Below are 43,939 nucleotides of genomic sequence, written 5' to 3'. Positions count from 1 at the left end.
GAGTGGAACACCCCGCGCACCCCCCCGCTCCCTACTCCAGCCGCGCCTCGAGCTCGGCGATGCGGTCGAGCAGCACCTTCTCCCGCGCCGCAGCGTCACGCTCGTAGAGCGCCCCCATCCGGCTCACGTAGTCCTGGTCGTAGCGCGGGATGATGCTGCGGGTGCAGTTCCAGTCGATCGCCTCGACGGAGATCACGACGCTGCGCTCGCACCGCGACTCGACGGTGCCGCCGGGTACCTGCCGGAGTTGCTCCATCAAGGCCGGGTCCGCGCTCCCCTCGACCACCGTCGCGCGGCCGTAGATCTTCACGCGCTGGCGCCGCGGATAGTCCACGACGATCAGCGCCACGCGGTCGTTCGCGTCGAGATTACCGGCCGTCACGTACTGGTTGTTCCCGGCGAAGTCGGCGAACGCGAGTGTGTGGTCGTCGAGCACCTGCAGGAACCCGGCCGGCCCGCTGCGGTACTGGACGTAGGGCCATCCGGTCTCGGTGACCGTCGACAGGTAGAACTGGTCCGCGGCGCGGATGATCACCTTCTCGCGGCCGTCGAGTGCGTCGGGTCCGTCGTCGCCGCGTTCCGTCTGCGCACCGTAGGCCGTGTAGCTGCCCTTCGCGCGCTGCCGCGCCAGCGCCGAGGGTCCGAACACCAGGTGGTGATAGTGGTTGCTCATCGCCCCTCACTCTTCACCACCTGTTGGCGGATCACCCAACGACCAGCGCGGACCGGTGCCCCGACTTTGTGCGGTCTCGACTGGCGGGGTGGCCCCGCATGGCGGAGTCTGATCGCACCACACTCCGGTCACTCGCCGCCCTGCACCGTCGCAGGGCACCGCCTCAGGCCTTTTCGGCCCTCGCCTGGAACCAGGTCCACTCATGACTGTTCGCTCCGCCGTCACGCGGCGTCACCCCGTCGACGAGGTTCTCCCCGCCCACAAGCTGGCGGCCTACGGGTTCCAGCACGTCGTCGCCTTCTACGCCGGGGCGGTGCTGGTCCCGATCATCATCGGTGGGGCCATCGGCCTCACCAACGAGCAGTTGATCCACCTGATCAACGCCGACCTCTTCACGTGTGGCATCGCCTCGATCATCCAGGCGGTCGGCTTCCGGAAGATCGGTGTGAAGCTGCCGCTCCTGCAGGGCGTCACCTTCGCCGGTGTCAGCCCGGTCATCGCGATCGCGATGGCGAACGGCGGCGGAACCGAGGGGCTGCTGTACGTCTACGGCGCCGTCATCGTGGCGGGCCTGTTCACGTTCCTCATCGCTCCGTGGTTCAGCAGGCTGCTGAGGTTCTTCCCGCCGGTGGTGACCGGCACGGTCATCGCCATCATCGGTATCGCGCTGCTGCCGGTGGCCGTGAACGATGCCGTCACCAATCCTGCGACGCACGAACAGGATCCGACCAACGGTCGGTGGATGGCCTACGCGATCGGCACGCTGGTGATCATCGTGCTGATCCAGCGGTTCTTCCGCGGCTTCACCGCCACCATCGCCGTGCTGCTGGGACTCGTCATCGGCAGCGCCACCGCGTACGTGTTGGGCGACATGACGTTCGACGGTGTGTCCGAGGCGTCGTGGGTCGGGTTCACGCAGCCGTTCCTGTTCGGCGCGCCCAAGTTCAGCGTCATCGCCATCATCTCGATGATCGTGGTGCTCATGATCACGGCGGTCGAGTCGACGGGCAGCGTCTTCGCGACGGGTGAGATCGTCGGCAAGCGGATCACGAAGGACGACATCGCCGCCACCCTGCGCGCCGACGGCGTGGCCACGGTCATCGGTGGTTCCTTCAACTCGTTCCCGTATACGGCGTTCTCGGAGAACGTGGGCCTGGTGCGCCTGACGCGCGTGCGCAGCCGCTGGGTGGTCGCCGCGGCCGGTGCCATCATGATCGTCCTGGGCCTGCTGCCGAAGACGGCGGCGGTGGTCGCGTCCATTCCGTCACCCGTCCTGGGCGGCGCCGCGTTGGCGCTCTTCGCCACCGTGGCGGTCGTGGGTATCCAGACGCTGTCGAAGGTCGACTTCACCGATCACCGCAACCTCATCATTGTCGCGACCAGTCTCGGTCTCGCCCTGCTGGTCACGATCCAGCCGACAGTCTCGGAGGGAGTCCCGAGCTGGCTCGAGCTGCTGTTCTCGAGCGGCATCGTGCTGGGTGCGTTCACCGCGATCGTGCTCAACATCCTGTTCTTCCACGTGGGCGGCTCGCGCGGGGCGACGGTGGCAGGTTCCCCCGGCGACTCGATCACCCTCGACGCCGTCAACGAGATGAGCCTCGACGAGTTCTCGAAGACCTTCGGCGACGTCGTGCAGGGATCCGACTGGGTGGTGCGTCGCGCGTACGAGCAGCGGCCCTACGCGGATGCTCATGCACTGCGGGAGGCGTTCCAGGATTCCCTGCTCGCAGGCACCACGGAGGAGCAGGTCGAGCTGATCAGCGCCTTCCCCGATCTGGGCAGCGAGGACGACGCCGGCACCGCGTTCGCCAAGGACCACGTCTCGCTCGCGCACCTCGGCGACGAGGAGCACCGCTCGGTGGTCGACCTGGCCACCGCCTACCGGGATCACTTCGGCTTCCCCCTCGTCATCTGCGCGGCCGAGACCGAGCACTACGACCGGGTGCTCGCCAACGGGTGGTCGCGGATGGAGAACTCACCGGGTGCGGAGCGGTCGTTCGCCATGATCGAGGTCGCGAAGATTGCGAACCACCGGTTCGACGACCTGGTCGCCGATGCGAATCCCATCGCCGCGGCGCGTTTCGGCAGACTGAACGACCTGTCCTGATCCCCACCACAGAAGGGAACGCTCGTGTTCCTGCACGAAGCACTCGGGCTCGACGGATTCAATCGGCTGTCCGATCGCGCCGCGATGCACGCCTTGTTCGAGTGCTGCTCGTCGTCCATCTGGGCGCGCCGGGTGGCCGTCGGTCGCCCCTTCGACAGCGCCGAGGCCCTCCTGGAACGCGCCGACAGCGAGTTGGAGGAACTGTCCGAGACGGAGATCGACCGCGCACTCGACGGTCATCCACGTATCGGCGCCTCGGTGACCGCCGGCTCGTCGTCGCAGCGCGAGCAAGCGGCCGTGAGCGAGGCGGACCAGGGCGTCAAGGACGCGCTCGCGGCGGGGAATCGGACCTACGAGGAGAAGTTCGGCCACGTCTACCTGGTGTGTGCGACGGGCCGCCCTGCGACGGAGCTTCTCGCTATCCTCACCGAGAGGCTCGACAACGATCCGGAGACGGAGAGGCGCGTGATGAGAACCGAACTGGCGAAGATCAATCGAATCAGGTTGACCCGCATGCTGACCGAGCGGACCGAACTGTGAGCGTCAGCACCCACGTCCTCGACGCGGTGCACGGGACACCGGCGACGGGGGTGGGTCTCGCGGTGGTCGACGAGCACGGCGACGTGGTCACCACCGGCATCACCGACGAGGAGGGACGCGCCAAGGAACTGCTCCCGGACGACGCGGTGGCCGGTGTCTACACACTCGTGTTCGACACCGCCGCGTACTTCGAGCAGTCCGGGACGCAGACCTTCTACCCCGAGGTGTCCATCACCTTCACCGTCCTCGATGTCGATGCGCACCACCATGTTCCGCTGCTGCTGTCCCCGTTCGCGTACTCCACCTATCGAGGAAGCTGACCCCATGACCGATCTGACCGGGAACATCGTCCTGGGAGCCAACCAGTACGGCAAGGCCGAGAACCGAGTGGTGCGCATCTACCGCGACACCGCCCGCCACGAGATCCGGGACATCTCCGTGTCGTCGGCATTGCGGGGCGACTTCTCCGCCGCCCATCTCGTCGGTGACCAAGGCGCGGTCCTGCCGACGGACACCCAGAAGCAGACCGCGTACGCCTACGCGAAGGAGAAGGGCCTGCTGCATCTCGAGTCGTACGGCCTGGATCTGGCACGGCATTTCGTCGACGACGTCGAGCCGGTGACGGAGGCGCGGGTCGAACTCGAGGAGTACGCGTGGGAGCGTGTCACCGTGGACGGCCGCCCCCACGATCACACGTGGGTGCGCAAGGGCCAGGAGACGCGGGTCGCCTCGGTCACCGTGGGCGGCTCCGGAGCGGAGCAGAAGACCTGGGTCACCGCGGGTTTCAAGGATCTGATCATCCTGAAGTCGACGGGCTCCGAGTTCGCCGGCTTCCTCGAGGACTCCTACACCGTGCTCGCCCCGACTCATGACCGCGTCATGGCCACCTCGCTCGAGGCCCGGTGGCGCTACACCACCACCGACGTCGACTGGGACGAGGTGTACGCCGGCGTCAAGGCAGTGATGATCGAGCAGTTCGCCACACTCCAGTCGCTCGCGTTGCAACAGACACTCTTCGCGATGGGACGCGCTGCGCTGGAGGCATTCCCGTTCATCGCGGAGATCCGGATGAGCGCACCGAACAAGCATCACTTCCTGTACGACCTCGACCGTTTCGGTGTCGAGAACAACGGCGAGGTCTTCCACGCCGACGACCGTCCCTACGGGCTCATCCAGGCGACCGTCGAACGCGAGGACGCCCCCGACGCGGGATCCGCCTGGCGGGGTTACAGCGTCGTCGGCTGAGGCCCGAGCACGGCCAACGCGACGAAGACGTCGGTGCGGTCCTCCGTCGTCCCCAGGTCTCGGTCCGTCAGCGCCTCCACCCGTCCGATGCGGTACCGCACCGTGTTGACGTGCACGTGGAGGGCGTCCGCCGTGCGACTCCACGAACCGTCGTGGTGCAGGTACGCCCGCAGCGTGTCCAGCAGTCCCGCGTCGGTGCGGCTGTCGTGCTCGAGCACCGCGCCGAGCACCCGCCGGGCATAGGCAGCGCGCAGTCCGTCCGGCACCACCGAGAGCAGGACGGCGGCCGACCCGGTGTCCGCGCTGGTCCGCACGGCGATCCGGTCAGCCGATGCCGCCGCCACCTCACGCGCATGCTGTGCCGTCCGCACACATCCGACGAGGGCCGCGGCTTCTGTAGCCGTACCCACGCCCACGGCGATCCGTCCGGTCACGGTGTCCTCGAGTCGACGCAGCGCAAGGGCGAGATCGGCGGCCATGCGGGTGGACGTCCGACCGAAAGGTAGCCCGACGACGCCGATCACGAGGTCCCCGCCGGTGACTCCCACACTCACCGCACCGTCGACCGATTCCCGCACCGCGTCGGTGAGCACCGCGGCCAGGACCTCGACAGGCATATCCGCGGTGGCGGCCAGCGCGACGACGTCTCCTGTCACGTCGACGCCGATCTGTCGAATGCGTTCCAGCGCCTGCTCTCCGGATCCGTCGACGAGGAGTTCGGCCGCGCGGTCGGCCATGGTGCGCAGCACCCGCGCGCCGTCGTCCACGCGCACGCGATCGAGGGCCGCGATGCTCGCCAGCTGACCGAGCGCATCGAGAACCTGCCCGTCCAGGCACTCGTGGTCACCGTCCACGACGAGGTACCACGCAGTCGCACGGTGACCGAAACTCGATCCGACGGGCAGCACGGACCGCACCGTGTTCTCGGTGACCACGCGGCACGGAACACCCTGCGCCGCAGCCCGTACGAGAGCATCCACCACCTCCGTGGCCAACGGCTCGGCGGACACCGCGGGCCGGCCCACCGCGGTGATGATCCGGCAGGTCACGCCCGTGTCCCGCGCCGTCTCGTGCGTGAGGTCCGCGAGCGCGCGTCCGTCGGTGACCGCGGTGAGCAATCGGTGCTGGCGGGCCAGACTGGCGGAGAGCCGCGCCACCCGATCGCCGGTCACCCGGCTGGTGACGGCATCGATGACGTCCGCGAACGCGACCGCCGACGGCACCGCGAGCAGCGGTAGCGAGTACTTCTCGCACGCATGCACCACGTCGTCGGGGACGGAACCGAACACTTCGTCGCCCGCCGCGAGCGCCACCGCGCCCGCCGCGACGACCGACCCCACGAAGGCATCGCTGTCCTCCGGCGCGCGGCGCCACACCATGCCGGTGACGACCAGCTCGCCGCCCACGATGTAGCGCGACGGGTCCGGCAGGTCGGTCGCGAAGGCCCACCGCACGGTCCGAGCGAGTTGGTCGTCGGTACCGACGAGCCGTCGCAGCGCGAGTTCCGGCACGTCGAGCACGTCCTGGATCAGCACACCCGTTCACCCGCCCGCATCGTCGTTGGAGGATCCGACAGTAGGCGGCGCTCGTTTCGGCCACGTTTCGTCGGCGCGCGCCCTGCGCGGGTGGCCGACACGGTGTTGACTCGGTGACACAGCGAGGACAGGAGTACGACGTGCCGGACCGCATTCTCATCACGGGCGCCCACGTGATCACCGTGGATCCCGCCCGCTCCGAGTGGGCGGCGGGCTGGGTCCTGATCGAGGACGGGCTCATCGCGGCGCTCGGCGACGGGACACCGCCGCCGCGTCCCGACGGTCCGGAGGTCACCGTCATCGACGGCCGCGGTTGCGTCCTGACTCCCGGCCTCGTGAACACGCACCACCATCTCTATCAGTGGATCACCCGCGGTCTGGCCGCGGACTCGACGCTCTTCGAGTGGTTGACGACGTTGTATCCCGTGTGGGCCGGCATCGACGCCGACTCGGTCCGCGTCGCGGCGACGGGTGGGCTCGCCCGATTGGCCGCGACCGGATGCACCACCACCACCGACCACCTCTACGTCTTCCCCCACGACGGCGGAGACGTGTTGGGCGCAGAGATCGACGCCGCGAGGACGGTCGGTCTGCGGTTCCACCCGACGCGCGGATCGATGGACCTGGGACACAGTCAGGGTGGTCTGCCGCCGGACAGCGTCGTGGAGTCGCTCGATGCGATCCTGGCCGCGAGCAGCGCCGCGGTCGACCGCTGGCACGATCCGTCCTTCGGATCGATGCTGCGCATCGCTCTCGCACCGTGCTCGCCGTTCTCCGTCACCGGCGACCTCCTCCGCGAATCGGCGATGCTGGCGCGCGAGCTGGGCGTCCGGTTGCACACACACCTCGCCGAGACCCTGGACGAGGAGGAGTTCTGCCGCAGCAACTTCGGCATGACGCCCGTGCAGTACATGGAATCGGTCGGCTGGGTCGGCGACGACGTCTGGTACGCGCACGCCGTGCATCTCGATGACGCCGCGATCGCGACCATGGCGGCCACCGGAACCGGGGCGGCCCACTGCCCCACGTCCAACGCGCGGCTGGGCGCCGGTATCGCCCGAGCGCGCGATCTGATCGACGCGCGGGTTCCCCTGGGGCTCGGCGTCGACGGTGCCGCCAGCAACGAGTCCTGCAGCATGCTCGAGGAGGCGCACCACGCGGCACTGTTCGCACGGGCGCGCGGCGGACCCCGCGCCATGACCGTGCGCGAGAGCCTCGACCTCGCGACACTCGGCGGTGCCCGAGTCCTCGGGCGCGAGAACGAGATCGGCTCGCTGGAGGTGGGGAAGCTCGCCGATCTGGCGCTGTGGCGCATCGACGGCGCCGCCCACGCCGGCATCACCGACCCCGTCGCCGCGTTGGTACTGGGCGACCGGCCGCCCCTCGAACGGCTCCTCGTGCACGGGCGGGTGGTGGTCGAGAACGGGGTGGTCATGACCGTCGACGAGGAGACGGTGGCCCGGGACGTGGCGGCGGCGCACACGGCGCTGCTCACGAAGGCCGGGCGGTGATTCCGTGGACCTGAACACCGTGCGCGAGGTCGTCCGGGCTCGTACGCGGGGCGATCTCTCGGTCATCGACGGCGGCACCGCCGTGGTGGCAGGTGGGACGTGGGTCTTCTCGGAACCGCAGGTGGGGGTGCACCGACTGGTCGATCTGACGGACCTCGGCTGGGAACCCGTCGTCGTCGGTGAGGGGCTCGAGATCGCCGCGACGTGCACCGTGGACACGCTGCGTCGGATGTCGTGGCCGCCGCGGTGGCCGGACCTCGAGTCGCTGGTGGCCCTCTGCTCCGACGCGTTGCTCGCGTCGTTCAAGGTGCAGCAGTTCGCCACGGTCGGTGGGAACATCGCCCTCGGACTTCCCGCGGGATCCATGACCTCACTGTGTTCGGCGCTCGACGGCGTCGCGGTGATCTGGACCCCCGACGGTCACGAGCGGCGCGTACCCGTCGCCACGCTGGTCACCGGACCCCGACGCACGTCGCTCGCACCGGGCGAGGTGATACGCAGCATCGAGATCGACGACGCCGTTCTGCGCTCCCGATTCGCCTGCCGCAGAATGTCCTTGGCACCTCGCGGGCGCTCCGGCGCCGTCGTGATCGGTCGCCGGGACGCCGACGGATCGTGCGTCCTCACCGTCACCGCGTCGACGCGCCGCCCGCACCAGCTGCCACTCGAGGCAGTGCCGCACGCCGAGGAGGCGGCCGCGCTGCTCGACGCCGCGATACCCGCCGACCAGTGGTACGACGACGTGCACGGAGCGCCGGACTGGCGACGCCACGTGAGCAACGTGCTGGCACAGCAGATCTGCGAGGAGCTGTCATGAGAGTGGGAGTCAACGGGGAGACCGTGGAGATGTCGCCGCGACCGGGCCAGTGCCTGCGCACGGCCCTGCGCGACATCGGACGGTTCGAGGTGAAAAAGGGGTGCGACGCGGGCGACTGCGGCGCGTGCTCGGTGCTGCTGGACGGTGCCGCCGTCCAGTCGTGCATCGTTCCGGCCTACCGCGCCGAAGGTCGGGAGGTCACCACGGTGGCCGGGCTGGGCACGCCGGACGACCTGCATCCGATGCAGCAGCAATTCGTCGACGCCGCCGGATTCCAGTGCGGCTTCTGCACGGCCGGCATGATCGTCACCGCCGCCGCCCTCACCGACGAGCAGACCGAGGATCTGGACACCTCGCTCAAGGGAAACCTGTGTCGCTGCACCGGGTATCGGGCGATCACCGACGCGGTCACGGGTGTGCGCACCATCGAGAAGTCCACCGAGGGACCGGCGTGCGGACGCTCCGTCGCCGCGCCGGCCAGCGCTCGCGTCGTCACGGGAACGGAGCCCTACACGCTCGACGTCGCGATGCCGGGTCTACTGCATCTGTCGGTGCTGGGGAGCCCCCACGCCCGTGCGCGCATCGTCTCGATCGACACGTCGGCCGCGCTGGCCGTCGAGGGCGTGGTCGCGGTGCTCACCCACGAGGACGCGCCGCCCGTCGCCTTCTCCACCGCACGCCACGAGTCACGGGACGACGATCCCGACGACACACTCGTTCTGGATCGCGAGCTCCGCTACGTCGGGCAGCGGGTGGCGGCCGTGATCGCCGAATCGGTGGCCGCCGCGGAGGAGGGCAGACGGCGCCTCCTCGTCGAGTACGAGGTGCTGCCCGCCGTGCTGCATCCCGCGGACGCGCTCGCACCGGGAGCCCCGATCGTCCACGCCGGCAAGGGTCCCGAGGCCAGGATCGCGGACGTCGAGCGCAATGTCGTGGCCGAGGTGAGCGGTACGACCGGCGACGTCCAGGCGGGCCTGGCGGCCGCGGACGCCGTGGTGACCGGAACGTGGCGCACCGCCCGCGTGCAGCACACTCACCTCGAGACGCACGGTGCGATCGCCTGGTTCGCCGAGGACGGGCGCCTGACCGTCCGCACGAGCTCGCAGGTCCCGTTCCTCGTACGGGACGAGCTGTGTCACATCTTCGACCTCGATCCGGACACCGTGCGGGTGTTCACGACGCGGGTCGGTGGCGGGTTCGGCGCCAAACAGGAGATGCTCACCGAGGATCTCGTGACGCTCGCCGCTCTGACGGTGCGTCGACCGGTACAGCTCGAGTTCTCCCGTGCCGACCAGTTCACCGTCGCGCCCTGTCGGCATCCCATGGAGGTGTCGGTCACCGCAGCCGCCACGGCCGACGGCACGCTCACCGCGCTGACCCTCGACGTGCTGAGCGATGCAGGCGCCTATGGCAACCACAGTCCCGGTGTGCTGCACCATTCCACCGACTCGATCGCCCTCTACCGCTGCGCGGCCAAGCGCGTCGAGGCGAGAGCGGTGTACACGAACACGATTCCGTCCGGCGCGTTCCGCGGATACGGTGTCGGGCAAACCGGTTTCGCCGTCGAGTCGGCGCTCGACGAGTTGGCGCGCCGATTGCACATCGATCCAATCGAGTTCCGGCGTCGCAACGTCGTCGTGCCAGGTGATCCGTTCGTCGCCGCGCACGTCCTCGACGGCGACCTCCTGTTCGGCAGTTACGGACTCGACCAGTGCCTCGATCTCGTGGACGAGGCACTCGCCGAGCCCGGATCGCCGGCGCCCGACGGATGGCAGGTGGGCGTCGGCGTGGCCATCGGCATGAATGCCACCGTGCCGCCGCGCGGCCACGTCTCCGACGCGTCGATCACCGCTCTGCCCGGAGCGCGCTACCTGGTGCGCGTCGGCACCGCCGAGTTCGGTAACGGCACCACGACGGTGCACGGTCAGATCGCGGCGTCGATCCTGAACACGACCGTCGACCGCATCGAGATCGCACAGTCCGACACCGACGTCACCTCCCACGACACGGGCGCCTTCGGGTCGGCGGGCACGGTGGTCGCCGGCAAGGCTGTCGCACTCGCCGCGGAGTCGTTGCGCGAGCGCATCATCGGTGCCGCATCGAGCCTGACCGGATCGCTGCCGACGCAGGGCGTGCTCGGTCCGGAGGGCGTCACGGTGGACGGCGCACTGTGCTCCCTCGACGAGATCGTCGCGGCCCACGACGGACCGTTGGCGGCGGACGGGTACCACGGCGGATCGCCTCGCTCGGTGGTGTTCAACGTCCACGGGTTTCGGGTCGCGGTCGACCCCGGGAGCGGCCGCGTCGCGATCCTGGACTCCGTGCAGGCCGTCGACGCCGGCACGGTGATGAATCCGGTGCAGTGCCGTGGGCAGGTGGAAGGTGGTGTGGCGCAAGCGCTGGGCGCGGCGCTGTACGAGGAGATGCGGCTCGACGAGACGGGGCACGTGACCACAGCGTCGCTACGGAACTACCACATCCCGCAACTCGCCGACGTTCCGACGACCCGAGTGTTGTTCGCGGACACCTACGACGCGCTCGGGCCGCTGGGTGCCAAGTCGATGAGCGAGTCTCCGTACAACCCCGTCGCACCGGCGTTGGCCAATGCCGTCACGGACGCCGTCGGCGTGCGGCCGCACGCACTGCCGATGTCGGCGGACCGCGTCTGGAGAATGCTGCAGCGCGATCAGGAGTCGTAGAAGGTCTGCAGAATGATGGTGCTGCGGGTCTGCACGTTGGCAGTGGTCCGGATCTGCTGCAGGAGTCGCTCGAGATCCCGCGGTGACGCGACGCGGACCAGCAGCACATAGCTGTCCTCCCCCGCCACGGAATGGCACGCCTGCACCTCGGGCAGCGGCCGCAGACGCGCGGGCGCGTCGTCGGGCGCCGTCGGATCCAAGGGGGTGATGGCCACGAACGCCGACAGTGGCTGGCCGATGGCCTCCCGATCGACGCGCGCGGTGTATCCGAGGATCACCCCGGACGACTCGAGCCTGCGCACTCGTGACTGCACGGCCGAGACCGAGAGGCCCGCCCGCTCCGCGAGGTGAGCGAGAGTCGCGCGGCCGTCGGTGATCAGTTCCTCCACCAGCACGCGATCGGTGGCGTCCAGATCGTCCGAGCGGACGGACTTGCCTCGTGCACCGGTCATGGGCGCTACGATGCCACGTCCCGATCGGGCAGCGTCAGGCGAACAGTGGTGGCATGGCGAAGACCATGACCGTCGACCACGCGACGTGCGTCAGGATCGGCGCGAGAATGCCGCCGGACGCCCGGCGTTCGAGTCCCAGCACGAAACCGAGGGTGATGGCGGCGAAGCCGAGCATCGGGTTGCCCGTGGCCAGAGTGGCGATGGTGTAGACGATCGTCGAGATGACGACCGGCCGCTTCACGCCGATGGCCGAGAACAGAGCGCCGCGGAAGAAGATCTCCTCGGCGACCCCGTTGAACAGCGTGATGAAGACGATGAGCGCGAGCGGTCCGACGCGGGCGTGATCGAGGACGTTGGCCGTGAAGTCCCGCAGCGGCGGGATCTCCCGCACGACCAGTGCGCCGAGGATGAACACGCCACCCGCGGCCAGACCGATCGCGATCGGCGTGATGATCGGCCGCCGCAGGGTCCCGCGGAAGTTGATGCGACCGAGGTGCAGTGGCCCGGACAGGAACCCACCGACGATCCACACCAGGGCCAGAGCGATGGTCAGCGTGTAGAACATGGGGTCGCCGGGCTCGGTCGACAGCGACACTCCCAGCAGCGTCGCGCCCACGACGAGCACGACCGCCACGATGATGCGCCGCCGTAGGAAGGCGCGATCGGTCTCGTGATGGTCGCGGTCGACCTTGTCCACCAGCGCGTTGCGCACGATGGATTCGGCCCTCATCTGCCAGGACACCATGAAGTACTCCTCCGGCTCGTCGAACCTGTCGGTCGTGTCGGAACTTGCGGTCTGTGAACGAGAGACCGACTAGAACTTCAGAAGAGACCGTACCCGGGACGAGACCGCGGCAACCACGTCCAGATTGGTCCGGACGACCGGAGCGACGGGCCACGAGTAGAGCACCGCGCCGATGCCGAGTGCCTCGGCGAGCTTCCACCCGTCCTCGCTCAGCAGTTCGGCGCCGCGGCGGCGAATGCTGCGGACGTCGCCGCCGGTCCACTCCGCGTCCGAGGACACCAGGCGCAGCGAGTCGGGCGTCGTGGCCAGGCCGCGGGTGGCGCTCGCGCCGAGCAGGCTTCGGCGCATGGCGTCGTCGACGTCGGTGAGACCGCCCTCGGGCTCGGGGACGAACTCCGAGATGCGGTTCTCCGAGGCGGTCATCGAGTTCACGAGAGACTGCACCAGGTCGTCGGCGAGCAGTCCCGGAACCGGGATCAGTCGGCCGATCACGAGAGCCGCGAGCTTGGTCGGGATGCCCGGGGTGGGCACACCCAGACGATGCAGCTCGGCGGCGCGGACGTAGGCGAAGACGAGGTCCTTGTACGGAAGGATCTCGGGGCCCGCGATGTCGTACGCGTCGGCGGGCACGTCGGGTGACGCGCACGCGAGGAGATAGTGCACGACGTCGTCGACGGCGATCGGCTGCACCGGCTTGCTCAACCAGCTCGGGAGCGGCAGCACAGGCAGCCGGTCCGCGAGGTACCGGATCATCTCGAAGGACGTCGATCCGGCGCCGATGACGATGGCGGCGCGCAGCCACACCACCTCGATGCCGTCGATGGTGAGCGCCTCGCCCACCTCGGCGCGGCTCGCGAGGTGCTCGGACAGCTTCTCGCCCTCGGGGACGAAGCCACCGAGGTAGACGATGCGGCGGACACCCGCGGCGCGTGCCGCCTCGGCGAAGTGCCGGGCGGACGCGAGGTCGGTGGCCCGGTAGCCGGATTCCCCGATGGCGTGCACCAGGTAGTACGCGACGTCGATGTCCTGCGCGGACAGCGCCGCGGCGCACGAGTCGGCGTCGGTCACGTCGAGTCGCACCGCCCGCACGTCGTCGTGCCAGTCGAAGGCGGTCAGCCTCTCCGGCGTGCGCGAGCCCACGACGACGCTCTCGTCGGCCGACACGAGCGCGTCGACGAGGCGAGAACCGATGTAGCCGCTGGCCCCGGTCACGAAAGCAGTCATGTTCTCGACATTACGGGTGCGGTGCGCTCGCATACCGCCGCGTGAGGGGCGTCACCGTGCAGACTGTGCTCATGGCCGACGTGGATCGACACCGAGCACCCGACAACGATCTGTCGGTGCGTACCGTCCGGCTGCCCGTACCGTCACTCGGCAACATGCTCGGACTCGCCCGCGGGACCGTTCTCTGGTCGCTCGACACCGTCGCGTTCGTCGCTCAGCTGCCCCGGCGGATCGACGACCTGTTCGTTCGTGTCGACGAGGTCATCGCCGCGATCGAGCGCATCACCGACCAGGCCCAGACGGTCATCGACAAGGTCTCGGCCACCACCGAGGACGCGCAGGGCGTCATCGTCGGAGCGGAGTCCGCCTCGTCCAAGGCGCTGGCGATGATCTCCGAGCTCGAACCCATCACCGCGCGCGCGATCCCGCTGGGCCGCACCTTCGTGGACAACTTCTCCGAGGCCGAGGTGGAGGCGGCGGTGAAGCTCGTGGACCAGCTGCCGGAGCTGGTGCAGCGGATGGAGGGCATCATGCCGATCCTCGCGACGCTCGACACGGTCTCCCCCGAGATCCACGAACTGCTCGAGGTGACCAAGGACGTGCGCAAGGCCGTCATCGGCATCCCGGGTTTCAAGTTCTTCCGCAATCGCGGCGAGGAACGCCTGCACGACTGATCGTCGCGCCGCCACACCTCGCGAGTACGTCCAGAGTGCTGTGATCCCGGCCTTCTCAGCGACATTATCGACGTACTCGCGGGGGGTGGGGACGCGCATCCGGCGACCGTGTCAGGGGGTCCGTGCACTATGGAGAGGTGAAGAACCCTCCCACTCCGGCACCGGAGGACGTGCTCGCGCGATTCACGGCTCCGACGCGGGCGTGGTTCGACGGCGCCTTCCCCGCGCCCACCGCCGCTCAGCTCGGCGCGTGGGACTCCATCTCCAGCGGCGCGCACACCCTCGTCGTCGCCCCGACCGGCTCCGGCAAGACCCTGTCCGCGTTCCTGTGGGCGCTGGACAAGCTGGTCAGCCGTGATCCCGAGGACACGGCACCCGGCACCCGCGTGTTGTACGTCTCTCCGCTCAAGGCGCTCGCGGTGGACGTCGAGCGCAACCTCCGCGCACCGTTGGTCGGCATCACCCAGACGGCCAAGTTGCAGGGGGTCGCGCCGCCGGAGATCTCGGTGGGCGTGCGGTCCGGCGACACCAGCCCCGCCGACCGTCGGCTGATGCTCAAGACCCCGCCGGACATCCTCATCACGACACCGGAATCGTTGTTCCTGATGCTGACGTCCGCGGCACGCGAATCCCTCGAACGCGTCGACACCGTCATCGTCGACGAGGTGCATGCCGTCGCCGGCACCAAGCGCGGCGCGCACCTGGCGCTGTCGCTGGAGCGTCTCGACGCGAGGTTGGACAAGCCCGCTCAGCGCATCGGGCTCTCCGCCACCGTCCGTCCACACGAGGAGGTGGGACGCTTCCTCACCGGGTCCGCACCCATCAGCATCGTGTGCCCGCCGTCGCCGAAGACGTTCGACCTCTCGGTGCGCGTTCCGGTGGAGGACATGACGGAACTCGGCACCACCGAGCCGCAGGAGGGGTCGGCCTCCGCCGCTCCGCAGCAGGGGTCCATCTGGCCGCATGTCGAGGCGCAGATCGTCGACCTCGTCCTGGAGCACCGGTCGTCCATCGTCTTCGCCAATTCTCGACGGCTCTCGGAGCGACTCACCGCGCGCCTCAACGAGATCTACGCCGAACGCCTCGGTGACGGTGCCCCCGTCGATCACGCGCCGCCGTCCCAGATCGGCGCGTCCGGGGACGTCGTCCACGGCGCCGAGCCGCTGCTGGCCCGCGCACACCACGGCAGCGTGAGCAAGGATCAGCGCGCGCTCATCGAGGACGACCTGAAGTCCGGCCGACTGAAGTGCGTCGTCGCCACCAGCAGCCTCGAACTCGGTATCGACATGGGCGCAGTCGATCTGGTGGTGCAGGTCGAGGCGCCGCCGTCCGTGGCCAGCGGTCTGCAGCGTGTCGGTCGCGCCGGCCACCAGGTCGGCGAGATCTCCCGCGGCGTGCTGTTCCCGAAGCACCGCACCGACCTGATCCACTGCGCCGTGACCGTGCAGCGGATGACCGAAGGGCACATCGAGGCGCTGAAGGTGCCGGCCAATCCCCTGGACATCCTCGCCCAGCACACGGTCGCCGCGTGCGCCCTCGAACCGATCGACGCCGACGAGTGGTTCGACATGGTCAGGCGCACCGGCAATTTCGGGTCGCTGCCCCGGTCCGCCTACGAGTCCACACTGGACCTGCTGTCGGGAAAGTACCCGTCGGACGAGTTCGCCGAGCTACGACCACGATTGGTGTGGGACCGTGACGGCGGGTCGCTCACCGGTCGCCCCGGCGCCCAGCGCCTGGCGGTCACCTCGGGCGGCGCCATCCCCGACCGCGGACTGTTCGGCGTCTTCATGGTCGGCGAGAAGGCCAGCCGCGTCGGCGAACTGGACGAGGAGATGGTCTACGAGTCGCGCGTCGGAGACGTCTTCGCCCTCGGTGCCACCAGTTGGCGCATCGAGGAGATCACCCACGATCGGGTTCTCGTCAGCCCGGCCTACGGGCAGCCCGGCCGACTGCCGTTCTGGCACGGCGACGGACTCGGTCGCCCGGCCGAACTGGGCGAGGCACTGGGCGCGTTCCTGCGCGAGTCGTCGGACGACGACGCGCTGCGCGGCCGGCTGCAGGAGAGCGGGCTCGACGTCAACGCGGTGAACAACCTGTCCGCGCTGCTCACCGAGCAGCGCACGGCGACGGGCCACATGCCCACCGATCGCACGTTGGTGGTCGAGCGGTTCCGCGACGAGCTGGGCGACTGGCGTCTGGTGCTGCACTCCCCGTACGGCCAGCAGGTGCACGCACCGTGGGCCCTGGCCATCGGCGCGCGCCTCATCGAGCGGTACGGCATCGACTCGCAGCCCACGGCATCGGACGACGGCATCATCGTGCGCCTCCCGGACACCGACGACGAGCCGCCGGGCCCGGACCTGTTCGTCTTCGAGAAGGACGAGATCACCGACATCGTCACCGAGCAGGTCGGTGGCTCCGCCCTGTTCGCGTCGCGGTTCCGTGAATGTGCCGCGCGCGCACTGCTTCTGCCCCGCCGCAATCCGGGCAAGCGAGCGCCGCTCTGGCAGCAGCGTCAACGCGCCGCGCAGCTTCTCGACGTGGCCAAGAAGTACCCCACGTTCCCCATCCTGCTCGAGACGGTGCGCGAGTGCCTGCAGGACGTGTACGACCTGCCCGCACTCGAGGACCTGTGCGTGCGGATCGCACGCCGCCAGATCCGCATCGTCGACGTCGAGACCGACTCCCCGTCACCGTTCGCCACCTCGTTGCTCTTCAGCTACGTCGGCCAGTTCATGTACGAGGGCGACTCTCCGCTGGCCGAACGTCGCGCCGCTGCACTGTCTCTCGACGCCTCGCTGCTGGCGGAGCTGCTCGGACGCGTCGAACTGCGCGACCTGCTCGACGGCGACGTCGTCACCGACACCGAGCTCGAACTGCAGCGCCTCGTCGACGACCGCAAGGCACGTGACGCGGAGGGCGTGGCCGATCTGCTGCGCCTGCTCGGCCCGCTCACGACGGCGGAGATCGAGGCACGCATCGAGTCGCCCGGCTCCGCAGCGCAGTGGGCGGGCGAGCTCACCGCGGCGCGCCGCGCCCTCGAGGTCTCGTTCGCCGGGTCGCAGTGGTGGGTCGCCATCGAGGACGCCAGCAGGCTGCGTGATGCGCTGGGTGTCCCGTTGCCCATCGGCACCCCGGCGGCGTTCATCGAGCCGGTCGAGGATCCGCTCGGGGACCTCGTGAGCCGCTACGCGCGCACCCACGGTCCGTTCTCGGTCGCGGACGTCGCCGGCCGCTTCGGCATCGGGTCGGCGGTCGCCCGTGACGTGCTGCTGCGCCTCGTCGCCCAGAAGCGGGTGGTGGAAGGTGAATTCCGGCCCGGCGGTTCCGGCAGTGAGTGGTGTGACGCCGAGGTGCTGCGCAGGCTCCGCCGGCGTTCGCTCGCCGCCGCACGCCAGGACGTCGAACCCGTGTCCACCGGTGTCCTCGGCCGCTTCCTTCCGCGTTGGCAGCACGTCGGTGGCACCCTGCGTGGGCTCGACGGTGTGGCGACGGTCGTCGACCAGCTCGCCGGCGTCCCGGCTCCTGCCTCGGCCTGGGAGTCGCTGATCCTGCCCCAGCGTGTCCGGGACTACTCCCCCGCGATGCTCGACGAGCTCACCGCCACCGGCGAAGTGGTGTGGTCCGGCCACGGCGCGATCTCCTCGAAGGACGGGTGGATCTGCCTCCATCCCGCCGACGCCGCCCCGGTGACGCTGCCGCCTGCCAAGGACGACGAACTGACGGATTTGCAGCAGACCGTGCTGCAGGTGCTCTCGGGCGGCGGCGCGTATTTCTTCCGGCAGCTGTCCGACACTGTCGGGCAACTGCATCAGACCGAGTCCGGCGCCCCGGCCGACGACACGACTCTGGTTGCGGCACTGTGGGATCTGGTGTGGACCGGGCACCTCACCAACGACACGTTCGCCCCGCTGCGAGCGCTGCTGCACGCCACCACCCGTTCGGCGCCGAGCCACCGCCCCGCGCGGCGCTCACCGCGAGCACGGTCCTACCAACGTTTCGCGCGACCGTCCCTCCCGACTCGCACGGGCCCGCCCTCCGCGGGTGGCCGGTGGGCACTGCTCCCGGAGGCGGAGTCCGACCCCACCATCCGGGCACATGCCACCTCGGACATCCTGCTCGAGCGGTACGGCGTTGTGACCCGCGGTTCCGTCATGAACGAGGGCGTCCCCGGCGGCTTCGGGGGGGTCTACAAAGTCCTGACCGGCTTCGAGGACAGCGGCCGCGCGCGACGCGGGTACTTCGTCGACTCGCTCGGCGGCGCCCAGTTCTCCACCTCGGACGTCGTCGACCGACTGCGAAGCGAGTCCGAACGGCCCGTCGGGGCCGTGGCCCTCGCCGCCACCGACCCCGCTAATCCGTACGGCGCCGCGCTGCCCTGGCCGAAGAGTCCCGTGGATGCAGCGTCGGGCCACCGCCCCGGGCGCAAGGCCGGCGCTCTCGTCGTCATGGTGGACGGCGAACTCGTGCTCTACGTCGAGCGCGGCGGCAAGACGGTGCTCACCTTCACCGAGGAGCGCGACGTTCTTGTCACCGCGGCGTCGGCGCTCGCCGCGCTGGTCACCACCCGCTCGGTGGACAAGCTGGTGATCGAACGCACCGACGGGAGCGACATCCACGGCTCCGTCTTCGCGACGATCCTCACCGAGGCGGGCTTCTCGGCGACGCCGCGTGGCCTGCGGATCAGGGCCTGATCCATGCCCGAAGGCGACACCGTCTGGCGCACGGCCAACAGTCTGCGCGACGCACTCGACGGCAAGGTCCTCACCACGTGTGATGTGCGCGTGCCGCGCTACGCCACGGTCGACTTCACCGGCGAGACAGTGGAATCTGTTCTGTCGGCGGGAAAGCATCTCGTCATCGAAGTCGGCGGCAAAGTCATTCACTCCCATCTAAAGATGGAAGGTGCGTGGCACGTCTACCAGCCGGACACACCGTGGCGACGGCCCGCCTACCAAGCGCGCATCGTGCTCGGGACGACTGACCGGGTGGCGGTCGGATTCGAACTCGGTGTCGTCGAGATACTCGATACCGTCGAGGAGGCCGTGGGATACCTCGGTCCGGATCTGCTCGGGCCCCTGTGGGATCCGGTAGTGGCCCTCGCCAATCTGGAAGCGGAACCCGACCGACCCATCGGCCTCGCCCTGCTCGACCAGCGCGTCATCGCCGGTCTCGGGAACGTCTATCGCAACGAGATCCTGTTCCTGCGCGGCGTCGATCCCCACACTCCCGTCGCCGAGGCGGGGAATCTGGCCAAGATGATCGACCTGTCCCACCGCACCATCACGGCCAACAAGAACCGCAACGCGCGCACCTTCACCGGTGATCTCCGTGCGGGCCGGCACTTCTGGGTCTACGGCCGGGAAAACAAGCCGTGCCGCCGATGCGGAACGCGCATCCGCGAGGGGCTGCTCGGCGACAACCCGCTCGAAGAGCGGCAGATCTACTGGTGCCCGAGGTGCCAACCCGCTCCGTGAACCGACTGTCCGGTCACGGCTCGTGGGACACCTCCGGTGCGCCCAGTCGCGCCGAGGTGTCGAGCATCGTCTCGGTCCGATCCCGGTGCGAGGTGGCCGGAGTCGTGGTGTCCGGCCAGTCCTCGATCTCGGCCAGCGCCCAGTCGCTCCACTCGACGATGTGCGAGAAATGTCCGACCATGAAGCGATTGGCGAGTGCCATCAGGTGCTGACGTTCCGGAAACGTCGCGACGGTGGTGTCTCGCAGCGTGACGGCGTGCCGCCCGAAGAGTCGGCGGGTGGCGTCGGCCTGCTCCCGCATCGTCCGTAGGTTGCCGCGCAGGTCCTCGATGGATCCCTGCTCGGCGAACAGCACCCGCATCATGCCCTCGAACTCCAGAGCGGACGGGCGAGACTTCTCCGCCAACCACGCCGTCAGGGCTGCGCGCCCCTCGTCGGTGATCGAGTAGACGGTGCGGGGACGCGCGCCCACGGCATCGGCCCTCGCTGACACGAGGCGGCGCTCGAGCAACTTCTTCGGCGCGTTGTAGTGCTGACGTCCCGCCCGAGGCCACAGTTCGCCCACACCACGACTGAACAGTTCCGAGATGTCGTATGCGGTGAGATCCCGCGACACCAACATGCCGAGCACGACGTACGACGTCGTGGTGAGGTCGCCCTGAGCCACCGGTTCCACCTCTGGATTTCTCCCCCGGTAACGAGCCTACTTGCCGGTGTCCTCCGCCACCTCGTCGATGTCGTCGGCTGTGTCCTCGGCGCCGGAAGACGGCCCGGACTGCTGCGGGTACAGGGCTTTCGCCAGCGACCCGGCCAACGCCGCCGCCGGTGCACTCCCGTCCGTCCCGGGCGCCATGTTCGCCCAGACCACCATGGTCAGGTCATTGACCGGGTCGTACCCCATGAAGGAGTTGTACCCGGGCATTTCGCCGATGTGTCCGAACATCGGTCCCATCTGCGCGAGCCCGTAGCCGTACCCGGCAGAGGACGGGTTGTCGGGATCGGTCGGCTGCACACTGTCCATCCGCAACGTCTGGGTGTCCGCGTCGAGCAGGTCGCCCCTGACCAGCGCCCGGACCCACGTGGCCAGATCGTTCGCCGTCGAGATGCCCTGACCGGCCGAGCTCGTCCACGACGGGTTGTCGTTCGTCGTGTCCCTCGGCTGGACCGAGCCGGCGTCGATCGCAGCGATCCGCTCCGGAGACAGCGCTTCCTTGCCCTCCCCGAGCGTCTCGACGTTGCCGCTGTAGCTGTACCCGCGGGTGAACGGCGCCGGAATGCTCGTGTCGGTGGTGGCGGGATACGACGTCCCCGCCAGCGCCAGCGGACCGAAGAGCCTGTCCTGGAAGATCCGATCGATGGGCTTGCCGTCGAGCTTCTCGGCGATCAGTCCGAGCAGCACCGTATTGGTGTTGGAGTAGCTGTAGCCCTCTCCCGGTGGGAAGTTCGGCGGGTTGCTCACCCCCAGTGCGACGAGTTCCTCGGCGGTCCACACCCGGCCGGGGTCGGTGTCGAGTGCCTCGTTGAGCTCCACGGTCTGGGTGTAGCTGTAGAGCCCACTGCGCATGTCGAGCAACTGCCCGATCGTGATGGCATCACCGTTCGGCACATCCGGCCGGAACGTGCTCACCGGATCGTCGACCGACAGCAAACCCTCCTGCACCATCTGCAGGATGACCGTGCCCGTCCATGTCTTCGTGTTCGAGCCGATCCGCACCTTCGTGTCGAGAGTCGGGGCCTCCGACCGATCGGCCGCCACCGAACCCCAGGTCTTGACGTACTCACCGTTCGGCGTGGTGATCAGCACGACCATGCCGATCTCCCGCGACATCGTGGCGACGTCCTCGACCATCGCATCGAGAGCTGCGGGATCGAGTGGCAGGAGAGCCGATTCGGTCGCTGACGACGTGGCCGGTGCCGCCCTCTCACCGCTGCTGGACGAGCAGCCCGCGACGAAGAGCAGGGCAGAGGCCGTCGCGATACCGACGGAACGGGCGACAGTGCGAACAGTCATGAGCGTGTGAACCTTCCGAGTCCCTGCTTGTCGAGGTATTCGACCGTGAACGAGGCGGGAGCACCGTTCACGATCTCGAACGTGACTCCTGTCGGTCCGACCGCGTTCTCGCCGGACGTCTCGAACCAGTAGGTGTCACCGTCGTAGTGGGTCAGGGGGTACGTCAGCCGGCCGTCTTTTCCGACGGTCAGTGTGAGCCGATCACCGTCCGCCGAGACCCGAGCCGGACCGTGGAACGGGCTGTCGAACGTTCCGACGTACTCGGTCGCGGGACGAGCAGGGGTCACCGAGGCCGGCGGTGTCGCGTAGTCGATCGGCGACGCCTCCTCCTCTGCGATCCCGTCGAAGATCCCGGCGATCAACGGTGCCCAGTCGACGGTCTGCCGACCGTTCCTCACCTGGTCCATGAACTGCGCGGCAACAGTTTCCGAGCCCCCGACCGGTGCCGAGTTGGACAGGACGACGATGCCCAGCTGTTCACTCGGCAACATGAACACGGTGGTGCTCGCCCCGAGGGCGAACGCTCCGGAATGCGACAGCTCGACACGCCCCTTGTCGTCCGTGCCCACGTTGAACCCCAACCCGTAGAACGAGTCTCGTGCGCCCTCCGTCCCGGACGCGCCCGACAGGGAGTGCGAGGTGTGCGTGTACTGCAGTGCGTCCGCGTCGACGATGCGACGCCCCTCGAACTCTCCCCCGCCGAGTTCCATGCGGATCCACTTCGTCATGTCGTCGACGGACGAACTCGCTCCGCCGGCAGGAGACTGGTTGTCGGGCTCGCGGACATACTTCGCTTCCCACTCGGTGGTCGAACCGTCGGCGAGCACGTGGTTCACCGCATGGTTGGGCGAGTTCGCCCAGTCCTCGAATCGTGACGAGGTGTCGGCCATGCCGAGGGGCTCGTAGATGCGACGACGAGACAGTTCGGGCCAGTCGGTGCCCTGCGCCTTCGCCGCGGCGTTGCCGGCGGCGGTGAACCCGAAGTTCGTGTACGCGTAGCTGTCTCGGAACGACGCCAGCGGAAGCTGGTCGAGGCGGCCCATGATGTCGTCATAGTCGTAGCCGAAGTCCTCGAGCACGTCACCGGCGTGATCGGGCAGACCCGATCGGTGGGAGAGCAGATCGACGAACGTCGCGTGCTCGCTCACGTACGGATCCGCCACCGCGAACTCCGGCTCGTACCGTCGGACAGGATCAGCCCAGTCGACCGCTCCGTCTCCGACCGAGGCAGCGATGACACTCGACGCAACCGGCTTGGACACCGACGCGAGCTGAAACCGGGTGTGGGTGTCGACAGGCTCGTCGGTACCGACCTTCCGGACACCGAATCCGCGCGAGTACAGCACCTCGTCCTGGTACACGACGGCAGCCGCGACTCCCGGCGTCCCGGTACGCGCCATCATCGCCTCGACGTACCCGTCGAGAGCGCCGACGGCCGCGTCGACGTCCGCGCGGTCGATCTGGGCGGCAGGGACGGCCGGCGGGCTGTCCGCAAGTGGCTCCGGCGACGCCTCCTCCGAGCTGCATCCCGCTGCCACCAAGGCCAGCGTCAGTACCGTCGCAGCAATTCTCGCGGCCATCTCGTCTTCCCCGTTCGACGTGCCGAGTCCCCGTCCCACGAACATGGGCTGGAGACCGATCGGTTCGAGACCCTACGCCGATACCGCACTGTGCACCATGCAACTTGCACCATCAGTGGAAGCCGGGTGTACCGGCGGCACTATCCGGGTATCAGCCCCGCATCGCGACGGAAGGACACGACACATGTCGAAGGACGAGTTCAGCAAGGGCGACAAGGTCGAGTGGAAGACGCACGGCACCACGACCGAAGGCGAGGTGGTCGAGAAGATCACCTCCGAGACCGAAGCCGGTGGGCGCACGGTCAAGGCGTCGAAGGACGACCCGCAGTACCGAGTGGAGAGTGACAAGTCCGGCAAGGACGCGGTGCACAAGCCCTCCGCGCTCGATCCGAAGGACTGACCCACTCACGCCTGCTCGTCGACGCCGGCTTTCCTCCGCTTCACCTGGTAGAGGTCGGCGTCGGCGCGTGCGAGAACGTCCGACGCCGGCTCGCCGGGGAACGCGGACGACGCGCACCCGACGCTGACGTGGGGGAAGGCAGCGGCGGTCGCGTCGACGAAGGCACGGCTCACGGTCGGAGACGCTCCGTGCACGAGTGCCGCGAACTCGTCGCCGCCCAGTCTCGCGATCACCGTCCCCGGTGGTGCCAGAGCGGACCACGAGCGAGCAAGTGAGATCAACAATCGGTCGCCCGCGGGATGACCGGACGTGTCGTTGATGGCTTTGAAGCCATCGACGTCCAGCGCGACGACGGTGATCGACGACGTCGTCACCACGCTGACGGCCATCTCCCACCCCGCCCGGTTCCGCACACCGGTGAGCGGGTCCGTGTGGGACGCGTCGATGAGCGCCCTGGTCACCGATCCGAACGCCTCGGCCGCTCCGACGATCGCGACCACGAAGACCAGGTAGCTGATGGGATACAGCGTCGCGGGGGATGCCGCCGCGGCACCACACACGGCCACCACCAGCACGACCACGAGAACGTGTGCCACCGTCCGTCCATGGAAGGCCCGGATGTACATGGCCAGGAACATCACCGCGATGAGGCACATGAACTGCGACGCGGCGAGGACGTGAAAGGCCATGACGGCGGGCGTCGCGATCAGGGCGGCGCCCGCCGCGATGCCGAGAGCGGTGCGTCCGCGCGGTCGGACCGCCAGGACGAGCAGCGCCGCCACGCCGAGGACGACAGCCACCACGCCGCCCGCCACCGGTGACGTCACCCGGTCGCCGTGCGGCAGCAGCGAGACGGTCACGCCCACTGCATACAGCGATGTCGTGACGGCCAGATACTGGCGCAGCAGGCGGGTGCGGAGTTGGGCGGTTCCGTGCCGAACACCAGGTGGCTGGACGCCGTCGACGGACCGCATGCCGACACGATGCCAGGTTCGGCGGGAGTCGGAAAACCGGAGGCGACTACCGCGCGACGTGCGCAGTGGCGAGACGTCGCACGGCCTCCCGCAGCTCGTCGTCGGTCGACGTCGCGAAGCAGACGCGCAACGCGGTACCGAGTTCGTCGCCACCGGCCGGATCGAAGGCTCGACCGGGAACGTACGCGACGCCGCGGTCCAGCGCTGCCGGCAGCAGCGCCGACGTGTCCGTGCCGTCGGTGAACTGCACCCACAGGAACATCCCGCCACGGGCCGCATCGACCTCGATCGCCGAACCGAGTTCGCTCCGCAGTGCTCCGGCCAACACCTCCGCCCGTGCCGAGTAGACCGCACGCACGTCGTCCAGATGCTGTCGCAACCATGGCTCGTCGGCGATCAGGTCCGCCGCGACCAGCTGCGTCAACGACGACCCGCACAGATCGGCGCTCTGCTTGATCCGCTCCACGGCGTCGCACACCGGTCGGGCCGCGGTGAGCCACCCGACGCGCAACGACGGTGCGAGGATCTTGGACGCCGAGCCCAGACGGATCACCCGATCGGACGCGATGGGGCCCGGCGGGGGTGCGTCGAACCACACGTCGCCGTAGGGATCGTCGTCGACGACCCAGAAGCCGTACCGTTCCGCGAGGTCGACGAGGGCGCGGCGACGCCCGACCGACAGCACTCCCCCGCGAGGATTGTGGAAGTTGCTGACGGTGTGCACGGCGCGAGGGCGCACTCCTGACTCGAGCAGCTGTGCGAGGGCATCGGTGTCGGTGCCGTCCGCATCGACCGGAACCGACTCGATACGTGCACCGACGGCCTGGAACGCTTGCAGCGCACCGGGATACACCGGTCGATCGACCACGACCACGTCGCCGGGATCGACGAGCACGGACGCGAGCAGGCTGAGCGCCTGCTGGGAGCCGTGCGTCACCACCACCGAGGTGGACGGCACCTCGTCCCGAACGAGCGCCGACTCCCGCGCCGCGATGACGTCTCGGAGCCGCCGCACCCCCGTGGTCTCCGCGTACTGCAGGGCCGCGGTGTCGCTGCTCAGTATTCGATGCGTGACCTCGCGAATGACGCTGTGCGGCATGACGTCCGACGAGGGCAGACCGCCCGCGAGGGACAGAATGTCAGGCCGCGCGGTCAGCGTGAGCAGGTCACGAATCGCCGATCCGGTGATCGCCGAGGCGCGGACGGACAGAGGTGGCAGAACAGAGGACGACATGGATTCTCCGAGCATCGTGGGACACGAGGCGTCGCGGCGCGCTCACCGGGGTGGGCTCGGAGTCGGTCGTGACGAGAACGGTGCCGCGGGTGGGGCACCGTCCTCGTAGCGTAGCGCGGCTTTTCACACAGTGGAACCACTGTCTCACAGTGTGGGATCACGGTCGAGCGAGGGTGTCAGTCCAGATCGTCGTGGCGCATGAGCTGGCGCGCCGCCTCGGTGATCGACCCCGTGAGAGACGGGTAGACCGAGAAGGTGGCGGCGAGATCGTTCACCGTCAAATTGTTCTGCACAGCGATGGCGATGGGGAGAATCAGCTCGGACGCGGTGGGAGCGACGACCACTCCGCCGATGACCACACCCGTCGCGGGACGGCAGAAGATCTTGACGAAGCCGCGACGCAGGCCGGACATCTTGGCGCGGGGATTCGTGTTCAGCGGCAGCATGACCGTGCGCGCTGGGACGTCCCCGTTGTCGATGGCGGACTGGCCGACACCCACCGTGGCGATCTCGGGTCGCGTGAACACGGCGGAGGCGACCGTCTTGAGCTTGATGGGGCTGACGCCCTCGCCCAGCGCGTGGTACATCGCGATGCGGCCCTGCATGGCGGCGACGGAGGCCAGTGGCAGCAGGCCCGTGCAGTCGCCCGCCGCGTAGATGCCGGGCACGCGGGTACGCGAGACCCGGTCCACGCGAAGGTAACCGCCGCGGTCGAGCTCGATGCCGACGCTCTCGAGGCCGAGGTTCTGCGTGTTCGGGACGGAGCCGACCGTCATCAGCGCATGCGAACCCTCGACGGTCTTGCCGTCGGACATCGTCACGACGACGCCGTCGGCGGTGCGGGTCACCGAGTCCGCGCGTGCGTTCTTGATCAACGTGACACCACGCTCGGACAGGACGTCCTCGAGCACGAGTGCCGCGTCGGCGTCCTCACCGGGAAGGACGCGGTCGCGACTGGACACGACGGTGACCTTGACGCCCATCTCGGTGTACGCGGAGACGAACTCGGCTCCGGTCACGCCGGACCCGACCACGATGAGGTGGGTGGGCAGGGAGTCGAGGTCGTAGAGCTGACGCCAGGTCAGAATGCGCTCACCGTCGGGCTCGGCACCGGGCAGAATGCGCGGGCTCGCACCGGTCGCGATGAGCACGACCTCGGCGTCGATCTCCTGCGTCGACCCGTCCGCCAGGGTGGCCTCCACCTGGTGGGCGGCCAGGCCGGGCTGCGTGTCCACCACCTTCGCCGTTCCCGACAGCACGGTCACGCCGACCGTCTGCAGACGGGCGCGGATATCGGAGGATTGAGCCTGCGCAAGGGATTTCACGCGGTTGTGGATCTGCGGCAGGTCGATGGTGGCCGAGGTCGGGTCGAGCTCGATACCGAGGTCGGACGCGCGACGCATGTCGGTGCGGATGCCGGTCGAGGCGATGAAGGTCTTGGACGGAACACAGTCCCAGAGGACGCAGGCGCCGCCCACTCCGTCGGAGTCGATGAGCGTCACCGTCCCGCCGTGCTGGGAGGCGACCAGAGCGGCCTCGTATCCGGCCGGTCCGCCTCCGATGATCACGATGCGGGTCATTCGTCCTCCGTTGCGGGTTTTCGGGAGAGTCCTGGCGAGTGAGGGTTGCTCACAGCATCAAACCTATTCCACGGGGTGCCGCGGCTGCACGTCAGGCCGAGCCCATATCGGTGGGCACCTCGATCCGCGCGAATCGGGTACGACGGTTTAGGCTGACCGCCGTGCCGATCTATGCCGCTTACGGCTCCAACATGCACCCCGAGCAGATGCTCGAGCGGTGCCCCCACTCCCCTGCGGCCGGAACCGGGTGGTTGCCGGGGTGGCGTCTGACCTTCGGCGGCGGCGACATCGGCTGGGAGGGCGCGCTCGCGACCGTCGTGGAGGACCCCGACTCGAAGGTGTTCGTCGTGCTCTACGACGTCTCACCGGAGGACGAGGAGAGCCTCGACCGGTGGGAGGGTTCCGAGCTCGGCATCCACCGCAAGATCCGCCTCCGCGTCGAGACGGACGACGAACCCGTCCTGGCGTGGCTCTACGTGCTCGACGCCTACGAGGGTGGGCTGCCCTCGGCGCGCTATCTCGGCGTCATGGCCGAGGCCGCGGAGATCGCCGGCGCCCCGGCCGACTACGTGCGCGACCTGCGCACCCGCAACAGCCGCAACGTCGGCCCCGGGACCTCGTCGCTCTGATCCTCGGGCAGCTCTGATTCTCAGGCGACGGGGTCGTCTCCCAGTCCCAGCGCCAGTGCCGTCATCGTGCGGACACCGACGGCCAGCGCACGCTCGTCCAGGTCGAACGTCGGCTGATGGATGTCGAGCTGGGGTCCGACGCCCGACCACACGCCGAGACGCGCCATCGCGCCCGGCACGTGCTCCAGGTACCACGAGAAGTCCTCGCCGCCGCCGGACTGTGCGGTGTCGGCCAGGGCATCCGGGCCCAGCGAGCGGATGGCCGCCTCGAAGCGCCGGGTGGCGTGTTCGTCATTGACCACCGGCGGCACGCCGCGGCGGTAGTGCACCTCGTACTTCACGCCGGTGGGCGCGAGCACGCCGGCGACGATCTCCTGCACCAGCGGCTCGAGCAGTGCCCACGTCTCGTGGTCGCCCGTTCGGACCGTGCCCGTGAGCATCCCCTTCTGCGGGATGGCGTTCGGGGCCTGACCTGCGACGACGGCGCCCCACACCATGACGGTGCTGGTGCGCGGGTCGACGCGGCGGCTCAGCAGTCCCGGCAGACCGGTGATGACCGTGCCCAGCGCGTACACCAGGTCGGACGTCAGGTGCGGACGGGAGGTGTGTCCGCCGGCCGAGTCCAACCGCAGTTCCACGGTGTCCGCCGCGGAGGTGATCGCGCCCACGCGGATGCCGACGCGTCCGACCTCGAGACGGGGATCGCAGTGCAGCGCGTAGATCTGCGACACGCTCTCCAGCGCGCCCGCGGCCACCATGTCGAGAGCGCCCCCGGGCATGACTTCCTCGGCGGGCTGGAAGATCAGCCGGACGCCGTGCGGCAGCGAGTCGAGTGAGGCCAGCGCCAGCCCGGTCGCCAGCAGAACCGTCGTGTGGGCGTCGTGTCCGCAGGCATGGGACACGCCCGGGACCGTCGACGAGTACTCGGCGCCGGTGAACTCCGTCAGGGGCAGCGCGTCCATGTCGGCCCGGAGAGCGACGCGCGGACCGCCGGGGCCGATGTCGCAGATGACGCCGCTGCCACTGGGAAGCACCACCGGGGACAGTCCCGCGGCGGTGAGGGTCTCGGCGACGAACTTGGTCGTCTCGAATTCCTGCCTGGCCAGCTCGGGATGCATGTGGATCCGTCGACGCCACGTCACGAGATCCGCCCCGTGTGCTGCGATCCAGGCGTCGGCCGGATTCATCGTCGTACCGTCCTCTCGTGTGTGCCCTCGACGAGTCGAGAGCGTTGCTGTGGGTCGGTGGCCGCCGCGACGGCCACCCGAGCTAGGGCGCGGGCCCCGTCGACGACGGCGCGGTCGGCCGACTCGGTGATACACGCCGTGGTGAAACCCGGCTGGTGAGTGACCGCGCCGCCGGAATCGAGACCGATCACCGGATGGATGCCCGGGATCCGCGCGGTGACGTTGCCCATGTCCGTGCTGCCGAACGGGCGCGAGGTCTCGAACTCCTCGGGAACCAAGGCGCGACCGAGAGTGGCTGCGACACGACGGTATTCGGCCACCAGCCAGGGATCGGGGGTGAGTTCGGTGTAGGTCGGGGACACGGTGACGATCTCGTGGGTGCACCCGGTGGCCACCGCACCGGCCTCGAAACATCCCCGCGCGCGGCGATCGAGATCGGCGAGTGCCTCGGCAGTGTCCGCGCGCAGGTAGTAGAACATCTCCGCCGATCCGGGGACGATGTTCGGGGCGGTGCCGGCGTGACCGACGATGCCGTGGATCTGCTGACCCGGACGCAGATGCTGGCGCAGCAGGCCGACACCGACCTGCGCGACGGTGACGGCGTCGCCCGCGTTGATGCCCCACTCGGGCGCCGCGGAGGCGTGCGCTTCACGCCCTGCGTATCGAACGGCGATGTCCGACAGCGCGAGTGAGCGCGCGGCGGCGATGTCGAGCGGACCGGGGTGCACCATCATCGCCAGCGAGACGTCGTCGAACACCCCGGCGTCGAGCATGAGGACCTTGCCGCCGCCGGACTCCTCGGCCGGGGTGCCGAGCACCCGGACGGTCAGCCCCAGCTCGTCGGCGACCGACGCGAGGGCCAGCCCCGCACCGACCGCCGACGCCGCGATGATGTTGTGTCCACAGGCGTGGCCGATCTCCGGCAGTGCGTCGTACTCGGCGCACACGGCGACCACCAGCTCGCCCGAACCGTAGGTCGCGTCGAATGCCGTCGGCAGGCCCGCGACGCCCCGCCGCACCTCGAATCCGCCACCTGCGAGCAGATCGGCCGTCGCCGCCGACGCGAAGTGCTCCTCGAAGGCCAGTTCCGGACGCGCGTGTACGGCGTGCGACAGGGCGACGAGATCGCCGGTCGCGGCGTCGAGAACGGAATCGAGGGTCGAGGACACGGGACTCAGTGTGTCACTGCCCCAGTGAGAAGGTGCTCTCCGCCGTGGGGACGGACAGCGCGGCGAGGGTGCGCACGTGGATGCTGTCCTTGATGGACGTGAGGTTGGCGCCGCGGGTGGACACCCGTTCGGCCGCCTGCGCCACCGCGGTGGTCAGCAGCTCGTCCTCGCCGGCGACGGCCTGCACGATGCCGAACTCGAGAGCGTCCGCGCCGCCGTAGCGACGGCCGGTGGTCATCGCGTCGATCATGGTCCGACTCGGCAGGCGCTCGGCCAGCAGCGTCGACATGCCCTCGGTGAACGGCATGCCGAGGTTCACCTCGGGAAGGCAGAAGAAGCCCCGGTCCGCGCGCATGACGGACGTGTCGTGGCACAGGGCGAGCATCGCGCCGGCGCCGAAGGCATGGCCCTGTACGGCGGCGACCGTGGCCATCGGGAAGCGCAGCAGCCGGGTGTAGACGGTGTGCACCAGGTCGAGGTACTCCGGAATGGAGTCCGCGTGGCTGAACAGGTAGTCGGTGTCCAGGCCGTTCGAGTAGAACTTGCCGCCGCCGACGGTCACCAACGCGGCCGGACCCTCCGACGCCTCGGCCTCGTCGAGGAGCGTGTGCACCTGCTCGATCCACTCCGGGTGGAAGCGGTTCTCCGGGTTGACGCCGTCGGCGTGGGCGAGGCTGAGGACGAAGACGTCTCCGTGGCGATCGAGTGAAGGCATGGACGGATGGTACTCGTCGGTAACCAGACCTCGATCGACGCCGGCGACGCTCGGTTGCGCGGGACCGATTTCCGGAGGACCGTGCAGTCATGGCTCTCGCGGCGATCCTCCAGCTCGGTGTGATCGTGCTGCTCGCGGCCCTCTCCGCGATGCTGTTGTTCGTCGGCGCGTTCGGATCGGGCGCCGTGATCGCCTCGGCCGCGTCTGTGTGGTTCTGGCGTCTCTACCGAGCCCACACCTGACACTCCGCCGTCTCGCCTGCCGCAGCGAACACCCGCCCGCGGCGATAGGGTCGGACGTGTGAGCACTCCCCCCGTACCGGCCGACTCGGAGAACGCACTCGTCGATCCCGAGACCGATCCCACCGGAGCCGCGGAGGCGGCCGCCGCCGCCCTGGCCCGGATCACCGGCATCGCCGAGCATCCCGTGGCAGTGGTCCTCGGATCCGGGTGGCAGAAGGCCGCGGAGCAGTTCGGCACACCCCAGCACATCGTTCCCATGTCCTCGCTGCCCGGCTTCGCCGCACCCAAGGCGCTGGGCCACTCCAACGCCATGTGGTCCGTGGACGTCGAGGGCACGCAGGTCCTGATCCTGCTCGGGCGCACCCACGCGTACGAGGGACATCATCTCGGCCGCGTGGTCCATCCCGTCCGCACGGCGGCCGCCGCCGGCGCTCGCACCATCGTCCTGACCAACGCGGCGGGCGGCATCCGTGAGGGCATGGCTGTCGGCGATCCCGTGCTGATCTCCGACCACCTCAACCTGACGGCGCGGTCACCGCTGATCGGCGCCCAGTTCGTCGATCTGGTCGACGCGTACTCGGCCGACCTGCGCGAGGTGGCCCGAGGAATCGACCCGAGCCTGACCGACGGCGTCTACGCCGGACTGCCCGGCCCGCACTACGAGACGCCCGCCGAGATCCGCATGCTCCGCACGCTGGGCGCCGACCTCGTCGGCATGTCCACGGTGCACGAGACCATCGCGGCTCGGGGTGCGGGTGCCCGTGTCCTCGGTATCTCGCTGGTGACCAACCTCGCGGCCGGGATGACCGGAGAGCATCTGGACGGCGACGAGGTGATCGCCGCCGGCGCCGCCTCGGCCGAGCGGATGGGAACTCTGCTGCGACGGCTGGTCCCGCAACTGTGACAGAACTCGACGCCGTCGTCCGGCAGTGGATCGAGGACGATCCGGACCCCGCGACGCAGGCGGAACTGCGCGATCTCGACGCGAGTGATCTGGCCTCGCGGTTCGCCGGTGCGCTCACGTTCGGCACCGCGGGTCTCCGCGGACCCGTGCAGGCCGGGCCCAGTGGCATGAACGTCGCCGTCGTCACGAGGGCCACACACGGTGTGGCGCAGTATCTCTCGCGTCATCACGCGACCGGCTCCGAGGTGGTGGTGGGCCGGGACGCCCGGCACGGCTCCGCGGAGTTCGCCGTCGCCGCGGCCGAGGTCCTGGCCGCGGCGGGCTTCCGCGTCACCCTGCTCCCGGACCCGGCGCCGACCCCGGTGCTCGCGTTCGCCACGAGGTCACGCGGCGCCGTCGCCGGCATCCAGGTCACCGCTTCGCACAATCCCGCGGCAGACAACGGCTACAAGGTCTACCTCGACGGTGGCGCCCAGTTGGTGTCGCCCGCCGACCGGGAGATCGAGGAGTTCATCCGGCAGGCGCCGGGTGCGTCCTCGATCGCACGCACCGCCGTCACGCCCACCGCTGACCCCGTGATCGAGCAGTACCTCGACCGGGTGGCACAGCGCGTTCCCGAGCGGCCGTCGCACTCCACCCTCCGTGTGGCACTCACTCCGATGCACGGGGTCGGCGGGCCCGTGGCCGTGGAGGCGTTGCGCCGCAGCGGTGTCACCGACGTCCACATCGTGACGTCGCAGTTCGACGCCGACCCGGACTTTCCCACCGTCACCTTTCCCAACCCCGAGGAGCCAGGCGCAGCGGACCAGGTGCTGGCGCTCGCCGCCGAGGTCGACGCGGCACTGGCCATCGCTCTGGACCCGGACGCGGACCGGTGCGCGATCGGCGTGCGCGGACCGAACGGTGTCCGCATGCTCACCGGCGACGAGACGGGAGCGGTGATCGCAGACCACATCCTGCGGTCGGCGCCGCCGGGATCACTCGTGGCCAGCACCATCGTGTCGTCGAGCCTGCTCTCGGCGCTCGCGCCGGCCCGCGGTGCCCGCTACCGGCGCACGCTCACCGGCTTCAAGTGGCTCGTGCGCGCCGGCGACGGCCTGGTGTACGCCTACGAGGAAGCGATCGGACACTGCGTCGACCCGGACGCGGTGCGAGACAAGGACGGCATCTCGGCGGCCGTGCTGCTCGCACACATCGCGGCCGACCTGGCCGAGGAGGGACGCACCATCCTCGATGTCCTCGGCGATCTCGACCGCGAGTTCGGAGCGCGCGTGGGCACCCAGGTGTCGCGGCGCGTTACCGACCTCTCGGAGATCGGCGACATGATGACGCGCCTGCGTTCCGCCCCACCGACGACGTTGGCGGGTGCGACGGTGACCGTACGCGACCTGAACACACCCGACGCCGAACTCCGCACCGATGCAGTGGAACTGACCAGCGAACGGTTCCGCGTCATCGTTCGGCCGTCGGGAACCGAACCGAAGCTGAAGGCCTACCTCGAAGTGGTCGAGCCGGTGGCGACGGCGGGGGATCTGGCTCCGGCCAGGACTCGCGCGGCCGACACGCTCGAGTCCCTGGCCGACTTCGCCCGCTCGCTCTAGCGAGGACCGAACTGGCGGTCCCCGGCGTCACCGAGGCCCGGCACGATGTACGCGTTCTCGTTCAGCCCCTCGTCGATGCTCGCGGCGACGAGGCGCACGGGCAGTCCCGACGACGCGAGTGCCTGCACTCCCTCGGGGGCGGCCACGACGCAGATGCACGTGACGTCGTCCGCGCCGCGCTGCACCAGCAGCTCGATGGTGTGGACCATCGACCCGCCCGTGGCGAGCATCGGGTCGAGGACGTACACCGGGTAACCGGCCAGGTCGTCGGGCAGCGATTCCATGTACGGCACCGGCTGATGTGTCTTCTCGTCGCGCGCGATGCCGACGAAGCCCATCCGCGACTGCGGGATCAGCGAACTGGCCTTCTCCACCATGCCCAGGCCCGCGCGCAACACCGGCACCAGCAGCGGCGGCGACTTCAGGCGCGTCCCGGTGGTCACCGCGACCGGCGTCGTGACGTCGAACTCGACCACGGGCGCGTCGCGCAGCGCCTCGTAGACCAGCATCTGCGTCAACTGGCGCAGTGCGGATCGGAACGCGGGGTTGTCCGTCGACTGGTCGCGCATCTGGGTCAGCAGCGCGGACGCGAGGGGGTGGTCGAGTACGCGGGTGTCCATGTCGGGCGTGGTGTTCACCGGAATCACCCTAGTCGGCGATCGGCGCCCACTCCCGGTCGAACGGATCCGCGTGATCGGGGAACCGCGAGCCGCTCCGCACCGTCTGACTTCGAGACGGTGCGAGCACGCGAGTGAACGGTGGACTGCAGTGGCCGAGAGCGGTACGACATTCGACGTCCGAGTGGACGGTCTGCACGACGGTGCCGGTCGTCTGACCGATGCCGCACTCCTCGTGCGGGACGCATCCGCGGCGGCACGGGCGGCAACGGGCTCCGCGGCGACGCTCGGCCTCGTCGGAGCCGACTTCGGAGTCGCGTTCGCCGGTGCCGCGGCGCGCTACGCCGACGGCCTCGGCGCGCTGTCCGACTTGTTCGAGCACCTCGGGTCGTCCGTGCAGTCCGCAGCGCGGTCCTACGGCGACGGCGACACCGCGCTGTCCGACGTGCTCGTCGGCACCGGTGCACCGCGATGATCGATCTGCTGGCCGCGCCCCTCGAGACTCTGATCCGCTCTCTCGGCACCGGCTGTCCGTCCCCCGACACCGATTCCCTCGACTCGGGCATCGCGTCACTGTCCGACGCCTCGCGACAGGTGACCGACGGAGTCACCGCTCTCTCGGACGCGTGGTCCGGACCCGCGTCCGAGGCCGCTCTCGACCTCACCGTGCGCGGCGCCGCCGCGGCCGGGTCGATGATCGAGCACGCCGGCGCGCTGCAGTCACTCTCCGCCGAGGCGCAGGCGAGCGTCGCGCGTGGGGTCGCCGAGCTGCAGACCATCATGGCCGCTTTCCTCACGGGCGCAGCGGCACTCGCGCCCGCGGCCCTCACTCCCCCGGGACAGACCGCACTCATCGCCCACGCGACGCACCACCTCGACAATGCTCTCGCCGTCCACGCTCGGGTGCGAGCAGAGCTCGATGCCCTGGCCGCCCGCGTCGGCGCACTCGTCGTGCCGGAGGTTCCCGCACTTCCGTCTCTGCCCGCGTCGCCGGACGCGGCTCTCCGCGGGCTGTTCGCGCCGACGGCTCCGGAGCAGCCGGCCGATCCGGCGTCGCCCGGCGCCGACGGGACCGGCACGCTCGTGACGCTTCCCGACGGCAGCACCGCCATGGCGCCCAACGAGCGCGCGGCCGGAGCCGTCCGCTTCGCGCTCGCCCAGCAGGGCACGCCGTACGTGTGGGGCGGCACCACCCCCGGCCAGGGCCTGGACTGCAGCGGACTAACACAGAGCGCGTACGGCACCGCCGGCGTGGACCTGCCGCGGCTCGCGGCCGACCAGGCGGTGGGCAGCCCGGTGAGCGCCGAGGACCTGATGCCGGGCGACCTCGCCGTGTGGGACGGTCACGTCGCGATGGTGGTGGGGAACGGTCAGATGGTGGAGGCGGGCAACCCGGTCAGCGTCAGTGCCGTCCGGACGTCGAACGTCGGCATGAGCTTCCACGGCTTCTACCGGCCGACCGCATGACCGGCGGACACGCCACCTCGCGCGCCGGACGCATCGTGGTGCTGCCGTCCGGCGAGATCGTGGACCTGGAGCTCGAACGTAGGGAGCTCGCCTTCGGGGGTTCCGCGGTGGCTGCCGCGGTGCGGATGCTGCACGGGCTCGCACATCCGGTGGCGCCGGTACCCACGGCGGGCCCTGCCGACGACGAGCTCGTCGAGATCGACTCGTCCGGTTCGGCACGACGCGTGTCCGCCCTGCTGCACCGGACTCTCGACGACCTGGCCCGCGTGCGCGGCCGCAACGACAGGGACGACGCGCTCGTCCGGGCCGAGGTGGACGCGCACGGACGTCTGGTCGGCCTCACCGTCGAGGACGACGTCCGAGAGATGCGCTGTCATCGGGTCGAGGCGGCGATCGTCCACGCGGTGAACACAGCCGTTCTGGCCGTCGTTCTCGAGCGTGCCGACATCCACGCCGCCCTGCGTCTGGGGCTCGACACGGCGTCCAGTGAGGACGCCCGGCGGCTGGGATAGGCTCGCGGCCATGGCTGGAGACATCGTCCCGATCGAACTCGGTGTGACTGCCGGCGACCTCGTCACCCTGTGGGCGCCCGAGTGGCGTGAGGACGGCGAGGAGTGGGAGGCCTTCCTCGGTCGCGAGGACGATCTCTACGCGTTCCCGTCGGTGGCCGAGATGGTGGCGTTCATCCGCACCGACACCGACAACGACCTCGTCGACCATCCGCAGTGGCGCACCGTCGTCGCGCTCTCCGCAGCGCACATCGAGCCGGACGACGACCACGTCTACGACCTCGTGGGCGTTCCGGAGCTCGCCGCGGGGGATCCGGACGAGGACTCCATCATCGAGCTGGCCCGCTCCCTCGAGATGGCACGCACCCTCGGCGAGGTCTGCGAACTGGATGCCGTCACTCGCTTCTTCTCTGCCAACGCGCTTCTCGGAGTGCTGTCCCGCGGTGCCGACGCCTTCGTCGGGCGTGAGGGCTCGCAGCTGTGGAACCGTATCGGTGCCGTCGTGGCGAAGGGGTGGGACGCCGTCCTCGACGCCATCGACACCGTCCTGACCACTCCCGACGTCGATGCCGAGGCGACCGCCGTGGCCGATGCGGAGATCACGGCAGCAGCCGAGAACATCGTGGACGCAGAGGATCTGGACGACGAGGACATCGACACGGACGACGACACCTCGTCGGACGACTCCGACGTAGTCGTGGTCCCCGTCGACACCGATGACGAGGACGAGACCTTCTGGGGCTCGGTGGGTATCGATCCGGTGCGCATCATCACCTCCGAGGACACCTACTACACACTGCGCTGCTACCTCGACGACGAGCCGCTGTTCCTGGGACGTTCGGGCGCGATCTTCGTGTTCGGCAGCGAGCGCGCGCTCGCCCGCTACCTGGCCGACGATCACGACCACGACCTCACGACGGTCAGCACGTACGACGACGTGCGCACCGCGGCCGTCGACGGTTCTCTCGACGTTCGGGTGACCGACGAGAACGTGTACGTGCTGCCCGGGCTCGCCGACGACCTGGCCCGCGGACCGGAATCCGTCGACGCCGATCAGCTCGATCTCGCCGTCGAACTGTTCACCGACGCAGCCGACTACGCCAAGGACGCGTCAGTCGAGGAGGCACTGGCGCCGGCCACTCCCCTCGGCTGGCTCATCTCCTACATCCTCGAGCCGGTGCACGGACGCATGGCTCCGAGCGCCCCGTTCGACGCGGAGGCGGAGTCGTGGCGCGCCCTCGAGCGCGAGTTCGAGACCCGGTTGCGTCCGACCACCTGACGGTCGGCGCGCGGATCAGGCGCGGAGGATCTTCGCCATAGGTCGCCCCTTGGCAAGCTCGTCGACGAGCTTGTCGAGGCGACGGATGTTCTGCATCAGTGGATCCTCCACCGACTCCACCCGCACCCCACACACCGACCCGGTGATGAGCGCCGCGTTCGGATTCAGCTGCGCGGCCTCGAAGAATTCGAGGAACGTCGTGTCCGCCGAGAGGTGCTGCGCCAACTCGGCGTCGTCGAAGCCCGTGAGCCAGCGGACGACCTCGTCGAGCTCGTCCTTCGTCCGACCCTTGCGCTCCACCTTGGTGACGTAGTGCGGGTAGACGGATGAGACGGGGGTGGTGAAGATGCGGTGCACAGGAAAATCTTATCCGTCGAATCGACTACCGATACCGAGTTCGACTCACCCGCATGCGCTGCACACGATGTTCCGATGAATCAGCACGGCGTCGACCCACTCACCTACGTTCGTGCCCGATCGATCCGGGTTCTGGGGCGTGAGTCGATGCCCTGTCACTACACCCCAGAAGAACGTGTCACACGCGGATCACCATCGCCACCGGCATGGTGGAACGACGTCGTGGGTTCGAGCTCGTGGCGATGACGTGCAGCCAGGTACAGCTCGACGAGGTCGTCGAACACGAGCGGATTCCGGCCAGTCAACTCCGAGATACGTTTGGCCCGCAGTGCCACGGTATTGACGTGCACGAACAGTTGAGACGCTGCCCGAGCCTGCGACAAATTACAGTCCGCCAGCGCTGCCACGGTGTCGAGCAATTGGGGTCGGTTGATCAACGCACCAATTCGACTGCGGACGAATTCACCGCGCGCTGGTGGATCGGCGCACAACAACACGTCGAGCAGAACCTCCCGGTAGTGCCAGACACGAGGGCCTTCACTACTACCGAGCGCAACGTCACGCACCTTCACTGCGTGACGGTAGGACTCGTACCCCGATCTCAACGACGGCACCGTGCTCCCCAGGTACACAGCCCTGCAGTCTTTGGTTCCGATGAGACCGCCCATGATCAGATCGAGAGATCCGGACGACGGGCCCTCGTCCGCTCGCAGGAACAGAACGATGACACCGTCGCTCGCTCGGGAAATCACCGGCCCGTTCATCGACGCGGTGAGCGCAGTGACCGCACGCCTGCGAAAGCGTTGACTGGCAAGCGGATCCGCACTGACCGCGAGCTCCAGGACCGCGCACAGGCACGCACGTGCGGGATCGAACTCCAGGACGTCTGCCCAACGATCGATATCGTGCTGATCGACCGCCAACCCTTTCGTCAAGGCCGTGGTCAACTCTTCCTCGGCTCGCGCACGTACCGCATCGAGCGCGGACGATGCATCTCGATAGGCATCGATCATCGAGTTGGTCAGTGCGTCGAAGCACGACAGGGCGCGCTCGATGCGCTCGGTTCCGGTGGGAGCGATTCGCGAGCGTTCGACGTGGAGCAGCACTACACGTTCCGTTGAGCGGAACGCCTGAATGACTGACTCCAGTGGCACGCCCTGCCTGGCCCTCAGCTCTCCGAGTTCTCGGGCGTGGACCAGCTCCGACGGTGTGGGATTACTTCCGCGCTCGAGACATCCCAACACGACGACGACATTCATCCGCACGAAGTGTTCGAGTTCCGCGTGATCGAAGACCGCACTGGTGTAACCGCGGTAGGTGTTCCAGATGAGGTTCGACGCCTCACCGGTCAGCTCCCCGACTACATCGGCGTTTTTGGACACTGCGCCATCATACTGTGGTGATCCCACACTCCCGACCTTGCAAACAGTGGTGAATGTAGCGGTGTCACCCCGACTCGTGTGCGACCAGGCTATATGTCACAGGTCACATCATTAGAGGAGTGCAGATGAGCATCACCCGCGAGACCCCTCCCCCGTCCGTGACATTCGACGGTGTCGACGCGATCGAGGACGCACTCGCCACGCCGTCGCCCGCGCTGATCGAGGCGATGTCGACGATCGACGGTGACATCGTCGTTCTTGGTGTCGGTGGAAAGGTGGGTCCCAGCGTCGCGGCGATGGCACAGCGCGCAGCCGCTGCAGCCGGCACCGACACCAGAGTGTTCGGTGTCGCACGATTCTCCGATCCGCACAGTCGCGAGTTCCTCGAACGGAACAGCGTCGAGTGTGTTCCGGCCGACCTGACAGACGACGAGCAGCTGCAGAGGCTCCCGGACGCCGCCAACGTGATCTACATGGCAGGCCACAAGTTCGGTACGACGGGCAACGAGTCGTTCACCTGGTCGATGAATTCCTATCTGCCGGGCCGTGTGGCGACGCGGTACCGAGACAGCAGGATCGTTGCGTTCTCCACACTCGTCACGTACCCGCTCGCCGATGTCACGCAGGGCGGATCACGCGAGTGCGACCCGTCCGGTCCCATCGGCGAGTACGCCGCCTCGTGCGTCGGACGGGAACGCATCTTCGAGCACCACTCCAAGCAATTCGGTACGCCCGTCCTCCTGTTCCGGCTCGGGTACTCCATCGAGACGCGATACGGAGTACTGCAGGAGATCGCCCAGGCGGTCAAGGACGGCGTCGAGATACCTCTGGAAATGGGCCATGCCAGCGTCATCTGGCAGCGTGATGTCGCCGACTACGCCATTCGGTCACTGACACTCACGCAGTCTCCCCCGAGACGGCTCAACATCACAGGTCCGGAGATCGTCTCGATCCGATGGCTCGCGCACCGGTTCGGCGAGAAGCTCGGGCGCGAGCCCATTTTCTCGGGACACGAGACCGGGACCGCCTACGTCATGGACGGTTCCGCACTTCAGGCCGAGTTCGGTTTCCCCACGACCACGCTGTCCACGATGATCGACGCAGTGGCAGCGTGGGTCGCCGACAGCGGTGACACACTCGGTAAGCCGACGAAGTTCCAGCAGCGCCAGGGCCTGTTCTGATGACACAGCAGATGGACCGCGACGTCTCGTCCTCCGCCGCCGCGGACGCACCCGACGGCGCACTCATCAACGTGATCGCAGTGGACCGCGCCGACCTCACCGAGTTCGACAGTTGGTACTCCACCGAGCATTTCCCGGAGCGGCTGGCAGTGAGTGGTTTTCGGACAGCGCGACGTTTCGTCGAGCATCCGGACCGCGGCCGGCAGCTGGCGGAGTTTCTGTCGATTTACGAGACGGACACCGTCGACACCCTGACGAGCGCGGAATACCTCGCCGCACTGAACTCGCCGACACCACGCACCACGGCCGCCGTGGCCCTGTTCAGAGAGAACGAGCGCACCGTCGGGCGCCTTCGTCATCGCCGTGGGGTCGGCCGCACAGGCGACGTTCTGCTCGGACGCATCACCTGCACTCCCGATGGCGCCGACGCGATCGTTCGGAATCTGGTCGACGTCGCCCGCTCGATCATCGACGACGGGGTCGCCGACGGAGTGACTATCTACGAATCCGACCCGGTCGCGACGTCGGCCAAGGACGACACCGCGGAGGGGCAGGCCGTCGGCGACCGACGTCAGGCATCGGAAAACGAGTCCACCGTCTCGTTGTTCGTGATCGTGGAACGCCGCGGATCACTCGAGCCTGCACCCGTCGACTCATTCATCGACACCGTGTCCGCACTGGGTTCACCCGCCCGGTGGTCGACCTACCGACTCGTGAGCGACCAGCGGGCGACAACCCCGACCACTTCCCGAGAGGACAGCTGAACCCATGCGTATCGCGAACCACGACGACCGCCTGACACTGCTGACCGGAGACGCCGCCATCGACGTCGCAACCGCCAGCGACGGCCTCTTCGATCACCGAATCGAACACATCTACGACAGGTGGGACGAGTTCGTCGCCTGGTGCTTCCAGCACGACCCCCATGCAGCGTCGCACGACGCTGACGCCACAGGCGCAGGAGAGCCGGCTGTCGGCGCCGTCAGTCCCCGACCGCGGCAGATCTTCGGAGTAGGCCTGAACTACGTCGACCACGCCGCCGAAGCCGGCTCTCCACTACCCGAAGTCCCGCTGCTGTTCACCAAGTTCGGGTCCTCGCTCGCAGGACCGAATGCCGACATCTCGCTCACCGGTCCGAGCGTCGACTGGGAAGTCGAACTGGTCGTCGTCGTCGGCAGCCGATGTGCGAAGGTGAACCGCGCCGATGCCTGGAGTCATGTCGCAGGGCTGACCGTCGGACAGGACATCTCCGATCGCGACGTACAGCTGCAGGGGGCCAACCCGCAGTACAGCTTCGGGAAGTCCTTCGAGAACTTCGCCCCGATCGGGCCGGTACTCGTCACACCAGACGAATTCGACGACCCGGACTCGCTCGCACTTCGGTGCTCAGTCAACGGAGAGATCATGCAGGACGGCACCTCGTCGAACCTGGTGTTCCCTGTCCCCGAGCTCGTCGAGTACATCTCAGCTCGCGTCACCCTCTTCCCCGGGGACCTCATCTTCACAGGTACTCCAGCAGGCGTCGGTCTCGGCCGCTCCCCGCAACGGTATCTTCGAGCCGGTGACGTCATCGTGAGCACCATCGAAGGTATCGGTGAGATGACGAACACGGTGGTCGATCCTGTCCACGCGATTGGGACCCCAGTCACGCACGCCGCGAGCGTCCGATGAGCACACCGGGAGTTTCCGACGCGGCACTGCCAGCGGTGAAACTCAACGCCGAGAACGCCTACACACCGCGAGAACGCAAAGTTGTCCTCGCGTTCGCCATCATCGGCGCGCTGATCGAGAGCATGGAGCTCAATCTCCTCAGCTACCCCCTGCGAGACCTGTCCGACTCGTTCGACGTGTCGACCCAAGCAGTGGTCACCGTGATCACCCTACAGAGCATCGCGTCGATCGCCGGCGGCTTCATCTTCGGGTGGACGGCCGACAAATGGGGGCGGCGCCCCACGTACGTCGCTTTCACCACCATCTACGGAACGCTCGCCATCCTCGGTGCTTTCCTGACCAACTTCGAACTGTTCACCATCACCCGCATCGTCGCCGGCATCGCGATGGGAGGTGCCTTCGGTGTCATCTTCGCGATGTTCACCGAGACCTGGAAGACAAAGAACCGTGGCCTGATGGGCAGCGTCCTTCAAGGCATGTTCATCTGCGGCACACTCATCACACAGGCAATCCTGTTCGCCACCATCACTTCGTTCGGATCGAACAACGGATGGCGTACGGGTTTCGTCATCATCGGCGCGATGAGTGTCGGCATCGGTGTGGTCGCGTTTCGTTCATTGCCAGAATCCAAACTGTGGCGTGCCGCCCGCGATGCCGACACCGCGCCCAGTCCACAACCGACCCACGTGGACGAATCGGTCGAGCGGCCTGCCACACCTTCGTCCCCGCCCACCGAGAACAGGACACGCGTGGTTCTGGGCGGGTTGTTCCTCACCCTGGCCACAACGGGAATTTTCGCGGCGAGCTACTGCTACATAACCTTCGGTCCCACCTACCTCCGCGAATACGCCGGCCTGTCACTCGGGTGGTCGACCATCGTCCTGTCGATCGGAACCCTGCTCGGAATCGCTTCCTACATCACCTTTGGCGCACTCTCCGATCGAATCGGTCGCCGAGGCTCCACCTTCTGGTCCTGCGCTGTGGGCGTACTCGGGTTCGGGCTGTTCCTCGCCATCGGGTCCGACACGGAAACAGCGCAGGGAACAGGTGACACATGGACCGTCGCCACCGCGGCCCTCGCGGGCGCGGCAATCGGATACGCAGGATTCGGCGTCATCGGCACCTGGATCTCCGAGTTCTATCCCACCCGGTACCGGGCGCTCGGATCAGGCGCCACCTACTACGTCGCCCGAGGTGTGGGATCCGGCCTCTTCCCCCTTTTTGCACTCATGGCAGCGGACGGGAACGTGCACCGCGCAATGGGCTTCGGAGTCATCGGCGCCATCGTCGGCATGATCGGGTGCCTGTTCGTACCGGACACGAGAGACAAGGTCATCACCACCAGCTCATGAAACCCACCGGCAACCCTGACTGAACCCTCCGCGGACAGTCAGGGGTGCCGGTCTTGGCAGATGCGATGCGGAGCTTGACCCGGTTTCCCGGACACCTGATCTGTAGCGTTGCTGCTGCAGGAGAGGAGTCCGAGCTATGCCCGCTGCCCATCCCGAGGAGTTCCGCCGCCGGGCGGTCGACCTGACACGTCAGCCG

The 43,939-nt window shown here is 68.6% G+C and carries 40 protein-coding genes; 23 read left to right on the top strand and 17 right to left on the bottom strand.

The window, feature by feature from the left end:
- Positions 1-31: 31 nt before the first annotated feature.
- Positions 32-673 (bottom strand): pyridoxamine 5'-phosphate oxidase family protein, encoded by a 642-nt coding sequence (locus tag HQ308_RS22000; RefSeq protein ID WP_222647926.1) that lies wholly within the window; start codon positions 671-673, stop codon positions 32-34.
- 202 nt (positions 674-875) lie between these two features.
- Between HQ308_RS22000 and HQ308_RS21995 the strand changes: the two genes are divergently transcribed.
- From HQ308_RS21995 to pucL, 4 genes are read left to right on the top strand one after another with little or no spacing between them, the layout of a single operon-like run.
- Positions 876-2,780: a solute carrier family 23 protein gene (locus HQ308_RS21995; protein ID WP_222647925.1), complete on the top strand. Its 1,905-nt coding sequence runs from the start codon at positions 876-878 to the stop codon at positions 2,778-2,780.
- Between the two features lie 30 nt (positions 2,781-2,810).
- Positions 2,811-3,320: a 2-oxo-4-hydroxy-4-carboxy-5-ureidoimidazoline decarboxylase gene (gene uraD / locus HQ308_RS21990; RefSeq protein WP_222638783.1), complete on the top strand. Its 510-nt coding sequence runs from the start codon at positions 2,811-2,813 to the stop codon at positions 3,318-3,320.
- Entirely contained in the window at positions 3,317-3,640 is a 324-nt protein-coding gene (uraH, locus tag HQ308_RS21985; RefSeq protein WP_027503685.1) for a hydroxyisourate hydrolase, read from the top strand. Before uraD ends, uraH begins: the two co-directional genes overlap by 4 nt.
- Positions 3,641-3,644: 4 nt before the next feature.
- Entirely contained in the window at positions 3,645-4,565 is a 921-nt protein-coding gene (gene pucL / locus HQ308_RS21980; protein WP_222627166.1) for a factor-independent urate hydroxylase, read from the top strand.
- Here the strand turns inward: pucL and HQ308_RS21975 are convergent.
- Positions 4,547-6,100, bottom strand: coding sequence for a PucR family transcriptional regulator (locus HQ308_RS21975; RefSeq protein ID WP_222647924.1), 1,554 nt, complete (start codon positions 6,098-6,100; stop codon positions 4,547-4,549). The genes pucL and HQ308_RS21975 overlap by 19 nt on opposite strands.
- A gap of 113 nt (positions 6,101-6,213) precedes the next feature.
- Between HQ308_RS21975 and HQ308_RS21970 the strand changes: the two genes are divergently transcribed.
- The 3 genes from HQ308_RS21970 to HQ308_RS21960 are packed head-to-tail and all read left to right on the top strand — an operon-like array spanning position 6,214 to position 11,127.
- A complete protein-coding gene (locus tag HQ308_RS21970; RefSeq protein WP_308115858.1) occupies positions 6,214-7,611 on the top strand; it encodes an 8-oxoguanine deaminase in 1,398 nt (465 codons plus the stop codon).
- Between the two features lie 4 nt (positions 7,612-7,615).
- Positions 7,616-8,428, top strand: a complete 813-nt coding sequence (locus tag HQ308_RS21965; RefSeq protein WP_222647923.1) for an FAD binding domain-containing protein — start codon at positions 7,616-7,618, stop codon at positions 8,426-8,428.
- Positions 8,425-11,127, top strand: coding sequence for a molybdopterin-dependent oxidoreductase (locus HQ308_RS21960; RefSeq protein ID WP_222647922.1), 2,703 nt, complete (start codon positions 8,425-8,427; stop codon positions 11,125-11,127). Before HQ308_RS21965 ends, HQ308_RS21960 begins: the two co-directional genes overlap by 4 nt.
- On the opposite strand, the gene HQ308_RS21955 is transcribed toward HQ308_RS21960, so the two are convergent.
- The 3 genes from HQ308_RS21955 to HQ308_RS21945 all read right to left on the bottom strand — a co-directional run bounded on the left by HQ308_RS21955 (position 11,115) and on the right by HQ308_RS21945 (position 13,548).
- Entirely contained in the window at positions 11,115-11,579 is a 465-nt protein-coding gene (locus HQ308_RS21955) for an Lrp/AsnC family transcriptional regulator (protein ID WP_027503691.1), read from the bottom strand. The genes HQ308_RS21960 and HQ308_RS21955 overlap by 13 nt on opposite strands.
- A 34-nt stretch (positions 11,580-11,613) precedes the next feature.
- The gene (locus HQ308_RS21950; protein ID WP_056447710.1) at positions 11,614-12,324 is read right to left on the bottom strand and encodes a CPBP family intramembrane glutamic endopeptidase; all 711 of its coding nucleotides are present in this window, start codon (positions 12,322-12,324) and stop codon (positions 11,614-11,616) included.
- Between the two features lie 69 nt (positions 12,325-12,393).
- Positions 12,394-13,548, bottom strand: a complete 1,155-nt coding sequence (locus HQ308_RS21945) for an NAD(P)H-binding protein (RefSeq protein WP_222647921.1) — start codon at positions 13,546-13,548, stop codon at positions 12,394-12,396.
- 71 nt (positions 13,549-13,619) lie between these two features.
- Between HQ308_RS21945 and HQ308_RS21940 the strand changes: the two genes are divergently transcribed.
- From HQ308_RS21940 to HQ308_RS21930, 3 genes are all read left to right on the top strand, one after another.
- Positions 13,620-14,222, top strand: a complete 603-nt coding sequence (locus HQ308_RS21940) for a ribulose 1,5-bisphosphate carboxylase large subunit (protein WP_222647920.1) — start codon at positions 13,620-13,622, stop codon at positions 14,220-14,222.
- A 137-nt stretch (positions 14,223-14,359) separates the two neighbouring features.
- Complete coding sequence (locus tag HQ308_RS21935) at positions 14,360-18,919, top strand: ATP-dependent helicase (RefSeq protein ID WP_222647919.1); 4,560 nt, start codon at positions 14,360-14,362, stop codon at positions 18,917-18,919.
- A gap of 3 nt (positions 18,920-18,922) precedes the next feature.
- Positions 18,923-19,702 carry a DNA-formamidopyrimidine glycosylase family protein gene (locus HQ308_RS21930; RefSeq protein ID WP_222647918.1) on the top strand — a complete coding sequence of 260 codons (780 nt, stop codon included), beginning with the start codon at positions 18,923-18,925 and terminating at the stop codon, positions 19,700-19,702.
- A 13-nt stretch (positions 19,703-19,715) separates the two neighbouring features.
- On the opposite strand, the gene HQ308_RS21925 is transcribed toward HQ308_RS21930, so the two are convergent.
- Genes HQ308_RS21925 through HQ308_RS21915 form a run of 3 tightly spaced genes read right to left on the bottom strand, consistent with a single transcriptional unit; the run spans position 19,716 to position 23,293 of the window.
- Positions 19,716-20,369 (bottom strand): PadR family transcriptional regulator, encoded by a 654-nt coding sequence (locus HQ308_RS21925; RefSeq protein ID WP_222647917.1) that lies wholly within the window; start codon positions 20,367-20,369, stop codon positions 19,716-19,718.
- A gap of 36 nt (positions 20,370-20,405) precedes the next feature.
- Positions 20,406-21,713, bottom strand: coding sequence for a serine hydrolase (locus tag HQ308_RS21920; protein ID WP_222647916.1), 1,308 nt, complete (start codon positions 21,711-21,713; stop codon positions 20,406-20,408).
- Positions 21,710-23,293: a serine hydrolase gene (locus HQ308_RS21915; protein ID WP_222647915.1), complete on the bottom strand. Its 1,584-nt coding sequence runs from the start codon at positions 23,291-23,293 to the stop codon at positions 21,710-21,712. Before HQ308_RS21915 ends, HQ308_RS21920 begins: the two co-directional genes overlap by 4 nt.
- 184 nt (positions 23,294-23,477) lie before the next feature.
- On the opposite strand from HQ308_RS21915, the gene HQ308_RS21910 reads away from it, so the two are divergent.
- Positions 23,478-23,693 (top strand): DUF2945 domain-containing protein, encoded by a 216-nt coding sequence (locus HQ308_RS21910; protein ID WP_027503699.1) that lies wholly within the window; start codon positions 23,478-23,480, stop codon positions 23,691-23,693.
- A 5-nt stretch (positions 23,694-23,698) separates the two neighbouring features.
- Here the strand turns inward: HQ308_RS21910 and HQ308_RS21905 are convergent, their stop codons facing one another.
- The 3 genes from HQ308_RS21905 to HQ308_RS21895 all read right to left on the bottom strand — a co-directional run bounded on the left by HQ308_RS21905 (position 23,699) and on the right by HQ308_RS21895 (position 27,481).
- Positions 23,699-24,667 (bottom strand): diguanylate cyclase, encoded by a 969-nt coding sequence (locus HQ308_RS21905; protein ID WP_222647914.1) that lies wholly within the window; start codon positions 24,665-24,667, stop codon positions 23,699-23,701.
- Positions 24,668-24,713: 46 nt separating this feature from the next.
- Entirely contained in the window at positions 24,714-25,901 is a 1,188-nt protein-coding gene (locus HQ308_RS21900; RefSeq protein WP_222647913.1) for a PLP-dependent aminotransferase family protein, read from the bottom strand.
- Between the two features lie 176 nt (positions 25,902-26,077).
- Positions 26,078-27,481, bottom strand: a complete 1,404-nt coding sequence (locus HQ308_RS21895; protein WP_222647912.1) for an NAD(P)H-quinone dehydrogenase — start codon at positions 27,479-27,481, stop codon at positions 26,078-26,080.
- Between the two features lie 161 nt (positions 27,482-27,642).
- On the opposite strand from HQ308_RS21895, the gene HQ308_RS21890 reads away from it, so the two are divergent.
- Complete coding sequence (locus HQ308_RS21890; RefSeq protein WP_027503702.1) at positions 27,643-28,110, top strand: gamma-glutamylcyclotransferase; 468 nt, start codon at positions 27,643-27,645, stop codon at positions 28,108-28,110.
- A gap of 20 nt (positions 28,111-28,130) precedes the next feature.
- Here the strand turns inward: HQ308_RS21890 and HQ308_RS21885 are convergent, their stop codons facing one another.
- The 3 genes from HQ308_RS21885 to HQ308_RS21875 are packed head-to-tail and all read right to left on the bottom strand — an operon-like array spanning position 28,131 to position 31,181.
- On the bottom strand, positions 28,131-29,297 hold the full coding sequence (locus tag HQ308_RS21885) for a M20 family metallopeptidase (RefSeq protein ID WP_222647911.1): 1,167 nt from the start codon (positions 29,295-29,297) through the stop codon (positions 28,131-28,133).
- Complete coding sequence (locus tag HQ308_RS21880; protein ID WP_222647910.1) at positions 29,294-30,466, bottom strand: M20 family metallopeptidase; 1,173 nt, start codon at positions 30,464-30,466, stop codon at positions 29,294-29,296. Before HQ308_RS21880 ends, HQ308_RS21885 begins: the two co-directional genes overlap by 4 nt.
- Positions 30,467-30,479: 13 nt before the next feature.
- A complete protein-coding gene (locus tag HQ308_RS21875) occupies positions 30,480-31,181 on the bottom strand; it encodes an enoyl-CoA hydratase/isomerase family protein (RefSeq protein ID WP_027503705.1) in 702 nt (233 codons plus the stop codon).
- 89 nt (positions 31,182-31,270) lie between these two features.
- Between HQ308_RS21875 and HQ308_RS21870 the strand changes: the two genes are divergently transcribed.
- Genes HQ308_RS21870 through HQ308_RS21860 form a run of 3 tightly spaced genes read left to right on the top strand, consistent with a single transcriptional unit; the run spans position 31,271 to position 33,928 of the window.
- Positions 31,271-31,423, top strand: coding sequence for a hypothetical protein (locus tag HQ308_RS21870; protein WP_197027699.1), 153 nt, complete (start codon positions 31,271-31,273; stop codon positions 31,421-31,423).
- Between the two features lie 16 nt (positions 31,424-31,439).
- Positions 31,440-32,327 carry a purine-nucleoside phosphorylase gene (locus HQ308_RS21865; RefSeq protein ID WP_373425290.1) on the top strand — a complete coding sequence of 296 codons (888 nt, stop codon included), beginning with the start codon at positions 31,440-31,442 and terminating at the stop codon, positions 32,325-32,327.
- Positions 32,324-33,928 (top strand): phospho-sugar mutase, encoded by a 1,605-nt coding sequence (locus tag HQ308_RS21860; RefSeq protein ID WP_222647909.1) that lies wholly within the window; start codon positions 32,324-32,326, stop codon positions 33,926-33,928. The genes HQ308_RS21865 and HQ308_RS21860 overlap by 4 nt, the downstream gene beginning before the upstream one ends.
- Here the strand turns inward: HQ308_RS21860 and upp are convergent.
- Positions 33,925-34,548 (bottom strand): uracil phosphoribosyltransferase, encoded by a 624-nt coding sequence (gene upp / locus HQ308_RS21855; RefSeq protein ID WP_027503708.1) that lies wholly within the window; start codon positions 34,546-34,548, stop codon positions 33,925-33,927. The genes HQ308_RS21860 and upp overlap by 4 nt on opposite strands.
- Before the next feature lie 148 nt (positions 34,549-34,696).
- Here upp and HQ308_RS21850 point away from each other — a divergent pair, with 148 nt between their 5' ends.
- Genes HQ308_RS21850 through HQ308_RS21835 form a run of 4 tightly spaced genes read left to right on the top strand, consistent with a single transcriptional unit; the run spans position 34,697 to position 37,800 of the window.
- Entirely contained in the window at positions 34,697-35,020 is a 324-nt protein-coding gene (locus tag HQ308_RS21850) for a hypothetical protein (protein WP_222647908.1), read from the top strand.
- Positions 35,017-36,012, top strand: a complete 996-nt coding sequence (locus HQ308_RS21845; RefSeq protein WP_222647907.1) for a C40 family peptidase — start codon at positions 35,017-35,019, stop codon at positions 36,010-36,012. The genes HQ308_RS21850 and HQ308_RS21845 overlap by 4 nt, the downstream gene beginning before the upstream one ends.
- Positions 36,009-36,524: a hypothetical protein gene (locus HQ308_RS21840; RefSeq protein WP_222647906.1), complete on the top strand. Its 516-nt coding sequence runs from the start codon at positions 36,009-36,011 to the stop codon at positions 36,522-36,524. The genes HQ308_RS21845 and HQ308_RS21840 overlap by 4 nt, the downstream gene beginning before the upstream one ends.
- 10 nt (positions 36,525-36,534) lie before the next feature.
- On the top strand, positions 36,535-37,800 hold the full coding sequence (locus HQ308_RS21835; protein ID WP_222647905.1) for a primosomal protein: 1,266 nt from the start codon (positions 36,535-36,537) through the stop codon (positions 37,798-37,800).
- Between the two features lie 15 nt (positions 37,801-37,815).
- Here HQ308_RS21835 and HQ308_RS21830 read toward each other — a convergent pair whose 3' ends face one another.
- Positions 37,816-38,157, bottom strand: a complete 342-nt coding sequence (locus HQ308_RS21830) for a DUF2200 domain-containing protein (protein WP_222647904.1) — start codon at positions 38,155-38,157, stop codon at positions 37,816-37,818.
- A gap of 158 nt (positions 38,158-38,315) precedes the next feature.
- Positions 38,316-39,566: a CdaR family transcriptional regulator gene (locus HQ308_RS21825; protein WP_222647903.1), complete on the bottom strand. Its 1,251-nt coding sequence runs from the start codon at positions 39,564-39,566 to the stop codon at positions 38,316-38,318.
- A gap of 98 nt (positions 39,567-39,664) precedes the next feature.
- On the opposite strand from HQ308_RS21825, the gene HQ308_RS21820 reads away from it, so the two are divergent.
- Genes HQ308_RS21820 through HQ308_RS21805 form a run of 4 tightly spaced genes read left to right on the top strand, consistent with a single transcriptional unit; the run spans position 39,665 to position 43,743 of the window.
- Entirely contained in the window at positions 39,665-40,720 is a 1,056-nt protein-coding gene (locus HQ308_RS21820) for an NAD(P)-dependent oxidoreductase (RefSeq protein WP_222647902.1), read from the top strand.
- Positions 40,720-41,484, top strand: a complete 765-nt coding sequence (locus HQ308_RS21815; RefSeq protein ID WP_222647901.1) for a hypothetical protein — start codon at positions 40,720-40,722, stop codon at positions 41,482-41,484. The genes HQ308_RS21820 and HQ308_RS21815 overlap by 1 nt, the downstream gene beginning before the upstream one ends.
- A 4-nt stretch (positions 41,485-41,488) precedes the next feature.
- Positions 41,489-42,391: a fumarylacetoacetate hydrolase family protein gene (locus tag HQ308_RS21810; protein WP_222647900.1), complete on the top strand. Its 903-nt coding sequence runs from the start codon at positions 41,489-41,491 to the stop codon at positions 42,389-42,391.
- Positions 42,392-42,426: 35 nt separating this feature from the next.
- On the top strand, positions 42,427-43,743 hold the full coding sequence (locus HQ308_RS21805) for an MFS transporter (RefSeq protein WP_222647899.1): 1,317 nt from the start codon (positions 42,427-42,429) through the stop codon (positions 43,741-43,743).
- The last annotated feature ends 196 nt before the right edge of the window (positions 43,744-43,939 follow it).

The sequence above is a fragment of the Rhodococcus sp. BP-241 genome, from assembly GCF_019836145.1.
GTDB lineage: Bacteria > Actinomycetota > Actinomycetes > Mycobacteriales > Mycobacteriaceae > Rhodococcoides.
Note: the sequence above shows the minus strand (reverse complement) of the source record. Positions and strands in the feature narration are given on the sequence as shown.

Excerpts from the sequence above, each read along its gene's own strand:
- HQ308_RS22000 (WP_222647926.1), bottom strand. The coding sequence starts at position 673 with ATGAGCAACCACTATCACCACCTGGTGTTCGGACCCTCGGCGCTGGCG.
- HQ308_RS21995 (WP_222647925.1), top strand. The coding sequence starts at position 876 with ATGACTGTTCGCTCCGCCGTCACGCGGCGTCACCCCGTCGACGAGGTT.
- pucL (WP_222627166.1), top strand. The coding sequence starts at position 3,645 with ATGACCGATCTGACCGGGAACATCGTCCTGGGAGCCAACCAGTACGGC.
- HQ308_RS21960 (WP_222647922.1), top strand. The coding sequence starts at position 8,425 with ATGAGAGTGGGAGTCAACGGGGAGACCGTGGAGATGTCGCCGCGACCG.
- HQ308_RS21955 (WP_027503691.1), bottom strand. The coding sequence starts at position 11,579 with ATGACCGGTGCACGAGGCAAGTCCGTCCGCTCGGACGATCTGGACGCC.
- HQ308_RS21950 (WP_056447710.1), bottom strand. The coding sequence starts at position 12,324 with ATGGTGTCCTGGCAGATGAGGGCCGAATCCATCGTGCGCAACGCGCTG.
- HQ308_RS21945 (WP_222647921.1), bottom strand. The coding sequence starts at position 13,548 with ATGACTGCTTTCGTGACCGGGGCCAGCGGCTACATCGGTTCTCGCCTC.
- HQ308_RS21940 (WP_222647920.1), top strand. The coding sequence starts at position 13,620 with ATGGCCGACGTGGATCGACACCGAGCACCCGACAACGATCTGTCGGTG.
- HQ308_RS21930 (WP_222647918.1), top strand. The coding sequence starts at position 18,923 with ATGCCCGAAGGCGACACCGTCTGGCGCACGGCCAACAGTCTGCGCGAC.
- HQ308_RS21920 (WP_222647916.1), bottom strand. The coding sequence starts at position 21,713 with ATGACTGTTCGCACTGTCGCCCGTTCCGTCGGTATCGCGACGGCCTCT.
- HQ308_RS21915 (WP_222647915.1), bottom strand. The coding sequence starts at position 23,293 with ATGGCCGCGAGAATTGCTGCGACGGTACTGACGCTGGCCTTGGTGGCA.
- HQ308_RS21910 (WP_027503699.1), top strand. The coding sequence starts at position 23,478 with ATGTCGAAGGACGAGTTCAGCAAGGGCGACAAGGTCGAGTGGAAGACG.
- HQ308_RS21905 (WP_222647914.1), bottom strand. The coding sequence starts at position 24,667 with ATGCGGTCCGTCGACGGCGTCCAGCCACCTGGTGTTCGGCACGGAACC.
- HQ308_RS21900 (WP_222647913.1), bottom strand. The coding sequence starts at position 25,901 with ATGTCGTCCTCTGTTCTGCCACCTCTGTCCGTCCGCGCCTCGGCGATC.
- HQ308_RS21895 (WP_222647912.1), bottom strand. The coding sequence starts at position 27,481 with ATGACCCGCATCGTGATCATCGGAGGCGGACCGGCCGGATACGAGGCC.
- HQ308_RS21885 (WP_222647911.1), bottom strand. The coding sequence starts at position 29,297 with ATGAATCCGGCCGACGCCTGGATCGCAGCACACGGGGCGGATCTCGTG.
- HQ308_RS21875 (WP_027503705.1), bottom strand. The coding sequence starts at position 31,181 with ATGCCTTCACTCGATCGCCACGGAGACGTCTTCGTCCTCAGCCTCGCC.
- HQ308_RS21870 (WP_197027699.1), top strand. The coding sequence starts at position 31,271 with ATGGCTCTCGCGGCGATCCTCCAGCTCGGTGTGATCGTGCTGCTCGCG.
- upp (WP_027503708.1), bottom strand. The coding sequence starts at position 34,548 with ATGGACACCCGCGTACTCGACCACCCCCTCGCGTCCGCGCTGCTGACC.
- HQ308_RS21845 (WP_222647907.1), top strand. The coding sequence starts at position 35,017 with ATGATCGATCTGCTGGCCGCGCCCCTCGAGACTCTGATCCGCTCTCTC.
- HQ308_RS21840 (WP_222647906.1), top strand. The coding sequence starts at position 36,009 with ATGACCGGCGGACACGCCACCTCGCGCGCCGGACGCATCGTGGTGCTG.
- HQ308_RS21835 (WP_222647905.1), top strand. The coding sequence starts at position 36,535 with ATGGCTGGAGACATCGTCCCGATCGAACTCGGTGTGACTGCCGGCGAC.
- HQ308_RS21820 (WP_222647902.1), top strand. The coding sequence starts at position 39,665 with ATGAGCATCACCCGCGAGACCCCTCCCCCGTCCGTGACATTCGACGGT.
- HQ308_RS21815 (WP_222647901.1), top strand. The coding sequence starts at position 40,720 with ATGACACAGCAGATGGACCGCGACGTCTCGTCCTCCGCCGCCGCGGAC.
- HQ308_RS21810 (WP_222647900.1), top strand. The coding sequence starts at position 41,489 with ATGCGTATCGCGAACCACGACGACCGCCTGACACTGCTGACCGGAGAC.